Annotated in this window: 54 protein-coding genes and 1 tRNA gene (1 of these 55 cut by a window edge); 33 read left to right on the top strand and 22 right to left on the bottom strand. The window is 57.3% G+C overall.

What is annotated here, in order from left to right; genetic code table 11:
- The 4 genes in view from HMCN_RS0102500 to HMCN_RS0102485 are tightly spaced (at most 1 nt apart) and all read right to left on the bottom strand, a layout consistent with a single transcriptional unit that may run on beyond the window.
- Positions 1-552: the 5' portion of an alpha/beta fold hydrolase gene (locus tag HMCN_RS0102500; RefSeq protein WP_025915891.1), read on the bottom strand. It extends 177 nt beyond the left edge of the window; only the first 552 of its 729 coding nucleotides appear in the window; it begins with the start codon at positions 550-552; its stop codon lies off the left edge, out of view.
- Positions 549-1,709, bottom strand: a complete 1,161-nt coding sequence (bioF, locus tag HMCN_RS0102495; RefSeq protein WP_025915890.1) for an 8-amino-7-oxononanoate synthase — start codon at positions 1,707-1,709, stop codon at positions 549-551. The genes HMCN_RS0102500 and bioF overlap by 4 nt, the downstream gene beginning before the upstream one ends.
- Entirely contained in the window at positions 1,706-2,530 is an 825-nt protein-coding gene (locus HMCN_RS0102490; protein WP_025915889.1) for an alpha/beta fold hydrolase, read from the bottom strand. The genes bioF and HMCN_RS0102490 overlap by 4 nt, the downstream gene beginning before the upstream one ends.
- Before the next feature lies 1 nt (position 2,531).
- Positions 2,532-3,854, bottom strand: a complete 1,323-nt coding sequence (locus HMCN_RS0102485; RefSeq protein WP_025915888.1) for an O-acetylhomoserine aminocarboxypropyltransferase — start codon at positions 3,852-3,854, stop codon at positions 2,532-2,534.
- Positions 3,855-4,030: 176 nt separating this feature from the next.
- On the opposite strand from HMCN_RS0102485, the gene HMCN_RS0102480 reads away from it, so the two are divergent.
- The 3 genes from HMCN_RS0102480 (at position 4,031) to HMCN_RS0102470 (ending at position 6,427) form a co-directional block, all read left to right on the top strand.
- On the top strand, positions 4,031-4,477 hold the full coding sequence (locus HMCN_RS0102480; protein ID WP_025915887.1) for a CBS domain-containing protein: 447 nt from the start codon (positions 4,031-4,033) through the stop codon (positions 4,475-4,477).
- Positions 4,478-4,603: 126 nt separating this feature from the next.
- On the top strand, positions 4,604-5,599 hold the full coding sequence (locus HMCN_RS0102475; RefSeq protein WP_035625494.1) for an NAD(P)/FAD-dependent oxidoreductase: 996 nt from the start codon (positions 4,604-4,606) through the stop codon (positions 5,597-5,599).
- A gap of 144 nt (positions 5,600-5,743) precedes the next feature.
- Positions 5,744-6,427 (top strand): type 1 glutamine amidotransferase domain-containing protein, encoded by a 684-nt coding sequence (locus tag HMCN_RS0102470; protein WP_025915885.1) that lies wholly within the window; start codon positions 5,744-5,746, stop codon positions 6,425-6,427.
- Between the two features lie 57 nt (positions 6,428-6,484).
- Here HMCN_RS0102470 and HMCN_RS0102465 read toward each other — a convergent pair whose 3' ends face one another.
- A complete protein-coding gene (locus tag HMCN_RS0102465) occupies positions 6,485-7,189 on the bottom strand; it encodes a glutathione binding-like protein (protein WP_025915884.1) in 705 nt (234 codons plus the stop codon).
- Positions 7,190-7,304: 115 nt separating this feature from the next.
- On the bottom strand, positions 7,305-7,433 hold the full coding sequence (locus HMCN_RS19965) for a hypothetical protein (RefSeq protein WP_255342415.1): 129 nt from the start codon (positions 7,431-7,433) through the stop codon (positions 7,305-7,307).
- 328 nt (positions 7,434-7,761) lie between these two features.
- On the opposite strand from HMCN_RS19965, the gene HMCN_RS0102455 reads away from it, so the two are divergent.
- Complete coding sequence (locus tag HMCN_RS0102455; RefSeq protein WP_025915883.1) at positions 7,762-9,648, top strand: FimV family protein; 1,887 nt, start codon at positions 7,762-7,764, stop codon at positions 9,646-9,648.
- 134 nt (positions 9,649-9,782) lie between these two features.
- Here the strand turns inward: HMCN_RS0102455 and HMCN_RS0102450 are convergent, their stop codons facing one another.
- The 3 genes from HMCN_RS0102450 to HMCN_RS0102440 form a co-directional block, all read right to left on the bottom strand.
- Positions 9,783-10,970, bottom strand: coding sequence for a pyridoxal phosphate-dependent aminotransferase (locus tag HMCN_RS0102450; protein WP_025915882.1), 1,188 nt, complete (start codon positions 10,968-10,970; stop codon positions 9,783-9,785).
- Between the two features lie 215 nt (positions 10,971-11,185).
- Positions 11,186-11,848 (bottom strand): energy-coupling factor ABC transporter permease, encoded by a 663-nt coding sequence (locus HMCN_RS0102445; protein ID WP_025915881.1) that lies wholly within the window; start codon positions 11,846-11,848, stop codon positions 11,186-11,188.
- Between the two features lie 61 nt (positions 11,849-11,909).
- Positions 11,910-12,353 (bottom strand): putative toxin-antitoxin system toxin component, PIN family, encoded by a 444-nt coding sequence (locus HMCN_RS0102440; RefSeq protein WP_025915880.1) that lies wholly within the window; start codon positions 12,351-12,353, stop codon positions 11,910-11,912.
- A gap of 567 nt (positions 12,354-12,920) precedes the next feature.
- On the opposite strand from HMCN_RS0102440, the gene yaaA reads away from it, so the two are divergent.
- Positions 12,921-13,694: a peroxide stress protein YaaA gene (gene yaaA, locus HMCN_RS0102435; RefSeq protein WP_025915879.1), complete on the top strand. Its 774-nt coding sequence runs from the start codon at positions 12,921-12,923 to the stop codon at positions 13,692-13,694.
- An 85-nt stretch (positions 13,695-13,779) separates the two neighbouring features.
- On the opposite strand, the gene HMCN_RS0102430 is transcribed toward yaaA, so the two are convergent.
- A complete protein-coding gene (locus tag HMCN_RS0102430) occupies positions 13,780-14,592 on the bottom strand; it encodes an outer membrane protein assembly factor BamD (RefSeq protein ID WP_369792131.1) in 813 nt (270 codons plus the stop codon).
- Positions 14,593-14,648: 56 nt separating this feature from the next.
- Between HMCN_RS0102430 and HMCN_RS0102425 the strand changes: the two genes are divergently transcribed.
- Both HMCN_RS0102425 and pgeF read left to right on the top strand, forming a co-directional pair.
- Positions 14,649-15,653 (top strand): RluA family pseudouridine synthase, encoded by a 1,005-nt coding sequence (locus tag HMCN_RS0102425; protein WP_155837345.1) that lies wholly within the window; start codon positions 14,649-14,651, stop codon positions 15,651-15,653.
- Between the two features lie 23 nt (positions 15,654-15,676).
- On the top strand, positions 15,677-16,456 hold the full coding sequence (gene pgeF / locus HMCN_RS0102420) for a peptidoglycan editing factor PgeF (protein ID WP_025915876.1): 780 nt from the start codon (positions 15,677-15,679) through the stop codon (positions 16,454-16,456).
- A gap of 28 nt (positions 16,457-16,484) precedes the next feature.
- On the opposite strand, the gene HMCN_RS0102415 is transcribed toward pgeF, so the two are convergent.
- The gene (locus tag HMCN_RS0102415; protein WP_369792130.1) at positions 16,485-16,757 is read right to left on the bottom strand and encodes a hypothetical protein; all 273 of its coding nucleotides are present in this window, start codon (positions 16,755-16,757) and stop codon (positions 16,485-16,487) included.
- Between HMCN_RS0102415 and phaC the strand changes: the two genes are divergently transcribed.
- The 6 genes from phaC to HMCN_RS0102385 all read left to right on the top strand — a co-directional run bounded on the left by phaC (position 16,756) and on the right by HMCN_RS0102385 (position 23,202).
- Complete coding sequence (gene phaC, locus HMCN_RS0102410) at positions 16,756-18,477, top strand: class I poly(R)-hydroxyalkanoic acid synthase (protein WP_051566713.1); 1,722 nt, start codon at positions 16,756-16,758, stop codon at positions 18,475-18,477. The genes HMCN_RS0102415 and phaC overlap by 2 nt on opposite strands.
- Before the next feature lie 37 nt (positions 18,478-18,514).
- A complete protein-coding gene (locus HMCN_RS0102405) occupies positions 18,515-19,255 on the top strand; it encodes a 3-ketoacyl-ACP reductase (protein WP_025915873.1) in 741 nt (246 codons plus the stop codon).
- A 208-nt stretch (positions 19,256-19,463) separates the two neighbouring features.
- Positions 19,464-20,027, top strand: a complete 564-nt coding sequence (gene phaR, locus HMCN_RS0102400; RefSeq protein WP_025915872.1) for a polyhydroxyalkanoate synthesis repressor PhaR — start codon at positions 19,464-19,466, stop codon at positions 20,025-20,027.
- Positions 20,028-20,116: 89 nt separating this feature from the next.
- Positions 20,117-21,478, top strand: a complete 1,362-nt coding sequence (rimO, locus tag HMCN_RS0102395) for a 30S ribosomal protein S12 methylthiotransferase RimO (protein ID WP_025915871.1) — start codon at positions 20,117-20,119, stop codon at positions 21,476-21,478.
- 2 nt (positions 21,479-21,480) lie between these two features.
- A complete protein-coding gene (locus HMCN_RS18170) occupies positions 21,481-21,981 on the top strand; it encodes a hypothetical protein (RefSeq protein WP_025915870.1) in 501 nt (166 codons plus the stop codon).
- Between the two features lie 48 nt (positions 21,982-22,029).
- Entirely contained in the window at positions 22,030-23,202 is a 1,173-nt protein-coding gene (locus HMCN_RS0102385; RefSeq protein ID WP_025915869.1) for a cystathionine beta-lyase, read from the top strand.
- Positions 23,203-23,319: 117 nt separating this feature from the next.
- Here the strand turns inward: HMCN_RS0102385 and HMCN_RS0102380 are convergent, their stop codons facing one another.
- The 7 genes from HMCN_RS0102380 to HMCN_RS0102350 form a co-directional block, all read right to left on the bottom strand.
- Positions 23,320-23,682, bottom strand: a complete 363-nt coding sequence (locus HMCN_RS0102380) for a DUF4870 domain-containing protein (RefSeq protein ID WP_025915868.1) — start codon at positions 23,680-23,682, stop codon at positions 23,320-23,322.
- A 48-nt stretch (positions 23,683-23,730) separates the two neighbouring features.
- Positions 23,731-24,573 (bottom strand): phosphoserine phosphatase SerB, encoded by an 843-nt coding sequence (gene serB / locus HMCN_RS0102375; protein ID WP_025915867.1) that lies wholly within the window; start codon positions 24,571-24,573, stop codon positions 23,731-23,733.
- 46 nt (positions 24,574-24,619) lie between these two features.
- Positions 24,620-28,204 (bottom strand): transcription-repair coupling factor, encoded by a 3,585-nt coding sequence (gene mfd / locus HMCN_RS0102370; protein WP_025915866.1) that lies wholly within the window; start codon positions 28,202-28,204, stop codon positions 24,620-24,622.
- 463 nt (positions 28,205-28,667) lie between these two features.
- A complete protein-coding gene (locus tag HMCN_RS0102365) occupies positions 28,668-29,570 on the bottom strand; it encodes a helix-turn-helix transcriptional regulator (protein WP_025915865.1) in 903 nt (300 codons plus the stop codon).
- A 348-nt stretch (positions 29,571-29,918) separates the two neighbouring features.
- Positions 29,919-30,665: an ABC transporter ATP-binding protein gene (locus tag HMCN_RS0102360; RefSeq protein ID WP_202962638.1), complete on the bottom strand. Its 747-nt coding sequence runs from the start codon at positions 30,663-30,665 to the stop codon at positions 29,919-29,921.
- 11 nt (positions 30,666-30,676) lie between these two features.
- On the bottom strand, positions 30,677-32,509 hold the full coding sequence (locus HMCN_RS0102355; protein ID WP_025915863.1) for an ATP-binding cassette domain-containing protein: 1,833 nt from the start codon (positions 32,507-32,509) through the stop codon (positions 30,677-30,679).
- Complete coding sequence (locus HMCN_RS0102350; protein ID WP_025915862.1) at positions 32,509-33,546, bottom strand: branched-chain amino acid ABC transporter permease; 1,038 nt, start codon at positions 33,544-33,546, stop codon at positions 32,509-32,511. The genes HMCN_RS0102355 and HMCN_RS0102350 overlap by 1 nt, the downstream gene beginning before the upstream one ends.
- A gap of 200 nt (positions 33,547-33,746) precedes the next feature.
- Between HMCN_RS0102350 and HMCN_RS0102345 the strand changes: the two genes are divergently transcribed.
- The 7 genes from HMCN_RS0102345 to HMCN_RS0102310 all read left to right on the top strand — a co-directional run bounded on the left by HMCN_RS0102345 (position 33,747) and on the right by HMCN_RS0102310 (position 41,905).
- Positions 33,747-34,883 (top strand): ABC transporter substrate-binding protein, encoded by a 1,137-nt coding sequence (locus HMCN_RS0102345; protein WP_025915861.1) that lies wholly within the window; start codon positions 33,747-33,749, stop codon positions 34,881-34,883.
- 16 nt (positions 34,884-34,899) lie between these two features.
- Positions 34,900-36,765, top strand: coding sequence for a feruloyl-CoA synthase (locus HMCN_RS0102340; RefSeq protein ID WP_025915860.1), 1,866 nt, complete (start codon positions 34,900-34,902; stop codon positions 36,763-36,765).
- A gap of 29 nt (positions 36,766-36,794) precedes the next feature.
- On the top strand, positions 36,795-37,565 hold the full coding sequence (locus HMCN_RS0102335) for a crotonase/enoyl-CoA hydratase family protein (RefSeq protein WP_025915859.1): 771 nt from the start codon (positions 36,795-36,797) through the stop codon (positions 37,563-37,565).
- The gene (locus HMCN_RS0102330) at positions 37,562-38,818 is read left to right on the top strand and encodes a thiolase family protein (protein ID WP_025915858.1); all 1,257 of its coding nucleotides are present in this window, start codon (positions 37,562-37,564) and stop codon (positions 38,816-38,818) included. The genes HMCN_RS0102335 and HMCN_RS0102330 overlap by 4 nt, the downstream gene beginning before the upstream one ends.
- A gap of 209 nt (positions 38,819-39,027) precedes the next feature.
- Positions 39,028-40,815: an acyl-CoA dehydrogenase gene (locus tag HMCN_RS0102320; RefSeq protein WP_025915856.1), complete on the top strand. Its 1,788-nt coding sequence runs from the start codon at positions 39,028-39,030 to the stop codon at positions 40,813-40,815.
- A gap of 183 nt (positions 40,816-40,998) precedes the next feature.
- Positions 40,999-41,075: transfer RNA gene (locus HMCN_RS0102315), tRNA-Met, on the top strand.
- A gap of 398 nt (positions 41,076-41,473) precedes the next feature.
- The gene (locus tag HMCN_RS0102310; RefSeq protein ID WP_025915855.1) at positions 41,474-41,905 is read left to right on the top strand and encodes a hypothetical protein; all 432 of its coding nucleotides are present in this window, start codon (positions 41,474-41,476) and stop codon (positions 41,903-41,905) included.
- Between the two features lie 13 nt (positions 41,906-41,918).
- Here the strand turns inward: HMCN_RS0102310 and HMCN_RS0102305 are convergent, their stop codons facing one another.
- A complete protein-coding gene (locus tag HMCN_RS0102305; RefSeq protein ID WP_025915854.1) occupies positions 41,919-42,941 on the bottom strand; it encodes an IS1595 family transposase in 1,023 nt (340 codons plus the stop codon).
- Between the two features lie 145 nt (positions 42,942-43,086).
- Between HMCN_RS0102305 and HMCN_RS0102300 the strand changes: the two genes are divergently transcribed.
- From HMCN_RS0102300 to HMCN_RS19065, 6 genes are all read left to right on the top strand, one after another.
- Complete coding sequence (locus tag HMCN_RS0102300; protein WP_025915853.1) at positions 43,087-43,314, top strand: DUF6471 domain-containing protein; 228 nt, start codon at positions 43,087-43,089, stop codon at positions 43,312-43,314.
- A gap of 17 nt (positions 43,315-43,331) precedes the next feature.
- Positions 43,332-43,442: a glycosyl transferase gene (locus HMCN_RS19660; protein ID WP_202962637.1), complete on the top strand. Its 111-nt coding sequence runs from the start codon at positions 43,332-43,334 to the stop codon at positions 43,440-43,442.
- 163 nt (positions 43,443-43,605) lie between these two features.
- Positions 43,606-47,199 (top strand): N-6 DNA methylase, encoded by a 3,594-nt coding sequence (locus HMCN_RS0102290; protein WP_238551908.1) that lies wholly within the window; start codon positions 43,606-43,608, stop codon positions 47,197-47,199.
- Between the two features lie 109 nt (positions 47,200-47,308).
- Positions 47,309-47,800 (top strand): 3'-5' exoribonuclease, encoded by a 492-nt coding sequence (locus HMCN_RS0102285; RefSeq protein ID WP_025915851.1) that lies wholly within the window; start codon positions 47,309-47,311, stop codon positions 47,798-47,800.
- A 12-nt stretch (positions 47,801-47,812) separates the two neighbouring features.
- Positions 47,813-48,148, top strand: coding sequence for a hypothetical protein (locus HMCN_RS0102280; RefSeq protein WP_155837343.1), 336 nt, complete (start codon positions 47,813-47,815; stop codon positions 48,146-48,148).
- Positions 48,132-48,278 carry an antitoxin VbhA family protein gene (locus HMCN_RS19065; protein ID WP_155837341.1) on the top strand — a complete coding sequence of 49 codons (147 nt, stop codon included), beginning with the start codon at positions 48,132-48,134 and terminating at the stop codon, positions 48,276-48,278. The genes HMCN_RS0102280 and HMCN_RS19065 overlap by 17 nt, the downstream gene beginning before the upstream one ends.
- Before the next feature lie 63 nt (positions 48,279-48,341).
- Here the strand turns inward: HMCN_RS19065 and HMCN_RS0102275 are convergent, their stop codons facing one another.
- Positions 48,342-48,635, bottom strand: coding sequence for a transcriptional regulator (locus HMCN_RS0102275; protein WP_025915849.1), 294 nt, complete (start codon positions 48,633-48,635; stop codon positions 48,342-48,344).
- Between the two features lie 100 nt (positions 48,636-48,735).
- Here HMCN_RS0102275 and HMCN_RS0102270 point away from each other — a divergent pair, with 100 nt between their 5' ends.
- From HMCN_RS0102270 to HMCN_RS0102260, 3 genes are read left to right on the top strand one after another with little or no spacing between them, the layout of a single operon-like run.
- Positions 48,736-49,593 (top strand): DUF5131 family protein, encoded by an 858-nt coding sequence (locus tag HMCN_RS0102270; RefSeq protein ID WP_025915848.1) that lies wholly within the window; start codon positions 48,736-48,738, stop codon positions 49,591-49,593.
- Between the two features lie 23 nt (positions 49,594-49,616).
- Positions 49,617-50,882, top strand: coding sequence for a three-Cys-motif partner protein TcmP (locus HMCN_RS0102265; RefSeq protein WP_025915847.1), 1,266 nt, complete (start codon positions 49,617-49,619; stop codon positions 50,880-50,882).
- Positions 50,883-50,896: 14 nt separating this feature from the next.
- On the top strand, positions 50,897-51,391 hold the full coding sequence (locus tag HMCN_RS0102260; RefSeq protein ID WP_025915846.1) for a 3'-5' exoribonuclease: 495 nt from the start codon (positions 50,897-50,899) through the stop codon (positions 51,389-51,391).
- A 509-nt stretch (positions 51,392-51,900) separates the two neighbouring features.
- Here the strand turns inward: HMCN_RS0102260 and HMCN_RS0102255 are convergent.
- Positions 51,901-52,548: an SAM-dependent methyltransferase gene (locus HMCN_RS0102255; RefSeq protein ID WP_025915845.1), complete on the bottom strand. Its 648-nt coding sequence runs from the start codon at positions 52,546-52,548 to the stop codon at positions 51,901-51,903.
- Positions 52,549-52,716: 168 nt separating this feature from the next.
- Positions 52,717-53,574 (bottom strand): alpha/beta hydrolase, encoded by an 858-nt coding sequence (locus tag HMCN_RS0102250; protein WP_025915844.1) that lies wholly within the window; start codon positions 53,572-53,574, stop codon positions 52,717-52,719.
- Between the two features lie 146 nt (positions 53,575-53,720).
- Between HMCN_RS0102250 and cobT the strand changes: the two genes are divergently transcribed.
- From cobT to HMCN_RS0102230, 4 genes are all read left to right on the top strand, one after another.
- A complete protein-coding gene (gene cobT, locus HMCN_RS0102245) occupies positions 53,721-54,758 on the top strand; it encodes a nicotinate-nucleotide--dimethylbenzimidazole phosphoribosyltransferase (protein ID WP_025915843.1) in 1,038 nt (345 codons plus the stop codon).
- 16 nt (positions 54,759-54,774) lie between these two features.
- Complete coding sequence (locus tag HMCN_RS0102240; RefSeq protein WP_025915842.1) at positions 54,775-55,584, top strand: adenosylcobinamide-GDP ribazoletransferase; 810 nt, start codon at positions 54,775-54,777, stop codon at positions 55,582-55,584.
- A 14-nt stretch (positions 55,585-55,598) separates the two neighbouring features.
- Positions 55,599-56,159 carry a histidine phosphatase family protein gene (locus HMCN_RS0102235; protein WP_025915841.1) on the top strand — a complete coding sequence of 187 codons (561 nt, stop codon included), beginning with the start codon at positions 55,599-55,601 and terminating at the stop codon, positions 56,157-56,159.
- 92 nt (positions 56,160-56,251) lie between these two features.
- Positions 56,252-56,662: a PaaI family thioesterase gene (locus HMCN_RS0102230; protein ID WP_025915840.1), complete on the top strand. Its 411-nt coding sequence runs from the start codon at positions 56,252-56,254 to the stop codon at positions 56,660-56,662.
- The last annotated feature ends 93 nt before the right edge of the window (positions 56,663-56,755 follow it).

The raw sequence follows: 56,755 nt of genomic DNA, 5'->3' as shown, positions 1-56,755 counted from the left end.
CTGGGCAATATGTGGCACGTTTGCACGCAAATCGGTGTAGCGCAGCAGCGCCAGGCCGGCTGCGAGTACCGCGGCCGGCGGTAGATCGGCTGTGGCCAAGGCGCGCGTCAATTCGCGGCCGATGCTGCGGCCGTTGACGTCGTTCTGGTTGAACAACGCAATGAAGCGCTTCAGTGCGGTTTTCGGATCGGCTTCAAGCGCATCGGTAAATTCCGCCAGCGCTGCCGGCGTCATGCCGTGCGGCCAGTTTGGGCGCTGCACGAAGCTGGGTGTGGCGCCGATCAGGATCAGGCGCGCGATTCTGTCCGGCTGGCGCTGCGCGGCGTGCAGCGCCAGCAGTGCGCCGAGCGACCAGCCGCACAGCGTGATCGGCGTAGAAACATCGGCCAGCAGCGCATCGGTCAGCGCGTCCATCGTGTACAGGGAAGGCGCTGCGCTGCCGGCGTAACCGGGCAGCGCCGGTGCCCGGGCCTGAATTTTCAGGTGCGCGGCCAGGCCGTCCCACGCCGCCGGATGCATGCCCCAGCCGTGCCATAAAACCAGTTCATTCATTGCAGCTGCTTCAATGCGGCCAGCAGCCGGTCCACCTGCGCCACGCTGTGCGCGGCCGACAGCGTGATGCGCAGCCGCGCCGTGCCCTTGGGCACGGTGGGCGGGCGGATCGCCGGGACCCAGATCCCTTGCTCGGCCAGTGCCGCGGCAGCGTGCAGTGCGGCATCGTTGTCGCCGATGATGATCGGCTGGATTGCAGTCGGCGACGCCAGCAGCTGCCAGCGCGTGTCTTGCAGGCCGTTGCGCAGGCGTTCGATCAGCAACTGCAGATGGCTACGCAGCGCGTCGCCTTGTTCGATCAGCTTTATGCTCTTGATCAGCGTGGCAGCCACGATCGGGCTGGCTGCGGTGGTGAAAATATAGGTGCGGGCGCGTTGCATCAGCCATTCGATCACATTGGCCGTGCCGGCCACGAATGCGCCGGAAACGCCGGCCGCCTTGCCCAGCGTGCCGATGTACAGCAGGCGCGGGTGTGAGGCGAGTTCGATGCCGAGATGCGCCGGCGTGCCGCGCCCCTGCGGTCCGAGTACGCCGAAGCCGTGCGCGTCGTCGATCACCAGCCAGGCGTCGAAGCGCTCGGCCAGCGCCAGCAGCTGCGGCAATGGTGCCAGGTCGCCATCCATGCTGAATACCGCATCGGTCAGGATCAGCTTGCGTTTGGCTGTGCTGGCGCTCAGCAGGCGCTCCAGCGCAGCCAGATCGTTGTGCGGATAGCGATGGTGTCCGGCGCGCGACAGCTGGGCGGCGTCGATCAGCGACGCGTGGTTCAGGCGGTCGGCGAACACCGCATCACCGCGCCCGACCAGCGCCGGCACTACGCCCAGGTTGGCCATGTAGCCGGTGCTGAAATACAGCGCGCGGGCGCTGCCGACGAAGGCGGCCAGATGTTGCTCCAGTGTTTCATGCGGCTCCAGATGGCCGCTGACCAGGTGCGAAGCGCCGGAGCCGACGCCCCACAGCATCGCGGCTTCGCGTGCGGCTTCGATCAGGCCGGGTTCTGCGGCCAGGCCGAGATAGTCATTGCTGCAAAACGATAGCAGTGCGCAGCCATCGACTTCGACCTCGACGCCGCAGGGCGTGTCCAGCACGCGGCGGCGCCGTTGCAGGCCCTGTGCGGCGAGGCCGGCCAGTTCGCTATCGAGTTCATCCCAGATCATGCGGCGCTCCCGGCAAATGCTTTGGCAAATAAATACAAGGCGTCGAGCACCGCGTCCGGCTGTTCCGCCATCAGGTTATGGCCGCAGTGGTCGAGTTGCACCACCTTGCCGTGCGCGATGGCCTTGATCAGACCGGCGCTGGCCTTCACCGGCGTCATGATGTCGCGCCGGGCCAGCAGGAACAGGGTCGGGCAGCGCACCGATTGCGCGGCGATATCGCCATTCGCATACGTATTGCAGGCCGAAAAATCGGTGAAGAATACATGCTCCGGGTTGATTTTGGAAATGCGCTGCATCAGCCGCTGGTTCCCGCCCATCACATAGAAACCGGGGGCAGGACTGGACGGCTTTTGCGCGACCGAGGTGTGCGACCAGATGTTGACCATGTCGATCGCGCTCTGTTCCGCGTTTTTGGCCGCATCGAGCAGGCTGTCGGATACTTTCATCGGGTAAGCGGTGCCGATCAGTGCCAGTGTGCTGACCCGAGCCGGTGCCTGGTACGCGGCTTCCAGCGCGATCAGCGAGCCCATGCTGTGGCCGACCAGCATCGCTTTGTCGACGCCGACCGCATCCAGCAAGGCCAGTACCCAGCCGGCGATCGATTCGACGCTGACCAGCGCCGCACCCTTGCTGCGGCCGTGGCCGGGCAGGTCGACTGCCAGCACGTTGAAGCCGTGGTGCGCAAAGTAGCGGGTCTGCAGGATCCAGATCGAATGGTCGTTCTGTGCGCCGTGGATGAAGACGACCGTTGGCAGCAGAGGGTTGAACGGCTTGCCGCCGGTATACGCATAGGCATCGAAGCCTTGGATATGAATCAGCATGTCAATCGCCTTTCTTGGGATTTGGCTGCGACATCTTCAGACTGCGCGCTAGATCGTCGATCAGGTCGTCCGCGTCTTCCAGTCCGATCGACAGCCGTATCGTGCCTTCGGTGATGCCGGACGCCGCGAGCTGATCGGCCGGGACGCGGAAATGGGTGGTCGAGGCCGGATGGATCACCAGCGATTTGGCGTCGCCGACATTGGCCAGATGCGAGAAGATGTTGAGCGACTCGACAAAGCGCTGGCCGGCCGCGCGGTCGCCCTTGATGTTGAAGGTGAATACCGCACCGCAGCCTTTCGGCAGCAGGGTCTTGGCCAGCGCATAATCGGGGTGCGATTCCAGTTCCGGATAGGACACCGCTTCCACCGCCGGATGCGCGAGCAGGAATTCGACCACCTTGCGGGTGTTGGCGACATGCCGGTCCATGCGCAGGCCCAGGGTTTCGATTCCTTGCAGCACCGCGAACGCATTGTGCGGGCTCATCACCGCGCCGAAGTCGCGCAAGCCTTCGCGCCGCGCGCGCAGCGCGAACGGCGCGACCGTCGATTCTTCCGTAAACACCATGCCATGGAAGCCGTCGTACGGTTCGCACAGCTCGCCGAAATTGCCGGCCTTGTCATGCGCCTGCTGCCAATCGAAGGTGCCGCCATCGACCAGCAAGCCGCCGATCGCGGTGCCGTGGCCGCACAGGAACTTGGTGGCCGAATGGAACAGCAGGTCGGCGCCATGCTCGAACGGGCGCAGCAGATACGGCGTGGTGAAAGTCGAGTCGACCAGCAGCGGCAGGTAATGTTCATGCGCGATCTGCGCGACGTGGGGAATGTTCAGCACTTCCAGCCCCGGATTGCCCAGGGTTTCGGCAAACAGCACCTTGGTATTCGGGCGGATCGCGGCGCGCCACGCATCAAGGTCGCGCGGATCGACGAAGGTGGTCTCGATGCCGAAGCGCTTCAATGTGTAAGCCAGCAGATTCTGCGAGCCGCCGTACAGCGCACGCGAGGCGACGATATGCGATCCGGCGCCGGCAATCGTGACCAGCCCCAGATGCAGCGCGGCCTGGCCGCTGGCCACAGCAATCCCGGCCACGCCGCCTTCGAGTGCCGCGATGCGCTCTTCCAGCACCGCGTTGGTCGGATTCGAAATGCGCGAATAGACGTGGCCGGAACGCTCCATATTGAACAGCGAAGCGGCGTGATCCGAATCCTTGAATACGAAGGATGAAGTGAAATGGATCGGCGTCGCCCGCGCGCCGGTGGCCGCATCGGGTGCTGCACCGGCGTGCAGCGACAGGGTATCGAATTTGAGGTAATGTGGGCCGCTCATGCTGGTTCAAATCTCCATTATTGTCGGTTGTCGCGGCTGGCAGTTTAGCACCAAGCCTTGCGGCGACTGCGATGCGCAGCGATCGTAAAAACCATTTGGATTGATTCGCGGGCTGGATTTTTCACTGTGCTTGCGCTACAGTCGAAGCAAGATTAACAATCAGACACAGAGCAACCATGAAAGTCTCCGAAATCCTAACGGTCAAAGGCAATATCCTTTATACGGTCACGCCGGACACTGCAATGGTCGACGCGGTTCACACCATGGCGGAAAAGGACATAGGATCGCTGGTCGTGATGGAGTACGGTGATCTGGTCGGCATGCTGACTTTTCGCGAAGCGCTGAAAGCGGTACATGAGAACAACGGCAGCGTGGGCAGCTGCAGCGTGCGCAAGCACATGGATGACCATCCGCTGACAGTCACGCCGGATACCGACATTAATGAGGTGCGTCGCGTGATGCTGGAAAAACACACCCGCTACCTGCCGGTGCTGGATGCCAAAACTTTGTTGGGAGTGATTTCTTTTTATGACGTGGCTAAATCCGTGCTCGAGGCGCAAAGTTTCGAGAACAAGTTGCTCAAGGCCTACATCCGCGATTGGCCGGGGGCGGCGGAAGAATAAATAGATTGATTGCTGTCTTGCCGTTATCGGCTTGATGCAAGAGCCGCCCACGGTGACAGCACCGCAGGCGGCTTTTTTTTGTTGTGCGTTTTAATGTCCGAAATCTCACCAACCAAAGGATCGATCATGCATATTGCCGTCATCGGTGCCGGAATCTCCGGTTTGACCTGCGCACGCCAGCTACAAGTTCAGGGACATAGCGTGACCGTGTATGAAAAAAGCGCCGATGTCAGCGGCCGCATGAGTACGCGTCAGACCGAGTTCGGCGGCTTCGATCATGGCGCGCAATACCTGACCGCCAGTTCGGACGTTTTTCGCAAGCGGCTTGCCGCCTGGAAGAAGGCAGGCTTGATCATCGACTGGAGTCCGAATCTGGTGCGGCTGGAACAGGGCGCGCACAAGCCGGCCCCACGTTCTCCAAAACGCTTTATCGCGATCCCTGGCATGGGCGCCCTGTGCACGCATCTGGCGCAGGGACTGGATGTGCGTTGCGAACAGGTGGTGCGACGCATCGAGCCGTTCGGCAAGCAATGGTTGTTGTCGGTCGGTTCGCCCAATGTGGCAATCGATGCCAGCGCCGGTCCATTCGATGCGGTGTTGCTGGCGGTTCCGGCCGAGCAGGCGCTGCCGCTGCTGGCTGCGGCGCCGGCGTTGGCGAAACAGGTGGCAAAGGCAAAACTGTCCCCTTGCTGGGCGCTGATGCTGAGCTTTCCGCTGCCATTGGCGCTCGGTTACGACGGCGCTTGGGTGAGTGGTTCGCGCCTGGGCTGGATCATGCGCGATAACGCCAAGCCGGAACATCGTGCGGGCGAGCGCTGGGTGGCGCATGCATCAAACGACTGGAGCGTCAGGCATCTGGAAGACGACGAGGAACGCGTCCAAGAGAAGTTGCTGAAGGCTTTTCACGAAGCCACTGGTTCACAGGTGCAGCCGGTGCATGTCAGCGCGCATCGCTGGCGCTATGCCCAGGCGCAGGCGCCATTGGCAGAGAATTGCCTGTGGCGTCCAAGATTGCGCATCGGTACCTGCGGCGACTGGTTCGCCGCTGGTCTGGAAGGCTGCGGCCGGATTGAGAACGCCTATTTGAGCGGCTTGGCGCTGGCTGCTGCTGTAGGTTCTTGATGGAGTGTCGATTAAGCTCCAATAGCGTGCAGATTCCATTTGACGGCAAGATCCAAAGCACCATTTCGATGATGTTTTGCTATTTAATGTAGGATTGTTCTTCTGGCATTAAACCTGAAATCCGGACTGCAGCTTGGAGGCACTATGAATATATTGATGGTATTGACGTCGCATGAGCAGCTTGGCGATACCGGCCAGAAAACCGGTTTCTGGCTGGAAGAATTTGCCGCGCCTTATTATGTGTTCAAGGATGCCGGCGCGAATATCACCCTGGCGTCACCGCAAGGCGGGCAACCGCCGTTGGACCCGAAAAGCGATGCGGCCGAGTTCCAGACCGATGCCACGCGCCGCTTCAGGCAGGATGCCGCGGCACAGACGGCACTGGCGAATACGGTCGAACTTGGCACGCTGTCTGCCGACGGTTTCGATGCATTATTTTATCCCGGCGGACACGGGCCGCTGTGGGACTTGGCTGAAAATGCGGATTCGGTCGAATTGATCGAAGCCATGTTTGCCCTGGGCAAGCCGGTTGCTGCGGTATGTCATGCATCCGGTGTATTTCGCCATGCGATGGCGCAGGATTCACTGCCTTTGCTCAAGGGGATGGCTGTAACCGGGTTTTCCAATACGGAAGAAGCGGCGGTGCAGTTGGCGGATGTCGTCCCATTCCTGGTGGAGGATGAATTGCGCAAGTGCGGCGCAAAGTATTCCAAAGGTCCAGACTGGCTGCCGTATGTAGTGGTTGACGGCAACGTGATCACAGGGCAGAACCCGGCTTCGTCGGAAGCGGCTGCAATCGCGGTTGTGAAGCAGTTGCAAAAGACTTGACGCCGGTTTCGGTCATATCGCCCTTCTGCAGCAATTGCCGCAGAAGGGCGGCAATTCTCATCTGGTCTGATATTGCATCTTTCCGAACAACACTTCCTTTGCCTTGTCATCCATCAGGGGTTTGCGCAGATCGGCCAGTACCTGAACCCCGCGCTGGACTGCCGGGCGGGCGCTGATTTGATCGAACCAGCGTTTTGCGTGGGGATAATCGGCCCAGTCTATGCCCTGGTTGCTCGATGAACGGGCCCAGGGGAAGGTGGCGATGTCGGCAATCGTGTACTGGTCGCCGCTCAGATAGGCGGTTTTGGCGAGCTGCTGGTCGAGTACGCCATACAAGCGTCTGGCTTCATTGGTGTAGCGCTCGATTGCATATTCGATCTGCGTCGGCGCATAGATGCGGAAATGATGCGCTTGCCCCAGCATCGGGCCGAAGCCACCGACCTGGAACATCAGCCATTGCATGGTGTTGAACTTTTCCCGATCGTTATTGCCGAGGAACCGGCCGTGCTTGCTGGCCAGATACAGCAGTATCGCGCCCGACTCGAACAGTGAAATCGGTTGTCCGTCGGGGCCGTCTGCATCGACGATGGCCGGGATTTTGTTGTTGGGTGAAATAGCCAGAAAATCCGGCTTGAACTGGTCGCCGGCCCCGATGTCGATCGGATGTACGCGCCATTCGCGACCCAGTCGCAGCCCACATTCTTCGAGCATGATATGAACTTTATGGCCGTTAGGGGTGGGCCAGCTATAGACGTCAATCACGGCGTTTCCTTTTTTTGAGAGAGTGGCAACAGCGTCGTAAATAACTACGCGACGGATAGTTTAGTCTATCCGCCGCGCAGCTGCAGCCCTGTGTTTCCTGCCAGCCTGGAGCCGGTCAGGCTGGCGTTTTGCTTTCCTTGCCTGCTGGCGGCATGTGCTTTGCCAGTTCCAGCTTGGCGATCGCATTGCGATGCACTTCATCCGGACCGTCGGCCAGACGCGAGGTTCGGAGTTCGGCGGACATCGGGTGATTTTCATGAATTGTTTGATGTCATTCTATAAGCACTTGCATTCTTTGCGGCGATTTGATTCGGTCTATACGAATGCTTTAATGCTGTCCGTGCATGGGGAATACATTCTTTGCCGCCGGATGCATTGTGATGTCATAATATTATTTTTATGGACATGACGCTGGGTCCAGCAAATGTGCAAGAGATACGGGTTAATCCGATGTCGGGCATCCTTGCATCTTTCCGATCAATGGTTCGATTCTGAAACACAGTATCGATGCAATCCAGATACAAATGAAAATTGATAGGGAGCGTCGTTTGCGAATACCAGCGCATCGCTTGATGGCCGCGGCCACACTGTTATTTTGCGGCCCCAGCGCATTTGCACTGGGCTTGGGCAATATCGGCGTGCAGTCGGCGCTGGGGCAGCCGTTGCATGCCAGCATCGCTCTGTTGGGCGCAGACAGCGGCGAACTGACCGGCTCCTGCATCAAGGTGCGCGTGGAGTCGCTCGACGGCGTCGCGCTGCTGACTCCGCAACTGGCAATCACGCGCAGCGGATTATCGTCCTTCATTACGCTGACATCGCGCCAGGCAATCCACGAGCCGGCCGCCACGATTGTCGCCGAGGCCGGTTGTGCAGCGCCCGTGCGCCGCAGTTACCAGGTGCTATTCGACCTTCCGGCGTTTTCTGCATCTGCATCGCCCGAGCTTGTTCCTGCTCGCGAAAGCGGGGCAATCTCCGGGCCGGCATCGGCAAAGGTGCAGCCTGAAGCGCCAGTCAGGAAAAAATCTGCGGCCCGGGTTGCAAACCCGGTTCGCATCCAGAGCCGGCAAACTCCCGAGTCCGCCGCCAAAAAAACCGCTACCCCGAAGCCGTCCGCAAGCGTTAATCCAGCCGGCGGCCAGGGTGCCGCGCTGGATGTGCTCAGATTGTCGGGAAATGACGATGATGCGGTATCCCGTTTAAAGCTAAGCAGTGCCTTGTCACTGCCGGAAAACGCTGCGCCCCAGCCCCAGTCTGAAGAGGCGCGCTTGGCCCAGCGCGAATTCGCCGCGCTCTTGAACGGGGTGGACCCGCGCGCCGGCATCGACGCCGAACGCAAGGCAAGGCAGGCGCAGGAGGCTGCACTGCGTACCCAGATGGCGGCGTTGCAGCGTCAAAATAGCGCGAACCAGATTGCCCTGGCAGCTTCGCAAGCCGGATCCTCGCTGGTTTTCTGGTTGACGGGCTTGCTGGCATTGTGCCTGCTTGCCATCGGCTGGCTGGCATGGCGTCTGCGGTCCTTGGCCCGGAGCGACAAGGCGGCATGGTGGAAGACGGGCCGGCCCGACGATGAAGATGCCGCGCAATTTGTCGCCAGCGAGCCCGCCGTGCCCGGCCAAAGCCCGGTGGGTTCTGCCGCTGCGCAGCCGGCAGCCGGGAGCGTTGCATGCTTGCCGCAGAGCCTAGACGCGGACATCGGTGCGGCGGCGCCAAGTGCGCCGGACGCCGGCGCCGGATTGGCGTTGCCGGAAAACGCCGGCAGCATGCACGGCTTGGTTCCTCAACCGGATCACGGCGCCAGCGCCGGCAAAGCCGGTCAGCGCGGACGCTCGGATGAATTCAAGGTGGAGGAAATCTCCGATGTGACGCAGGAAGCCGAGTTCTGGATATCCCTGAACAACCAACAGCGCGCCATCGAGATACTTGAACCGTATACGCAGAGTCCCCAGCCGGATTCACCGGTGCCCTGGCTGTATTTGCTGGATTTATACAGCGAAATCAGGGACGCGGAAAAATACAATGCGCTGCGCGAGCGATTTATTCACTTGTTCAATGCCCGCATACCGTTGTATGGGGAGCCGGAGCTGCAAGCGCAGACGCTGGAGGATTTTCCGCATTTGCTGGCACGCATTTGCACGCTGTGGCAAAGCAGCGACATCGTTCCATTCCTGCAAAGCCTGCTGATCGACGATCGCGAGGGCGAGCGGGCCGGTTTCGACTTGCCGTTGTATCGCGACATCCTGATGTTGATTGGCATCGCGCACGAGAAAAAACGCTTGCACCAGCTTGACGAACCGCATTCCGGGATACGAGAGGCGGCAAGCGGGGCGGGTGGGGAAGTTCCGCTGCCGACCATTGAAACAATCACCCACGCCGCGCCGATGTTTACCCCGGATGGCGATATCAATTTTGCGCCGATTGATTTCAATCTCGATATCGCAAGCGAGCAAAAAACTGGCTGAATGACGGAGCGCTTCCAATGCTGGCCACGGCATGAGGCCAGCATCGATGTTTTATGGCTTTGCATGAGTATCGCCAAAAATGACTTGATTTCCGCAATTATTCAGGGTGGCTTTAAAAATACCCGTGGTGGCGTTTATGCGCGGGAGAGCGCTTGTAAAGCGGCCTGGAGTGTTTCGTCTTTCTTGGCGAAACAAAAACGCACGATGCCGGATTCTTCCGGCCGCTGATAAAAAGCCGATACCGGAATCGCCGCCACGCCGATTTCTGCGGTCAGGAACTGGCTGAACTCGGCTTCATTCAGGGCCGAGATGGCTGAATAATCGACGCACTGGAAATAGGTACCGTCCGACGGCAGCAATTTGAAGCGGCTGTTTTTCAGGCCGTCCCGGAACAGGTCGCGCTTGCGCTGGTAGAACGCCGGCAACTCCAGGTACGGCGCCGGGTTGCGCATGTAGTTTGCCAGGCCGTGCTGTACCGGCGTGTTGACGGTAAATACATTGAACTGGTGCACCTTGCGAAATTCCGCCATCAGCGCCGCCGGCGCCGCCACATAACCGACCTTCCATCCGGTGACATGGTAAGTCTTGCCAAAACTGGAAACGATGAAGGCGCGCGCCGCCAGTTCCGGATGGCGGCAGACCGATTCGTGCGCCAGGCCATCAAACACCATGTGTTCGTATACCTCGTCCGAAATCAGCAGAATGCCGGTGCCGCGCACGATCTCGGCCAGCGCCAGCAAATCCTGTTTGGACAGGGTCGAGCCGGTCGGGTTGTGCGGCGAATTGATGATGATCATCCGGGTTTTTGGCGTGACCGCAGCCGCCAGCGTGCCCCACGGCACCGCATAGCCGCGCGGGCCGAGTTCCATTTGCACGCACACCGGCACTCCGCCTGCCAGTTCGATGGCCGGCACATAGCTGTCGTAGGCCGGCTCGATCACGATCACTTCATCGCCGGGATGCACGCTGCACAGTATGGCAGTCAGCAGCCCTTGGGTGGCGCCGGCGGTGACCGTGATTTCGCTGGCGGGGTTGTACTTGTGGCCGTAGAGATCGGCAACCTTGCGCGCAATCGCTTCGCGCAGGGGTGCTATGCCGGGCATCGGCGGATACTGGTTCAGTCCGCCTTGCATTGCGGCGGTGACGGTATCGATCAGCGCCGGATCGCAGTCGAAATCCGGAAAGCCCTGGCCCAGATTGACCGCATTCTTTTCCAGTGCCAGCGCCGACATGATGCTGAAAATCGTGGTGCCCACCTTGGGCAGCCTGGAGGACAGGGCGGCAGGAGCAAAATCGGCGGCAGGCGGAAGTGGCTGATTCATGATCGGATCGGTAGGCTGTGGTCGAGCCGGCATTTTAACGCCGATGCCGGCTGGGACAGGAAATCCAGCGCTACCCGGCCCCATCGGCACTCTTCGGATGAAAAATATACGTATATATGTATATTTTATAACCGCAATTAAATTATGTTTAAAACAGCAATTTTTTCATATACTCCATGAAAATTGTATAAATGACTGAACGCAGTCGGGAGCCGCTAGCGATCATGCAGGTATAGCGCGTCATCGAAGGTAAACAGCCATTGCGGCCGGTATACCGCGAAGATCGTGACCAGAAAACCGATCAGGAAGGTTTCGCCCCAGGCCAGCAGCAGCATGTAGGCAATCGCGTCGGAGGGGCCGGGTGCTGGCGCCGCAATCCATAACCGGTGGGCGGTAATCGAAATCAGGCCGGTCAGGGAAAGCACCGCCATCGAGCCGAAAAAACCGTTGCCGAACAGGTAGATGAACATGTGATGCGGCAAGCGCTTTTTGCTGGCTTTGAGTATGACGTCGCTCAGCCAGGCGGGCAGTAGCGCCAGCAGCAAAAAATTCATGCCGAGATTGGCCCAGACGCCATCGAACAGCGCGGTGTAGGCAATCACGGACAATCCCAGGCCGAGCGTCGCCAGCGGACGGCCGAACATCAGCGGGAACAGCGACAGGCCCATCAGGTGCAGGTTCAGGTCGCTGCTGACGTTGATGCGCAGCCGCCACAGCATCGTCAACAATATGAGCAGCGCGCACCAGGCTGAAAACACCGTCGGTGCTTCCAGCCGCTTCCAGGGCGCGCTGATCGCGCAACGCAGCATGCCAACGATGGCCAGGCACCATGCGACGATGGCTATGCCGGCCGGGAGCGGAGTGTTGAAAATCCCCATGACAGATCGTCTTTGCAGGTCAATATTTGCCGATTATGCGCGCATGCCGGTTGCGCCGCGCTCAGGCTTGCAGCGCCCACGCTTGCGGCAGGATAATCTCGAACAGGCCGGCGCGCGCGGTTTTTCGGGCCAGTTTCAGCAAGGCCTTGTCCTTGGTGATCAGGGTGGCCGCTTGCGCATCGCGCGACAATTCCAGAAATTTTTGATCGTCGGGGTCGCTGCACAGCGGCAGCTTGATGTCGATGCGCGGCTCCGGCGCAATGCAGTCGATCAGTCCGTCAAACGCGGCATTGCATTCGGCGCGCATCGCTTCGCTCAGGCCCAGGTGGGAGTAGCCCAGCACAATCTGCCATTCCATCCGGCATTCCGCCTTCGTGACGGCCTCGACCGCGCCGCATTTCAGCGCGGCCAGCAAGGCGGCCCAGCGCGGGTCATTGAAGACGAATAAATCCAGGCAGACGTTGGTATCGAGTACGATGCGTTTCGGCTGTAGGCAAGTGTTCATGCGGGTTTTGTCCAATCGTCCAAATTAGTCTAATGTGCGTCCAAAATCATTTGGCTTTCATCTCTTGGCAGTCTCTGCCCCTGAGATCGCCATAGACGGCTGTCATTTTCGCATTTCTGTGGCCAAGTATCGATTGCGCGAAGGCTGCATCGTACTCGGATTTGTGGAGCCACTCGGCCAGTGAATATATCTTGTGGAAGGCCGGCAGGGTTTTCCCCCTCAGCCCTTTGCTACCGGTTAGAGGTGCGGCGCGTCATTTACACGACCAATGCCATCGAAATGCAGAACGCCAGAAGTGTAAATTAGCGTGCAACTTTTTCCCGTGAACAGCACATGTTTTTTCAATCACACTGAGGCACATCCAATTTCATTAGGCTTGTGCAGTTTTCCAATGCCCTGATTTTCACTTTATAGGAGCGTGCAGTGGTTTTTTTGCACTTATGCATTCCCATGTAAAATTGTGTAACCACTTGATTTTGTGGGAAAATATTAAATTTTTGCCAACATTTGTGTTGAGTACGATGCGTTTCGGTATCATGCTTCCAATTTTTTTCTACGGATGTTGCAATGCTGATTGTCCTGTCACCCGCCAAAACTCTGGCCATGGAGGCGCCACCAGCCGGCATGAAAAGCAGCCTGCCGGATTTTATCCCGCATTCTGCCCAACTGATCGATATCCTGAAGACGTTCTCGCCTGCCCAAGTCGCTAGCCTGATGCGCATTTCCGACCCGCTCGCTGCCTTGAATGTCGGCCGTTATGCCGGTTGGAGCCAGGAATTTTCGCTGCAGAACGCAAAGCAGGCGATGCTGGCTTTCAATGGCGATGTCTACGCAGGATTGCAGGCGGCAAGCCTGAGTCCGGCCCAACTTGATTATGCGCAGTCGCATGTGCGTATTTTATCCGGCTTGTATGGCATGCTGCGCCCGCTCGACCTGATGCAGCCTTACCGGCTGGAGATGGGTACTCGCCTGGCTACCAAGCGCGGCAAGAACCTGTATGCTTTTTGGGGCGATATCGTGACTACCGCGCTGGATGATCTGCTGCGGGCGCGGAATTCTTCAGCGCTGATCAATCTTGCGTCCGAAGAATATTTCAAGGTGGTCAAGCCGGAATTGCTGTCGGTGCCGGTCATTACGCCGGTGTTCGAGGACTGGAAAAACGGCAAATACAAAATCATTTCATTCTATGCCAAGCGTGCGCGCGGCCTGATGGCGCGTTATGCGGCACTCCATGGCGTGACGCAGCCCGAGCAACTGCAAGATTTCGCCGTGGAAGATTATGTATTTGATGCCGATGTTTCCAGCGAACGCAACTGGCGGTTCCGGCGCCGTCTGGCTTGACGCTGTTTAGCTGAAATTTGCCGCTGGGTGGTCGTGAATGCAAATGCCCCGCATTGTGCGGGGCATTTGCATCAGGCTGACGGCGTTACCAGAGTTTCCACCACGGAGTGTCTTTGACCGGCCCACCCTTGTAATACACGCTGTTTGGATAATTCGTTTTCATCACGCGTTCGGCATCGTCGCGCAACTCGTTCATGCCCAGCGCATCATATGAGCGCACCATGATAAACAGCGCTTCCTCCAGCGCCGGCGCCTCGCGGTATTCCTTGACCGCATATTGGGCCCGGTTGGCGGCCGCCAGGTAAGCGCCGCGTTTGTAGTAATAATTGGCCACATGGACTTCGTACTGCGCCATTGCATTGACCAGATATTTCATGCGGGCGATGGCGTCAGGCGTATATGTGCTGTCAGGGAAACGCTCGACCAGTTGCTTGAATGCATCGAAGGCTTCGCGCGCCGCCTTCGGGTCGCGTTCAGTGGCATCCTGGCGCGCCAGGAAATTGAATGCGCTAATCCGGTCGTTGAAGTTGATTAGGCCACGCAAATAATAGGCGTAATCGACATTCGGGTGATTTGGATGCAACTTAATGAAGCGCTCCGTCGCGGCCAGAGCCTGCGGCTGATCTGCCTGACGGTAATATGCATAAGCGATTTCCAGTTGCGCCTGTTGGGCATAGGTGCCGAACGGGTAACGTGATTCGAGTTTTTCGAAATGCTGAACCGACTTGTCGTAATTGCCACTTGCCAGTTCATCGCGCGCCTCCGAGTATAATTTCGAGGCAGACCAAGTTTTGGTCTCGTCGATTTTTTCAGGCAGCATGCCGCATGCCGAGATTGACAAGACCAGAAGGGCGGTTGCGATTTTAAATAATTTTTTTGCATGACGTTGTGCAAGTATGCATCTTAACAAGAATCTGATTATAGCCGATGGGACCTGCCGTGATATTACCCGCAATGCCGAATTTGACGGAACCTGTTTTTCCGTCTGCGCTGGATGATGCGGACGAAGAGAGCAGCGCGTTGCTTGAGATGGGGCCTATTACTCTGGCGCTGACACCGGATGCATGCGGCGAGCGCATGGATAAGGTTATTTCAAAACTGATTCCGCAATTCTCCCGCAGCCGCATTCAGCAATGGATCGAGGCCGGCCATGTCAGCGTGGACGGCAAGGTGGCAAAGACCAAGATGACCAGTTTTGGCGACGAGACCGTCGTGGTCTCGCCGCAACCGGCACCCGAAGACGAAGCGTACATCGCAGAAGCCATGGATCTGGTGGTTGTGCATGAGGACGCCGCCATCATCGTGATCGACAAGCCGGCCGGCCTGGTAGTGCACCCGGCTGCCGGCAATTGGTCCGGCACCTTGCTCAACGGTTTGCTGCATCATTACCCGGCGATTGGCGGCGTGCCGCGCGCCGGCATCGTCCATCGTCTGGACAAGGATACCAGCGGCTTGATGGTGGTCGCAAAAACCCTGGAGGCGCATACTGACCTGGTGCGCCAGTTGCAGGCCCGCAGCGTGCGGCGCGAATATCTGGCGCTGGTGTGGGGCACCCCGAATCTGAGCGGCACCGTGGATGCGGCGATGGGGCGCCATCCGCGCGACCGGATCAAGATGGCAGTGCTGGAGAACATGAGCGCCAAGCCTGCGGTGACGCATTTCGAACGTCTGGCCAGCGGCCTGCTGGATCGCCGTCCGGTCAGCCTGATGCGCTGCAAGCTGGAAACCGGCCGCACCCATCAGATCCGGGTCCACATGATGTCGATCGGGCATGCGCTGGTCGGTGATGCGCTATATGGCAAAGCGCATCTGACATCGGTCTTTCCGCGCCAGGCTTTGCAGGCGCAGCGACTGGGGCTGATTCATCCGGCTACCGGAGAAGCCTGCGAATGGGGCGTGCCGCTGCCGCAGGATTTCCTGGCGCTGCTGGCGAGCGCCGGAATTGAAGCACCGCTTTAAATGCCCGTGAATGGCGGAAAACGATGGATTTGATTGTCCCTGACTGGCCCGATTTGCCTGCCAATGTAGGCGTCTTGTCAACTACGCGGCGCGGCGGCTTCAGCCTTGCGCCGTTCGACGATGGCAGCGGAGCTGGCGGCTTGGACTTGGGCACGCATGTGATGGATAGTCCGCTGCATGTCCGGGAAAACCGGAGCCTGTTGCGGGCTTTGCTGCCGGCCGAGCCGGCTTGGCTGATGCAAGTGCATGGCACCGCCATCGTCGATGCGGCAGGCTTGTCCGGCGTACCCGAGGCCGATGCCAGCTTCACTACGGCCAAGGGCGTTGTGTGCGCGATCATGACGGCAGATTGTTTGCCGGTCTTGTTGTGCGATCAAAACGGTCTCGTCGTTGCTGCCGCACATGCGGGATGGCGTGGTCTGTGCGCCGGTATACTCGAAAAAACCGTGGCCCGCATGCGCGCAGCCGGTGCTGACGAAATAACGGCCTGGCTTGGGCCGGCTATCGGCCCGGAATATTTTGAGGTCGGCGAAGATGTGCGGCAGGCATTTTTTGCGCATGATGCGCGTGCGGCGGAGGCATTCAAGCCCATCGCTGCGCATGGAGGCAAGTACCTGGCCGATATCTATATGCTGGCGCGCACCCGGCTACGGCACGCAGACGTGCATCGCATTAGCGGCGGCGGGTTTTGTACCGCTGGCGATGCTCGTCGCTTCTACTCTTATCGGCGCGATAAAGTCACTGGGCGAATGGCATCGTTGATTTGGCTCAATCGGGAAACGCTGTTCCGGGACAATATTTGATCGAGACAGTTTTTTGATAAGGATTGGCTTATTTCGAGGCGTCGGCGGGGCTGTCATGTTCTGTCGCCGTCTGCTTATGCTGTCTGGTTTGTCTTTTTCTATGCGGCGCGCGCATGACATACAAAATAATTGTCAAAGGCAACACACCATACATTAAAAGAGTCATAATTCCAGCGACGACCGAAGATTCGGTGATGGACATCATCAGCACGACATAGGCCCATGCAATAGCAACGATATACATGATGTTGATGTGATAGTGAAAAACCGCAACGATACGCCAAAATAAGGAAGCGAGCATGAATCAGCCTGATTCTCAAGCCATGATTACTGCATGGTTGTCGCAATTGACAGATCAGAGCCCTTGGCAATCCTGGGTTAAGTCGGTGCAGCACACCAACGTTAATCCGATCGCAGACATTCTGAAGGAAGCCGGCGCAAAAATAGCACCGGCCATCGTCACCCGTTTGCAAAATGAGTATGTCCAGCAACTGGCGGCGCTCTGGCAGAATTTCCTGGTAACGAAGAGCGTCACGGCGCTCACCGACAGACGGTTTTCTTCAGCGGCCTGGCAATCGAACGTGTTCTCGTCCTTCAATGCCGCTGTATATCTGCTCAATGCAAGATTCCTGATGAACCTGGCGGAGGCGGTGGAGGCGACTCCCCGTGTCAAACAGAAAATCGCATTCGCTGTTCAGCAAATGGTCGATGCAATGTCGCCGGCTAATTTTCTTGCCACGAATCCGGAAGCGCAGCAAAAAATACTCGATACCAAAGGTGAGAGCCTGGCCAAGGGTCTGGCGCTGATGCTGGCCGACATGCACAAGGGCCGCATTTCCCAAACCGATGAATCCGTTTTTGAGGTCGGCAAGAACGTTGCGACTTCCGAAGGTGCGGTGGTGTTCGAAAATGCGCTGTTTCAGCTGATTCAGTACAAGCCACTGACCAAAACCGTATACCAGCGGCCGCTGCTGATTGTGCCGCCTTGCATCAACAAATTTTATATCCTCGATCTGCAGCCGGAAAATTCGCTGGTGCGTTATGCGGTGGGGCAGGGCCATACCGTGTTCCTGGTGTCCTGGCGCAATCCCGATGATTCGATGGCGGATGTGACTTGGGATAGGTATATCGAAGACGGCGCGATCAAGGCGATTCACGTAGCGCAAGAGTTGAGCGGGCAGGACCGTATCAATGCCCTGGGCTTTTGCGTCGGCGGCACGATTGTTTCAACCGCGCTGGCGGTACTGTATGCGCGTGGGGAAGAACCTGTTGCCAGCCTGACCTTGCTGACGACCCTGCTCGATTTTGCCGATACCGGCATTCTCGATATCTTCGTCGACGAGATGCAGGTAAGGATGCGCGAGCAAGCGATCGGCAAGGGTGGCCTGATGCCGGGCCGCGATTTGGCGGCGACCTTTTCCAGTCTGCGCGCCAATGACCTGGTCTGGAATTATGTCCAGTCGAACTATCTGAAGGGCGAAAATCCGCCGCCATTCGATCTGCTGTACTGGAACGCCGACAGCACCAATCTTCCCGGCCCGATGTTTTGCTGGTATCTGCGCAATACGTATCTGGAGAACAGCCTCAAGGAGCCGGGCAAGCTGACGGTGGCCGGCGAAAAAATCGACCTCGGAAAAATCGATACGCCGGTTTTCATTTACGGCTCGCGCGAAGATCATATCGTGCCCTGGAACAGCGCCTATGCGTCTACTGCTGTATTGAACCCGAAACAACCGAATCGAAACCGGTTTGTTCTCGGAGCATCAGGACATATAGCGGGTGTCGTCAATCCGCCGGCGAAAAAGAAACGTAGTTACTGGATCAACGACACTCTTCCCGCGAATTCTGAGGCATGGTTGGAAACGGCAACAGAGCATCCGGGCAGTTGGTGGCCGGAGTGGTCGGCCTTCCTGGCTGAGCATGCAGGCAAGCAGGTGAAGGCTCCGGGCAAGCTGGGAAATGCTGCATTCAAACCGATTGAAGAGGCGCCGGGACGTTATGTCAAGGTAAGAGCAAACTAAAGCACATAACTTGAGCTTAACGAAAGAGGAGACAAGCATGAAAAAACGTATCGCGTATGTAACCGGTGGAATGGGGGGCATTGGAAGTCCCATCTGCAAGCGTCTGTGCAGTGAAGGTTTCACCGTAGTCGCCGGTTGCGGCCCGAACTCTCCGCGCAAGGATAAATGGCTGGCCGAGATGCGTGCCGAAGGTTATGACGTGCATGCTTCTGAAGGCAATGTATCCGACTGGGATTCAACCAAGGCGGCTTTCGATAAAGTCAAGCAGGAAATCGGCGAGATCGATGTGCTGATCAATAATGCCGGCATCACGCGCGACGGCCAATTCCGCAAGATGACCAAGCAGCAGTGGGATGAAGTCATCAACACTAACCTGAATTCGCTGTTCAACGTCACCAAGCAAGTTATTGACGGTATGGCTGACCGCGGCTGGGGCCGGATCATCAATATCTCTTCCGTCAACGGTCAGAAAGGGCAGTTTGGCCAAACCAATTATTCGACCGCCAAGGCAGGTTTGCATGGCTTTACCATGGCATTGGCGCAAGAAGTGGCAACCAAAGGAGTGACGGTCAATACGGTTTCGCCCGGTTATGTCGGTACCGACATGGTCAAGGCAATCCGGCCGGACGTACTGGAAAAAATCGTTGCCGGCATTCCAGTCAGACGTTTGGGCGAACCGGAAGAAATCGCTTCCATCATCGCCTGGATCGCGTCCGATGAAGGGGGTTATGCGACCGGCTCCGATTTCTCTCTGAATGGTGGCTTGCACATGGGTTAAGCAGGCTGGGAGCCGTAGTAAAAACGGCTTCCTTTTTACTTGTTGCAAACGCCATTCATTACATTACATTGCATTGCAATAATTCTGGGAAAAGCAGCTTTCTGGAGATATCGGTTTATCCGCTCTATAATGGAAATCCGAAAAAACGTGCAACCGTGCATTTTTTGAATGGCTTGAAATGCGTTGCGACGCAATAACTGGAATTTCGATGAATAGTGCAAAAAAAATTTCCGAGCGCTTGATCAAGAAGTATCCGAATCGGCGTCTGTATGATACTCAAACCAGCTCGTATATAACGGTTACCGATGTCAAGCAGCTGGTCCTCGATAACGAGGATTTCATGGTGGTCGACGCCAAGACCAATGAAGACTTGACGCGCAGCATCCTGCTGCAAATCATTCTGGAAGAAGAAGCCAGCGGAGTGCCGATGTTTTCAAGCACCGCCTTGTCGCAGATCATTCGTTACTACGGACACGCGATGCAAGGCATGATGGGTTCCTATCTGGATAAGAATATTCAGGCTTTCATCGACATCCAGAACAAGCTGACTGAAAACTCGAAAGGCGCTTTCGATGGCAAACCCTTCAGCCCCGAAATGTGGACCCAGTTCATGAGCGTGCAGGGGCCGATGATGCAGGGCATGATGACCAACTATATTGAGCAGAGCAAGAACCTGTTCGTGCAGATGCAGGAGCAAATGCAGAGCAAGAGCGTCAACATGTTCACGGCTTTCCCTTTCGTCGCGCCTGAAAAGGACGACAAGCAGCAATGATCGGCGTCTGAGAAGCGCCTTCCTGCTGCAGTTTCGGCAAGCGTGGTATGAGGGGGTACAATAACGGATTCGTTTTGACCCCCTTTTCTATGTCCAACGCTTCCACAATCACGCCCAAAGTCGGTTTCGTCTCCCTTGGTTGCCCCAAGGCATTGGTCGATTCCGAACAAATCCTGACCCAGCTCCGCGCCGAAGGCTATGACACCGCCAAGTCCTATGAAGGCGCCGATCTGGTCATCGTCAATACCTGCGGCTTCATCGATGCGGCAGTAAAGGAATCGCTCGACGCCATTGGCGAAGCGCTGCATGAAAACGGCAAGGTCATCGTCACCGGCTGCCTCGGCGCCAAGAAGGATGCAGACGGCAACGACATCATCCAGTCGGTGCACCCGAAAGTGCTGGCCGTCACCGGGCCGCATGCGCTGGGCGAGGTGATGGATGCGGTGCATGTGCATCTGCCGAAACCGCACGCGCCGTTTTTCGATCTGGTGCCGGCGCAAGGCATCAAGCTGACGCCGAAACATTTTGCTTACCTGAAAATTTCCGAAGGCTGCAATCATCGCTGCAGCTTTTGCATCATCCCGTCGATGCGTGGCGACCTGGTATCGCGACCGGTGGCGGACATCATGCTGGAAGCGGAGAACCTGTTCAAGGCCGGTGTCAAGGAATTGCTGGTGATCTCGCAGGACACCAGCGCCTATGGCGTCGATGTCAAGTTTCGCACCGGTTTCTGGAACGGCAAGCCGATCAAGACCCACATGACGCAACTGGTGACCGCGCTGGGCGAACTGGCCGCCCAATACGGCGCTTGGGTGCGGTTGCATTATGTCTACCCGTATCCGCACGTCAACGACATCATTCCGCTGATGGCCGAGGGCAAGATATTGCCGTACCTGGACGTGCCGCTGCAACATGCGCATCCCGACGTGCTCAAGCGCATGAAGCGCCCGGCCAGCGGCGAAAAGAACATCGAGCGCATCCAGCAATGGCGCCAGATGTGCCCGGACCTGACGATACGCTCGACCTTCATCGCCGGTTTTCCCGGCGAAACCGACGCCGAGTTCGAATACCTGCTGGATTTCCTGAAGGAAGCGCAAATCGACCGCCTGGGCTGCTTTGCCTATTCCCCAGTGGCAGGCGCGACCGCCAACGAACTGGCCGACCCGGTGCCGGAAGAGTTGCGCGAAGAGCGCCGCGGCCGCGTCATGTTGTTGCAGGAAGAAATTTCCAAGAAGCGCTTGCAGGCCAAGGTCGGCAAGACCATGCGCGTATTGCTCGATGAAGTCAACCGCAATGGCGGCGTGGCGCGTTCCGCCGCCGATGCGCCCGAGATCGACGGCGTGGTGTATGTGAAGCCGCCGTATGAGCCGCACCGCAAACTGGTGGTCGGGGAATTCATCGATGTCACCATCACCGGCGCTGACGCGCATGACTTGTGGGCGGAGGCTTGAGCATGCGTAGCGCAAAGCTTGCCGCAAGCGTACTGACCTCAGGCCTGATACTGATGGCTCTGTCCGGCGCTGTTTTTGCCGCAGCGCAAACGATCGCGCCGGGGGTGCCGCCGCTACCGCCGCCACAGTTTTCTGCGAAATCGGCTACAAAGCCAGAGCAATCGGAATCCGCCGCTAAATTGTTCAGCCAGCCGGTCTTGCTGCGCGGCACGCTGGGTGCGCGCCAGATACAGATGCGGCTGCAGCCGCATCCTGAATTCGAAGGCAGCGTGCAGGGCGGGTATTTTGAATTCGGCCAATCGCAAAAAATTGCGCTGGCAGGCGAATACCAGGGCAATGAGCTGGCGATGGAGGAGTCGGTCAACGGCACCAACGTATCAGGTCAGTGGAACGGCAGCCTGATCGGCAACACCTACAGCGGCAACTGGTACGCGGAGGACGAATCCAATTCGATCCCGTTCGTGCTGACGGTGGTCGAGTCAGCCTCTGCCGGCAAGCGCTAAAGCATAAACGTGGTTGCCGGCGCAACGGCAACGCCAGAAAGGTCTATCGTGACACGCAAGAAATCGTTCCAGACCGCGCTCATTCACAGCGATTACCAGCCGCCCGAGGGCTTTGCCGCCCTGCCGGTGGCGCTGCATCCGGCGTCCACCGTCCTGTTTTCCAATATTGCCGCGATGCGTTCGCGCAATTGGCAGCACAAAGATGCGTACACCTACGGTTTGCACGGCACGCCGACCACCTTCACGCTGGAAGCGCGGCTGGCCGAAATCGAGGGCGGCCGGCATTGCCTGCTGGCGCCGAGCGGGCTGGCGGCGATCACGATGGTCTACTTCGCCTTCCTGAAGTCGGGCGACGATGTGCTGATTCCCGATAATGCGTACAATCCGAACCGCGACCTGGGCCAATGGCTGGCGCGGGATTTCGGCATCACCGCCCGGTTTTACGATCCGCTGATCGGCGCCGGCATCGCCGCCCTGATCCAGCCCAACACCCGCCTGATCTGGACCGAAACTCCGGGTTCGGTCTCGATGGAAATACCCGATATCCCGGCCATCTGCAAGGCGGCGCACGCGCGTGGCGTATTGGTTGCGCTGGACAACACCTGGTCGGCCGGGATTGCCTTCCGGGCCTTCGAGCACGGGGTCGACATCGTGGTGCAGGCGCTGACCAAGTACCAGTCCGGCGGCTCCGACGTCCTGATGGGCGCCGTCATCACCGGCGGCGAAGAGTTGAATCAGCGGTTGGGTATGGCGCACATGCGGCTCGGTTTCGGCGTCGGCGTGGATGACGCCTACCTGGTGCTGCGCAGTCTGCCGACCGTGCAGCTACGATTGAAGGCGCACGACGCCGGGGCGCGCGCGGTGGCGGCCTGGCTGCAGTCGCGTCCGGAGATCGCCACGGTGCTGCATCCGGCTTATCCGGACTGCCCCGGGCACGACATCTGGCAGCGCGACTTTCAGGGCGCCGGCGGCCTGTTTTCAGTGATATTCGACGCCTGCTACACGGAAGCGCAGACCGATGGCCTGGTCGATGCGCTGCAGCTGTTCAAGATCGGCTTCAGCTGGGGCGGCCCGAACAGCCTGTGCGTGCCGTACCGGATGCAGACCATGCGCGCCCACTGGCCGCACCGGGGGCAGTTGCTGCGCCTGAACATCGGGTTGGAAGATCCGCAAGACCTGATTGCCGACCTGGAGCAGGCGATGGGCCGCGCCTTGTCCTGATGCGGAATAATATACTGGTTATGGTATTTTTTTATACCGCATAAAAATAAAGCGGAGTATCAATGAAATTCATGCATACTCCGCGTTTTTATTGCGAGCTCCGGCTCCTTCGCTAGCTCAGGCCGGTATCGCCTTGTTGTCGTTCAAATCCAGAAAACCCTTGATCAGGCGGTAGGCTTTCCATATCCACACGATGCCGAGGATCGGAATCCCGATCACCATGCCGAAGAAGGTGAAGATGCAGATCCAGCCGATCGCGCTCCAGAACAGGAACCACCAGAACGAGCGGATTTGCCATGTGTGGTGGCTGTGGACGAAGGTGCCGGCGGCGTCATCGCGCTTGAGGTAATTGATGATCAGCGGGATGAAGGAGAACAAGCCCCACGAGAACACGAACCCGGCGGCATGGAACAGATACAGCCACCATGCCAAGTTCTTGGCCGACTCCAGTCTGGTATCGAAAACGATTTCTTGCGACATGCGGGCTCCCTTGGTGGTGAAACGCTGCGGGTCGGATGCGATTGCGATTTACTCGAACAATGACAAGATGCCATCGAGTCCGACAAAATTCAAGGCCACGTCGGCCTGCGCGCGCACGATCGGCTTGGCGCGGAAGGCGACCGACATGCCGGCGATGCCCATCATTTGCAGGTCGTTGGCGCCGTCGCCCATCACGATCGCTTCGGCCGGCGAGATGCCCAGCGCGGCGCAGGTGCGTTCCACCGTGGCTTTTTTCTCTTCTGCATCGACGATGCCGTTGACTACGCGGCCGGTCAGTTTGCCGTCGATGATTTCCAGCACGTTGGAATGGGTGACATCCAGCCCCAGACGGGTCTTCATGCGGTCGGTGAAGAAGGTGAAGCCGCCGGACACCAGCAGCGTCTTCAGGCCGGCGGCCTTGACTGCGGCCAGCATCGGCTCGGCGCCCATCGACAGTTGCAGCCGCTCGTCGTACACGCGCTGCAGCGCGCTGGCATCCAGCCCTTCCAGCAGCGCGACGCGGCGGGTCAGACTTTCGCGGAATTCGATTTCGCCGCGCATCGCGGCTTCGGTAATGGCTGCGACCTGCGGCTTCAGGCCCTGCATGTCGGCGATTTCGTCGATGCATTCGATCGTGATCAGGGTCGAATCCATGTCCATCGCTACCAGCTTGAAGTCGCTCAGGGCCAGATTCGGCGGTACGAAGGCCGCATCCAGCTCGGCATCGAGGCTCTCGGCTTCGATCCGCTCTTTCAGCTGGTCCGAATAGCTGATGTCTTCGCAGCGGTAGGCATTGCCGTGGATGGCGACGATGTTCTTGGCCTCTGCCATTGCGGCGATGCGTTCGATGGTGGCGCGGTCGGTGCTGGTGCCTTGCAGGATCAGATTCATGGTTGTTCTGGAAATAGTTTGAATGGTTTGGACGTCACGTTTAATGTCACTTCAGTTTTTTATTCTTTGCTTGCGGCGCTACTTGCGGTGCCTTCTCAGCCGCCTTCGGCATCCCCATCATCAGCAGCCGCAGCGTCGATTTCAACTGCGTCACGCGTGCATTCAGGTCGGGCATGCTGATGGTGATCTTCAGCTTGTCGGGTCCGCCCAGCCGGATATGGCGGTTGTTCTGGATCAGCTCGATGATGCGCATCGGGTCGATCGGCGGCTGCGGCATGAACTGTAGCAGCGCGGCGTCGTCGTGGGCGTCGATCTTCACGATGCCGACGCTCTTGGCCGCCACCCGCAGGCGGTGGGTTTCGACCAGCGCCTGGGCCGGATCGGGCAGCTTGCCGAAGCGGTCGATCATCTCTTCCTGCAATTCGTCGATCTTGCCCTGCGTGCCGCAGTTGGCCAGGCGCTTGTAGAGCGACAGGCGTTCATGCACATCGCCGCAGAAATCGTTCGGCAACAGCGCCGGGGTGTGCAGGTTGATCTCGGTGGTGCTGGAGAGCGGCGCGGCCAGATCCGGTTCCTGGCCGTTTTTCAGTGCGCGCACCGCTTCGCCCAGCATGTCGGAATACAGTTGGAAGCCGATTTCTATCATCTCGCCGGACTGGTTTTCGCCCAGCACTTCGCCGGCGCCGCGGATTTCCAGATCGTGCATCGCCAGGTAAAAGCCGCTGCCGAGTTCTTCCATCTGGACGATCGCATCGAGACGGCGCTGCGCCAGCTTGGTCAGGCCTTGCACGTCGTGCACCAGCAGGTACGCATAGGCCTGATGGTGCGAGCGGCCGACCCGGCCGCGCAACTGGTGCAGCTGCGCCAGGCCGAACTTGTCGGCGCGGTGCATGATGATGGTGTTGGCGGTCGGCACGTCGATGCCGGTTTCGATGATGGTGGTGCACAGCAGGATGTTGAAGCGCTGCGCGACGAAATCGCGCATCACTTTCTCCAGGTCGCGCTCGTGCATCTGGCCGTGGGCGATCGCGATCCGCGCTTCCGGCAGCAACGCCTCCAGCATCGCCTTGCGGTTCTGGATCGTCTCGACTTCGTTGTGCAGGAAATACACCTGGCCGCCGCGTTTCAGTTCGCGCAGGCAGGCTTCGCGCACCACCGATTCGTTCTCGCTGCGCACGAAAGTCTTGATCGCCAGCCGTTTCTGCGGCGCGGTGGCGATGATCGAGAAGTCGCGCAAGCCTTCCAGCGCCATGCCCAGCGTGCGCGGAATCGGCGTTGCAGTCAGCGTCAATACGTCGACCTCGGCGCGCAGCGCTTTCAGCGCCTCTTTCTGGCGCACGCCGAAACGGTGTTCCTCGTCGATGATGACCAGCCCCAGGCGCGAGAACTTGACGTCCTCCGACAGCAATTTATGGGTGCCGATCACGATATCGACGGTGCCATCGCTCATGCCCTTGATCGCCTGCGTGATTTCGCGGCCGGTGCGAAAGCGCGATAGCTCGGCGATGCGCACCGGCCAGTCGGCGAAGCGGTCGGCGAAGGTCTGCGCGTGCTGTTCGGCCAGCAGCGTGGTCGGCGCCAGGATCGCCACTTGCTTGCCGCCCATCACCGCGACAAAAGCCGCGCGCAGCGCGACCTCGGTCTTGCCGAAGCCGACATCGCCGCAGATCAGCCGGTCCATCGGCTTGCCGGAAGTCATGTCGCCGATCACCGCGTTGATCGCGGCAGCCTGATCGACCGTTTCCTCGAAGCCGAAACTATCGGCAAACGCCTCGTAGTCGTGCGCCGAATACTCGAACGCATGGCCCTGGCGCAACGCGCGGCGCGCATACAGGTTCAGCAGTTCGGCGGCGGTGTCGCGGATTTGCTGAGCGGCCTTCTTCTTGGCTTTTTCCCAATGGCCGGAGCCGAGCGCATGCAGCGGCGCATCTTCCGGCGAGGCGCCGGAATAGCGCGAAATCACGTGCAATTGCGACACCGGCACGTACAGCTTGGTGTCCTTCGCGTATTCCAGATGCAGGAATTCGGTCTCGCCTTCGCCCAGATCCATGCTGGTCAGGCCCATGTAGCGGCCGATGCCGTGGTTGATATGCACCACCGGATCGCCGATTTTCAGCTCCGACAGGTCGCGCACCATCGACTCGACCTGGGTTGCGCCTTCCTGCTTCTTCTTGCCGGCGCGGCGGCCGGAGCCGGCGTACAGCTCGGTTTCGGTGATGAAAATCAGGCTGCCGGCCGTCGCGCTCAGCTCGAAGCCGGCGTGCAGGGGTGCCACGCCCAGCATCAGCCTGGCGCTGCCGGTGGCGAAGTCGGCATAGCCGTCGCACACCGTCAGGTCCAGCGCGTATTCGTTGAAGTATTGCTGCAGCGTTTCGCGGCGGCCATTCGACTCGGCGCAGATAAGCGCGCGCTTGTCGCTTTGCAGCAGATACGCGCGCAGGTTCACCAGTGGGTCGTCGGCGCGGCGGTTGACCGCGATGTTTGGGATCGGCGCCGACAGTTCCGATGCCGCATTTTGACTATCCTCGCCTGGCGTGATCACCCATCGCGCATGCGGCTTGACCTGGGTGAAGAACTGTTCGTCGCTCAGGAACAGGGTGGCCGGCGCCAGCAAAGGCCGTTCGCGGTCGGATTTCAGGAATTTGTAGCGCGATTCGGTGTCGGTCCAGAAGCGCCGGATCGCGCCATCGATGTCGCCGATCAGCGCGAAGGTGGTGTCCGGCGGCAGATATTCGAACAGCGTTGCGCTGTCGTCGAAAAACAGCGGCAGGTAATACTCGATGCCGGCAGAGGCGATGCCGTTGCCGATGTCCTTGTAGATCGCCGACTTCGACGGATCGCCCTCGAACTGCTCGCGCCAGCGGTTGCGGAAGGCGCTGCGCGCCGCATCGTCCATCGGGAACTCGCGCCCCGGCAGCAGGCGCACTTCCTTGACCGGATACAGCGATCGTTGCGTGTCGGCATCGAAGGTGCGGATGGTCTCGATGGTGTCGCCGAACAAATCCAGCCGGTACGGCAGCGCCGAGCCCATCGGGAACAGGTCGATCAGGCCGCCGCGCACCGAATACTCGCCCGGGGACATCACCTGCGCCACATGGCTGTAGCCGGCCAGCGTCAGCTGCGACTTCAGGCGCGCTTCATCGAGCTTCTCGCCCTGCTTGAAAAAGAAGGTGTAGGCAGCCAGAAACGATGGCGGTGCCATCCGCAGCAGCGCGGTGGTGGCCGGCACGATCAGCACGTCGCACTGGCCGTTCTGGACTTCGTGCAGCGTCGCCAGCCGTTCCGACACCAGATCCTGATGCGGCGAAAACGCGTCGTAGGGCAGGGTTTCCCAGTCCGGCAGCAGGTGGCAGCGCAGCGCGCCGTTCCCGAGCGCGTCGCGCAGCGACTCTGGATGCTCCCCTCTACCGTTTCGGGAGAGGGGGGGAGGGGAAGCGCCGAACCACGGAATCTCGTCGCGCAGGCGCTGCGCATCGCTGGCGTTGGCGACCACGATGGCCAGCATGCGCTTCTGTGATTTCAGCGCGATCGCCGCTTGCGCCAGCGCAAATGCATCGGCCGAGCCGTGCAATGTCGGCAGCGCAGTGCGATGGCCGGGCTTGGGGAGAGATTGAATGAGGTCAAACATCATTACCCTCTGCAACCCTGTGTTTGCGCAACTTTCCATATTTTTTTGTAAAATTTACAGTAATAGATTAGTAATGCGATCTCACTTATTGTGTTGTCGAGCAGCACACAATCTGACGGCATCGTGGCAATTAAGTTTGCACGTCGCACACACCAAGTGCGCAAGTGCGGCGTCATTTTTTGGTCCTGCAAAACCGAGGATTGCGTCGCGGCTTATATCGTCTACGCGGTCTGCAAAATTCGTTAGCGTGTGGTTTATCTGGCTTAGCAATAAATACCGGCAGTTAGCTAGCTGGGGTGGGCATCACTAAAACTTAACGCATCCGCACTCAATTTTAGTTTTGCATAAATTCTATGATTCTTACCTGTCAAAATGAAGAAATTACAAGATATTCGGAAGGAAACAGTCCAGATGCCGCTTGCAGAGCGATTTTACGCGTTGGCCGAGATAGTTTTCCCAGCACAATTCATGAGTCTGCTTGCACGCTGGGGGATTTAATTAAAATTGGAATAAGATTTTCAACGACCCCTTCGATACTCAGTTTTGTTGTTTCCAGCGAATGGTCCGCCATTTGATACAGGCTGCGGCGGGAGTCCATGGCGCGGCGGATGGCGTCCACGGCTTCCTTGTAGAGGCTGGGGTGGGCGATACGTGCGTCGTTTTGCGACATGACGCGGCGGAAGTAGGTTTCGGTATCGGAATACAGCCATACGGTAAAAAACGCGCGCAGCAATAATTCATAGGTGGCCGGTTCGGTAACAATGCCGCCACCAGTTGCCAGCACCACGCGCGGATGTGCAGCGATAACGCGCTCCAGGCAGCGGCGTTCCAAATTTCGGTAACCAGATTGGCCATACAATAAAAAGATATCTTCCATCTTGATCCCTGCTTCCTGCTCGATTTCCCTGTTGAGTTCCACGAAAGGAACTTCCAGGCGCGCGGCAAGCAGCGATCCTACTGACGACTTGCCGGAGCCTCTCAGACCGATTAGCGCAATTCGGCTGCAATCCTCCTTGGGGGGTAAATCATACTGTTCAAACAGCTGTCGTCTGATCCTGATGAGCGTATCTGGCGGTTGGCGCTTGAGAAATTCGATGATCAGAGCGAGGTCGCCGCTGTGACTTTCCCGCGGGGAAATCAGGTTGGCTATAGGCTGATTAAGCGCATGAGCAAGTTTCCCCAGCACCAGCAGCGAGACATTGCCGTGTCCCCCTTCAATGCGCGCCAGATGTGGCAGAGAAACGCCGGAGTGTTGCGCCAGTTGCTTGCGTGTCATGCCGCGCTGGGAGCGCAGGAAGCGGATGCTCTGTGCCATGGACGCTTGCAGGGCAGCCGTGGCGTCATCGGTGATGCGCTCGGCTTCCGGCATGGTCAATAGTGTCGATGGCATGATTTAATAGATATTCAAAAAACCTTCCAGTTTATCAGATACGCTTTCAACCATACAATGTATGCAGAGAGCGCTACGCTCAACCTGCAGCAACAAGACATCCCCGGCAAGTGAGGTATTCGGTGCCGTGAAATGCGCTCGCTCTCCGATTTACCCTGTCGGCAGGCACTGCTTTTCAGTTTGGCGGTGGCAAGAAATTCATAGTGTGATTGCCCGGCGCTTCAAGTGCTCAGAGCCCAGCAAATCAGGTCATTGGGATATCCGCCGGGAGTGAAAAATAGCGACTCGTATGGCATCCAATTCAAGCTGCAATCTAGCCTGCGGATATCAGCTTGCCAGCATATCTTGGTGTTTTCCACCCAAGCCCAGGTAGCTTTCGATCACGCGAGGGTCGCTAGCCAATTTGTGTGCATGGCCTTGCATCGCAATTTCGCCTGTTTCAAGTACATAGGCGTAATCGGCGACCTGAAGCGCGGCGCGCGCGTTTTGTTCCACCAGCAGAATAGCAACGCCGCGTTGGCGTAACTCGGTAATGATACGAAAAATATCGCGCGTAATCAGTGGCGCAAGCCCAAGTGAAGGTTCGTCTAGCATTAAAAGTCTGGGTTTGGCCATAAGTGCGCGACCCACCGCCAGCATCTGACGCTCGCCGCCGGAAAGGGTGCCGGCCTGTTGGACCCGCCGCTCGTAGAGCCGTGGGAACATGTCAAAGACCTCTTTCATGGTGGCGGCCTGGTCGCGCTTGCCCATGCGATAGCGCTGGAAAGCGCCGAGCAGCAGGTTTTCTTCCACACTCATGCTGCCGAACAGTTCGCGCTGCTCGGGCACAAGGTTCATGCCGAGCGAGACCATGGTTTCTATTTCACGTTCTGGTTGCTGGCCAAAAAAAATCACGTCGCCAGTTGACGGCAGCATTCCGATAACGGCAGAGAGCAGGGTAGTCTTACCAGCACCGTTGGGACCGATCACGGTGACGATTTGACCTTCGCCAACGGTCAGGTTGATTTTGTGGATAGCTCCTACTTTTCCGTAAGAAACGCAGAGGTTTTTTACCTCGAGAATGGGTTTGTTGATCTGGTTGGACATTATTCAACGCCTCCTAGATAGGCTTCCAGTACGGCCGGGTTTTTCTGTACTTCTTCTGGTAAGCCTTCGGCTATTTTTTCTCCGAATTTCATCACCACCACGCGATCAACCAGACCCATCACGAAGTCCATGTCGTGCTCCACCAGCAGAATCGCTATGCCTTCGTCGGACAACTGGCGCAGCAGAGCGCCAAGCGCTTGTTTTTCCTTGAAACGCAGGCCGGCGGCAGGTTCGTCCAGCAGTAACAGGCAAGGTGTGGAACAGAGCGCGCGGGCGATCTCGATAATGCGTTGCTGTCCCAGAGCGAGCGAGCCAGCTGCGTCATGCATATGTGCGCTCAGGCCAACCCGCTCGATTTGCCGTGCGGCTTCGGCCAACAGACGTTCTTCCTCCGCGCGATCCAGCCGCCAGGCGGCTGGCACCACGCTGCGCGTGCCGCGCATGTGTGCGCCGATCGCCACATTTTCCAGCACGGACATTGCAGGCAGCAGCCGGACGTGCTGGAAGGTACGGCTCATGCCGAGATGGGCGATTTCGCGCGCCTGATGCCCGGCAACGGACTTGTCCCGGAACAGTACCTCGCCGGAAGTGGGCGTATCGACGCCGGAAATCTGGTTGAACATGGTGCTCTTGCCGGCCCCGTTGGGGCCGATCAGCGCTAGTATCTCTCCTGCTCGGACCTGCAGGCTCATGTTATTGTTGGCGACCAAACCGCCGAATTTGCGAGTGACGTTTCTTGCTTCGAGAATCATTTCTCCCTTTGTAGGCATCGGCTTGAGATCGAGCGGTTCAGCGGACCAGTTGATCTTCTTCTGTCGTTGCCGTGTTGGCATCAACCGCGTCACGATTGGCCATAGTCCGTCCGGGGTGCGCTGGAGTAGCAAGATCATTATCCCTCCGAAGATAATCATCTCGAAGTTGCCGGTCTGCCCCAGCAACTTGGGCAGCCAATCCTGCAGCCACTGCTTGAGAAGAGTAATAACCCCGGCTCCCATTAGAGCACCCCAGACATGACCGGCGCCACCGACAACTGCCATGAACAGGTATTCAATACCCACATGCAGGCTAAAGGGCGAGGGGTTCACGAAACGCTGCATGTGCGCATATAGCCAGCCCGAAGTACAGGCTTGCAGTGCGGCAATCACAAAAATGATCATGCGGGAGCGAGAGGTGTTCACGCCCATGGCCTCGGCCATGACGATGCCGCCCTTGAGCGCTCGTATTGCGCGACCTTCACGGGAATCCAGCAGGTTGCGTGTGGTCAGCACGGATACCAACAGCATGCCCCAGACCAGGTAGAAGAAGCTGCGTCCGTTGTCCAGCTTCCAGCCCAAAACCTCTACGGCGGGGATGCCGCTGAGGCCAGTGTGTCCGCCTAGAAACTCCATATTTCCCAGCAGATAGTACAGGCTGGTGCCCCAGGCGATGGTGCCAAGTGGCAGGTAATGTCCGGACAGGCGCAGCGTGAGCGAACCTAGAATGATCGCCACGATGGTCGTGAATATCAACCCGGCAAGTAGGGCTAGCCATGGGCTTTGTCCAAAAAAAGCCAACAGGGTGGGCAAGCCTTGCGTGGTGGCGAGCCAGGCCGTGGTGTAAGCCCCCAGCCCTACGAAGGCAGCCTGGCCGAACGAGGTCAATCCGCCGATGCCGGTAAGCAATACCAGTCCGAGTGCTACCAGCGCATAGATCCCGATGAAATTCAGCGTAGTGACGTAAAACTCTGGCAGCGCCAGCGGAGCAATGCCCAGTATCAGCAGAAATGCGACGAGCCAAAACTGCGGCCTGATCCCGGGCGCGATGCTTGTTTGGTCGATTTTCACTTGGTTCATCACTCGTCCTCCTCGACATGATGCGTGGTGAACGATCGCCTTAGAAGCACCGGAATGATGAGCGTAAACACGACCACTTCCTTGAATGCGCTGGCCCAGAATGATGAGAAAGACTCGAGCAGGCCCACCAACAGGGCGCCTCCGGCAGCTAGCGGGTAACTGGCAAGGCCTCCGACGATGGCGCCGATGAAACCCTTCAGTCCAATAAGAAATCCGGTGTCGTAGTAGATGGTGGTAATGGGCGCGATGAGAACGCCGGAGAAGACGCCGATCAAGGCGGCGAGAAAAAAAGTGAGCTTGCCCGCCAGGGTGGTTGGAATTCCCATCAGACGTGCTCCGACCCGGTTGACTGCCGTGGCACGCAAGGCTTTGCCATAAATGGTCCCTTCAAAGAAGAAGTACAACGCAACGATGAGCGCAAGCGAACTGGCGATGACCCAGACTGATTGCGCACTGGCAGAAAATCCAGCGAGTGTAAGGTTGCCATCCATGAAAGGCGGTGTGCGTGAACCTTCCGCGCCAAAGAACAGCAGACCAAGTCCGGTCAGCACCAGATGGACCGCTACGGAAACAATCAGCAGCACTAGCACCGAAGCATCGGCCAGTGGTTGGTAGGCGATACGGTAAATCATGGGGCCGAGCGGCACCACGAGTGCCAGTGTCAGCAGTATCTGTACTGCCATCGGTAGCTTGTCGGCGGATGTTAGTGCCAGCAATCCGGCAATCAGTGCCGGATAGCCGACATTCCAGATCAGTGTACCGGGGATTTTTTTCGTTTTGCCATGCTGCACGGCACTTACTACATTGATGGCTGCAGCAAGTGCGCCTGCCCCCATCAGCAGCCACAGAGTGCCTGGTGTCTTGCCAGTTTGCAGGCTAGAAAGTGTCAGCGCTCCGAACGCAAGATATTCACCCTGAGGAATGAAAATTACCCGCGTAACGGCAAATACCAGTACCAAAGCCAAGGCTAGAAGAACGTAAATTGCCCCGCTGGTCACGCCGTCCTGGATCAGAAGTATTGCAATGTCGAAATTCAAGAAATGTCTCCTTTATTTATCATCCATCGATCATGTCGATGGCATTATTTTTTTGCTACTTGGAACGTATCATAAAAGATATATTACGATACTTAAATATTTTATAGTATATTTATTCGGTGATTTGTAAAAATTGCAAATCAGCGTGCAAATGACCATTAGAGTTTTCCGCGCAGGCCATCCCTACAATTGGAGAAGACATGAAACTGAAATCCTTGGCTGTTGCTTTGTCCGTCCTTGGCTGCACCGCAGCGCATGCCGATATCAACATTGGCATCAGCGTCTCGGCGACCGGTCCGGCCGCCTCACTCGGCATTTCCCAAAAAAATACCGTGGCTCTGCTGCCACCCTCGATCGGCGGGGAAAAGGTGAATTACATTGTTCTGGACGATGCCTCTGATCCGACACAGGCTTCGAAAAATGCCCGCAAGCTGATTTCGGAAGAAAAAGTCGATGTCATTATTGGTTCTTCCACCGTGCCTGCCAGCGCGGCGATTGCCGAAGTGGCCAATGAAACGAAGACGCCGCAGGTGAGTAACGGTCCGGTCGATCTGACCAAGGAGAAAAATGCCTGGGTGTTCCGCTCGCCGCAGCACAACCTCATCATGGCCGGCGCGCTTGTCGGACACATGAAGGAAACCAAGGTCAAGTCGGTCGCATTCATTGGTTACAGCGATGCGTTTGGCGAAGGCTGGTTAAAAGAAATCAAACCGCTGCTGGAGGCAGCCGGGATTCAAATGTCGGTGGTGGAGCGCTATAACCGCACAGATACCTCGGTCAGCGGGCAAGTCCTGAAAATTGTTGCCGCCAAGCCGGATGCTGTACTGATTGTCGGTTCAGGTACGCCGGCAGCGCTCCCCCACATCACGTTGGCAGAACGCGGCTACAAGGGCCAGATTTACCAGACGCATGGCGCAGCTAACAAGGAGTTTCTGAAGGTGGGCGGCAAGGCGCTCGAAGGCGGTATTTTGCCGGTCGGGCCGGTCGTGGTCGCAGCCCAGTTGCCGGACAACCATCCGTCCAAAAAAATCGGACTGAACTACGTCAAACGTTATGAGGACAAATACGGGGCAGGCAGCGTCTCGTCCTTTGGCGCGCATCTGGCCGATGCGTTCACTCTGGTCGAGTGGGCGGTCCCCGCTGCGCTCAAGAAAGCCAAGCCTGGTACACCGGAGTTCCGCCAGGCGCTGCGTGATGCGATGGAGACGGCGCGGGACGTGGTGGCGACCCACGGCGTCTATACCATGAATCCGACCGATCATTTTGGATTGGATGCCAGAGCGCGGGTGCTGGTTCGGGTTGAAAACGGCGCCTTCAAGCTGCTATCCGGCAAGTAAGAAAGGGCAGATTCCAATGAATTCCATTCCCCGCAAGGCGAATCAACTCTTCGTTGATCCCGCCGTGGTGCTTGAGACCCGTCCGGACGGATCGCAGCTGTTTCGATCGAAAATAGAACTCCCGGAGAAATACGCCCGCTGCGTCGGGGAGTGGCTGGAACACTGGGCAGCAGTCGATCCGGACCGACTCTTTCTTGCTGAGCGTGACGCGGACGGCGAGTGGGTCCGGCTCAGCTACGGCGAAGCCAAAGAGCGTGTCTATCGGATCGGCAGCTGCCTGCTGGGCCAGAATCTGTCGGCGCACCATCCGGTGGTGATCCTGTCGGATAACAGCATCGAGCACGCGTTGCTGATGCTTGCCGCAATGCATGTGGGTGTGCCTTCGTGCGCAATTTCGTCCGGCAATTCGCTGATGTCGAAAGACTTCGCGAAGCTCAAGGATAATATCGCGCTACTCAGGCCGGGGCTGATTTACGCCGATCCGATTACCCGTTTCATGCCGGCAATCAATGCGCTGGACGGCTTGCACGAAGGTTTGGTGGTGGCGGGAGGGCGTAGCGAACCGGTGCCGGGTACGGTGCCATTCTCCGATCTCGAAGCCGGCGTGGACGCTGCTGCCGTGGCGAGTGCCTTTGCCGCGATCACGCCGGATACGATCGGCAAGTTCCTGTTTACCTCCGGCTCGGTCGGTACCCCGAAGGCAGTGATCAACACGCATCGCATGATGTGCTCGAGTCAGGCCGCCAAGGAAATGACTTGGCCGTTCCTGCGCAAACTGCCGCCGGTGCTGCTTGACTGGCTGCCTTGGAGCCATACGTTCGGCAGCAACCACAACTTCAATCTGGTCTTGCGCTGGGGCGGGACCTTATATATTGATGAGGGCAAACCGACGCCGGCAGCGCTCGGCAAGACGATCCGCAATCTGAAGGAAATTTCGCCGACGCTGTATTTCAGTGTTCCTCGCGCCTTTGACATGCTGGTGCCGCATCTGCGTGACGATCCGGTGTTGCGTGAAAATTTCTTCAGACAGCTGCAGGTGATTTTCTACGCTGGTGCGGCGCTGCCCCAACATCTGTGGAATGAGCTGGAAAACCTCTCGCGCCTGGCGATCGGCACCGAGGTGACGATGACATCGTCCTGGGGCTCGACTGAAACCGCACCGACGGCCACCGACTGCCATTTCCAAGCGGTGCGCTCCGGTGTGATCGGCGTTCCGGTTCCCGGCACCACACTCAAGCTGGTACCCAAGGCGGACAAGCTGGAGGTGCGGGTCGGCGGTCCTAACGTGTTCCCGGGCTATTGGAAGCAGCCCGATCTGAGCACTGCCGCGTTCGACGAAGAGGGTTATTACCTGATTGGCGATGCAGTCGAATTCGTTGACCCGAAACGGCCCGAACTTGGCTTGCTGTTTGACGGCAGGGTTGGCGAGGACTTCAAGCTGCTGACGGGTACCTGGGTACATGTCGGCAGCTTGCGGGTGGCGGGCATCGACGCCTTTTCGCCGGTGGCGCAGGACATCGTCGTCACCGGGCATGATCGGGATGAAATTGGTTTCCTGGTTTTCCCCAATATTCCTGAGTGTCGCACCCTCTGCCCGGGCCTGCCGCCGGAGACGCCGGTTGAGCAGGTTTTGTCAAATATTGCGGTAGTGCAGCGCATCCGTCAAGGTATGGCGATGATGGCCCAATTGGGCGGGTCATCGACCTACCCGGTGCGCGTGATGCTGATGGAGGAGCCGCCCTCGATTGAGGCCGGCGAGATTACCGACAAGGGTTATATCAACCAGAAGATCGTCCGCACTCGCCGGGCTGATCTGGTGGAATGGCTGTATGCCGATGTCGTCGACAAGAGCGTGATTACTGTTGCGACGGCGCTGGGCTGAATGAGTTAAATATTTTGGAGGAAGTTTGAATGAATGATCAACTGGTCAAGACGGTGTTTGAAGAGTCGATTTACACCATCACGCTGACGCGACCGGAGAAGCGCAATGCAGTAAGCGACCGCTTGTTAAAGTCGCTGGAGAAAGCCGTTGAGGAAACTCCGGAAGGAACCCGTGTGATCATCCTGGCAGGCGAGGGCGGCCATTTCTGTGCCGGGCTCGATTTGGCCGAACATCAGCACCGCGAGCCTTTTGGGGTGATGCAGCATTCGCAGTGGTGGCATCGCATCTTCAACCGCATTCAGATGGGTGGCATTCCGGTGGTTGCGGCGATGCAGGGTGCGGTGATCGGTGGCGGGCTGGAACTGGCGATGGCGACCCATGTTCGCATCGCCGAACCGGACACGATCTACCAATTGCCGGAAGGCCGCCACGGGATTTTCGTCGGCGGCGGTGCGTCGGTCCGGGTGGCGAAAATCATCGGTCCTGGCCGTATGTGCGAAATGATGCTGACCGGGCGCATTTATAAAGCCGAGGAGGGACAGTCACTGGGGCTGTCGCACTATCTGGTTGGCAAGGGTGAGAGTCTTGCCAAGGCGAAAGAGCTCGCCAGGCGTATCGCCGAGAATGCGCCAATGGCGAACTGGGCGATGGTCACCGCCATCTCCCGCATCGACAACATGTCCACCGATGACGGCTTCTACGTTGAATCGCTGACTGCAGCATTGACTCAGACCAGTCCTGAAGTAGCTGAACGGATTGGACATTTTCTCAGCCGTAAAGGCAAAGGACCGCAGACATGAATCCGTATTCCCAATCCGAAGCGGCGGCCGTAGCCGCTGTCTATGACGACATCTGGCTGGTGGCGGGTGCCCGCACACCGTTCGCCGATTATGGCAGTGTGCTGCGCGATGCTTCGCCGACCGATCTCGGCATCTTTGCTGCGCGTGCACTGTTCGAGAAAAGCGGCATTCCCGCTGGCGAGATGAATGCAATCATTGCCGGCAACATGGCGCAGGCCAGTTTCGATGCCTATTACCTGCCGCGTCACATTGGCCTGTATTCAGGCGTGAATCCGCATGTGCCAGCGCTGCTGGTGCAGCGTCTGTGCGGCACCGGCTTCGAGACCATCATCGCCGCCGCCGACCAGATTACGCTGGGCAAGGCGAAAGTGGTGCTGTGCGTCGGTACCGAATCGATGTCGCGCAATCCGGTGGCATCGTATACCCACCGCAGTGGCTTTCGTATGGGACAGGTGGATTTCCGGGATTTCTTGTGGGAAGCCACCAAGGACACCGCGCCGGGCATTGGCATGGGCGATACCGCCGAGAATCTTGCCAAGCGCTATGGCATCAGTCGCGAAGAAGTTGACCAGTTTGCCGCGCACAGCTTTGCGCGCGCCATCGCATCCTGGGACGCAGGTTACTTCAACGACGAAGTCGTGCCGGTGGTCAATTCACAGTGGGAGCTGGACGGGTACAAGCCGCGCAGCCTCAAGCTGGCAGGCAAGGGCGTGGAGTCGTTCGGCCGTGACGAGCATGTGCGCACGACCAGCCTGGCGCTCCTGCAAAAGCTTAAACCAGCATTCGGCGGCGTGCAGACCGGCGGCAATAGCTCGGCGATAGTCGATGGCGCTGCGGCAGTCATCGTCGCGCATGGCGACTATGTGCGCGCGCATGGCCTGAAGCCGCTGGCCCGCGTGGTTGCTGGAGCTGCGGTTGCGGTGCCGCCGGAAATCATGGGCATCGGCCCGGCACCGGCGATTCGTGCGGTGCTCGCCAAGGCAGGTTTGTCGTTGCCAGACGTCGGCCGGTTCGAAATCAACGAAGCCTTTGGCGCGCAATACCTTGCCTGCGAGCGGGAGCTGGGTTTGCAACGTGACCGAGCCAATGTGCATGGCGGCGCGATTGCCATCGGCCATCCGCTGGGTGCCTCGGGTGTCCGTCTGACCACTACAGTTGCCCGCCAACTGCATGAAGCCGATCAACAGTTCGGTATTTCATCGGCCTGCTGCGGGGGCGGTCAGGGCGTGGCGATCCTGGTCGAGCGCGCATAACAACGAGGGGGAAACAATATGCAACCCTCGGTTGTCGAGTGGAAGACCAGGAGTTTTGTCATCCGCCCCGTTCCACGGGGCAGTAAAACCGTGCTGGCGGAAGGGCGCGAGGACCGCGTGTTTGCAATCCGTGCCCCTGAAAACGCCGTGCGCGTCAAAGTTACCACCATCCCCGGAATACTTCCGGGTTTTCTGCGAGTAAGCCTGCCATGAGCGACTACAATCCCCCTTTGCGCGACATGCAGTTCATCCTCTCCGAGCTGGCGGGGGTGGATGAAATTGCCTCCTTGCCTGGTTGCGATGAGGCGACGCCGGATCTGGTCGATGCAATTCTTGACCAGGCCGGGAAGTTTGCCACCGGTGTGCTGGCGCCCATCAATCGCATTGGCGATCAACAGGGCTGTCGACTTGAGGGCGAGCGTGTGATTAGCCCGGATGGGTGGAAGGATGCCTATACCCAGTTTCAGTCCGCCGGCTGGATCGGACTTTCACTGCCGCCTGAATTTGGCGGCCAAGGTTTGCCTAAGCTGGTGTCGACCCCGGTGTGGGAAATGTGGTTTTCAACCAACATGGCATTCGCGATGCTGCCTCAGCTCAATGTCGGCGAGGCGGCGGCGATCATGCTGGCAGGCAGCGATGCACTGAAGGCGGCCTTTCTCCCCAAGCTGGTCAGTGGCGAGTGGGGCGGCACAATGAACCTGACCGAGCCGCAAGCCGGCTCCGACCTGGCTGCGACCCGCACCCGCGCTGAAACGCAGGCTGACGGTACTTACAGGGTGTTCGGTCAGAAGATATTCATCTCGTACGGCGAACATGAATTGACTTCGAACATCATTCATCTTGTGCTGGCGCGGCTTACCGACGCGCCATCCGGGGTCAAGGGCATTTCGATGTTTTTGGTGCCCAAGTATCTGGTGAATCCAGACGGATCACCCGGGGCGCGCAATGACGTGCGCTGCATCTCGATTGAACACAAGATGGGTATCCACGGCAGCCCGACATGCACCATGAGCTATGGTGACAACGTCGGGGCCGTTGGCTATCTGGTCGGCGAACGCAATCGCGGACTGGAATACATGTTCGTGATGATGAACGAGGCCCGCTTTGGCGTTGGCCTGCAAGGCGTGGGCTTGGGCGAGCGCGCCTACCAGCAGGCGCTGGGCTACGCTCGCGAGCGGGTCCAGGGCAGGGATGCGGTGACCGGCGAGAATGGTCAGCCGATTGTCCATCACCCCGACGTCAAGCGCATGCTACTGTCGATGCGAGCCCGCATCATGGCGGCCCGTGCGCTGCTGTACACGGCTGCGGGCTGGTTCGACCGGGCGCATCATCACCCGGACGCGGCGGTGGCCGACAAGTGCCGGCGTTACGTCGATCTGCTGATGCCGGTTGCCAAGGGTTGGTGCACCGAGGTCGGCAACGAGGTATGCGACACGGCGATCCAGATCAACGGCGGGATGGGCTTTGTCGAGGAAACCGGCGTCGCCCAGTATTTCCGCGATGCCCGCATCATCACGATTTACGAAGGCACCACCGGGATCCAGGCCAATGATCTGATCGGACGCAAGATTTTGCGCGAGGGCGGCGCAACGCTGATCGAGTTGGCAGCCGATATGCGGGAAACGGCGCTTCGCCTGGCCGCTGACGAGATGCTGTCGTCTCTGGGTGCTGCGCTGCTGGAGGATATTGCGACGCTCGAACGCACACTGGAGTGGATACTATCCAACGGTCGTGCGCATCTGGATTGGGTGTTATCGGGTGCGGTGCCTTTTCTTCATTTGCTCGGTACGGTCTGCGGCGGCTGGCAAATGGGGCGCGCCGCGCTGGCGGCACAGGCCGGGCTCGAGGCCGGCAAAGGCGATGCGGATTACCTGCAAGGCATTGTCGATCTTTCCAGATTCTATTTCGGACATATTGCTCCTCATTCGGCTGCCTGGGCGCGTACCGTCATGTGCGGCGGAGAGTCGGTTAGCGGGCATGACTGCATGGCTCTTTAATGCTAAGAGTCAGATGTCAGTAAGTGAGAAACAGGCTATCCCAGCCGTCCAATAAAAATTTCCATCATGTGCAGGGAGCGATGGCCGCTCAAGCCGTGCCGATAACGGCGACTTGTTTCGCACCGGCTGCGAAAGGATCGTTTGGTGCGATGCGTCATTGTGTGCTATAGTCTTTCTCTCAGACGCGGGGTGGAGCAGTCTGGCAGCTCGTCGGGCTCATAACCCGAAGGTCGTAGGTTCAAATCCTGCCCCCGCAACCAGAATATTTAAAAATCCAATCATTACAATGGTTGGATTTTTTCGTGTGCGCTCAGCATGAGCGCACTCTTGTGGGTGAAAGTCCCGCCGCGAGCTGACCACAGTGAGCGAAGCGAAGCGCAACTGCGGAAGGGCGACCGACCGTGGAGAGGAAGCGTGGAGCGAATCTGCGAGCCGATGAACAAGAATCGGATAGAAGGCGCTGCTTAGCAGGGCGAGCGGGCACGAAACCGCGAGGCTCTTGTGGTCAATGCGAAGCGGTGTAGATCCGGCGGTTGTGCAGGGAAGGAGTGCGTTCTTACCTGAGGAGATCCGGAATTATGTAGCAGCCGCACAATGAATTTCCCGCGCTAAAAACCTACAATCTCCTAGTAAATCATCGATTTTTAGGGGAGTCAACATGGCAGAATCACTTGTCGTATCCGGCCTGGTATCCAAGCGTGCCGAAGTCGCCGGTCAGATCGCATCGTACCAAACAGAAATCACCCGCTTGCAAGGCGCATTGTCACACCTGGACGGCAGCATCAAGCTATTCGCGCCGGAATATGACCTGCGCACCGTCAAAGCCAAGCGCACGAACACGCGCAATCAGTATTTCAAGCAAGGGGAAGCGCAGCGCATGACTCTGGATGTGATGCGTGAAGCTGGCTCGGCACTATGCAGCCGTGAAATCACCAATGGACTGTTGCAGCGCAAAGGCATTGAATCGACGGTCGCTATCGCCGCCCGAGTTCAGAAAAATATCTTGGCCGTGATGCACCGCCTGGAGGCGCGCAACATCGTCAGGGAGATCGATGGCGGTGTTGGTGTAATGAAGTGGGAAATCGTCTAACCGAATCAAATATTCAAGCCGCCAGACGCTCAGCCTGGCGCTTGTTACCTTGCCAGTAACCGCACCAGTCCCGGCTGGTTGGTGTGGTGGCGCACTTCTTTGAAATGTCATCGAAAATATCCCCGTTGCTCATGCGCCGGGTGTCCTCGCGGTATGCCGCTTCGTTGGCATAGTTCGCCAGATAGAGATTGCCGAACTTGTGGCATTGGCCGTACTGCATGCGGCGAAAGCGTGAAAAATACGATTCGGCCAGATTGTTTGTCACGCCCGCCTCGCTGCGATATTCAATGGAGTGATTGACACGGCGCGTGTCGAACTTTGCGTGCAGGCCATCGTAGGCCGTGGACTCATCCGCGCAAATGACGGAGCCTTTCTGCACATACAAATCGGCCAGCTTGCCGACATCGGCTTGGTTCTCAGCTTTGATTACGAATGAAATCGTTTTGTTTGCGCCCTGGATCGTGTCGCCGATGACGCTGATCTTCTGACGCATTACGAACACGCAGCGCTTGCCGGGGCGTTGATTCTCAGCCAGGCGGCGGTCAATCCGATCTTCCTTTTTGTTCTTCGGGCGGATATGGCCGTTGACGTAGGCACCGTCCATGTGAATTTCGCCGGAGAGTGGTTCAGCGTCGCGCTGTTCCATCAAGGACTCACGGATTTTATGCGTAAGCACAAAAGCTGTTTTGTACTGCACGTCCAGATCGCGCCCCATTTGCAAAGCTGAAATGCCTTTGACTGCATTGGTGTAGATCGCAATCGCCGCCAGGTACATCTTGAGCGGCAGTTTGTGAAAGGCGAAGATCGTGCCGGACGTGACGCTGAACGTATGGTTGCAGTCCTTGCAGCGCCATTGCTTGCGAGTGGCGATGAAGTAGTGCTCGTGCACCACGCCGCACACAGGACAGGTCACTTCCTTGCTGTCGCCCCAGCGCACTTTCTTGAAGACCTTGAATGCCTGTTCTTCGTTCATCTCGAAGACACGGCGTACTGACAGGGTGCGGGCCTTGGCTGAAAGTAGGAAGTGCTGGGTCATGGCGTCACCTTAAATCTGCTTATATGCAGATATTATAGCAAATACGCACGCAAACACAACGCTTTTATGGGGATATTTCTTCTTTAATGCGGATATTGATACACATGTGCTATCCTACTTCGAACGATCATATTGGAGAATTTAGATGACTGAAGATGAGTGGAAGCAATACGCCGCCCAAACACTAAAGGCCGAATTGGTTAAAGCTGGAGTGACTTACGAAAATCTGATTCAGCGCTTGCACGCTATAGGCGTCGATGAGAGTTACAAAGGCATTGCCTCGAAAATCAACCGGGGCACTTTTAGTTTTTTATTTTTTGCGCAGTGTATGAAGGCACTTGGTCGCGACATGGTTCGTTTGGAGAACAACTGATGTTTAAGGATAACAATATGACAGCCACCGAGCAACCAGCAACCAGCAACCAGCAACCAGCAACCAGCAACCAGCAACCAGCAACCAGCAACCAGCAACCAGCAACCAGCAACCAGCAACCAGCATAAGACATCTACATCATTTGAAAGTTTCCTGACTTCGTTTATCGGTGAGCTTGCGAGTGACCACTTCAGCACCGATGGATGTCTTGCGAGTTATCTTGCCACACCCGATATCAACCGCACTGGCGATGAAGCGAACATCGTCGATCTGAGAATCACAAAAGTTTTGTTGAGTGCCCTTGGCTATGCAAGCAAGGAAATTGACTACAACGACCAGAAGGGCGCACTTCGCCCGGACTATGCTATCAAGATCGCGGAGTATCCTCGCCCTGCCTGCTTCATTGTTGAAGACAAAAATACTGCGATATTGAACCTAAGACGCCATCGGCCCCAGTTACAGGGTTACATGACCCAGGCCGGCGCTCCACGCGGGATGCTCATAAATGGGCATGCCATCTTGGTGTATGACCAACTGGAGGGAGGTCTTCAAACACCGGCCATCGAATTGCCGCTTTCTGACACTGTACTGGCATGGCGCGGAGAACATCTATTGGCACCGGGGAAAACCGGGCTGGCGGCATTGGACGAATGCGGCATGACCAGCATACTTGCGGCGCTCTGGCGGCGATTCAAGCGCGAGAGCTTTGCTGGCCTGCAAATGCTGATCGATGACCTGACGCTGCAATCGGCCAAAGGCGGCAATGCATCGCATCGCACGGATGGAAAGACATGGATTCCATCGCTGTGCCGCATTGAGATTGTAAAAATCGATGGCGATAATGCCGACCTACTCACGGAGGCGATCAAAGGGCTTATTACCGAGTTCGAGGACGATGCTGATGCGCAGCTCGCGGCCATTGAGACTGACTATCAAGATTACCTTGCGGCGGCTGCCAAAATACCTACTGAAACCTCCACACTGCAACAGCAAGAGGACAACTTGGTGGCGGATGCGTTGCAGCTCATGCCGGGGGCTGATAAGGAAACGCGGGAATATGACGAAGGGCTATTGCGTAAGATTATGCGCGGCGAAGTCCTGGCCGCAGAACTCTCAGTTATCGAACGCCGTCTTTATAACCTGTATCCCATCAAGACAGGCAAGGGCACCAATAAAGACCCGATATACGTCCTCTTCTCCCGTATCCGTGCATTCACTGACAAGCGCTATCGCTATCTGTCGAAATTGCAGTCCCACCATCAAGACAGCATCCAAACCGTTCATCACATCGACACTTGGAAGGAGAAAACCGCCTCGCTGGTGTTCCAAACATCCGATGCGGCCATGCTGCGCCGGGAGTTTCTTGCGCAGACTGCTTACCTCATTATCATTCGCATCCTCTTGGTGCGAATCATGGAAGACAAGAAGCTGGTGAATCGCATGTTCACCAACGGAGGTTTGGCACTTTGGTTTCGCCACGTGGAGGCTCACTACCTGGAGCATGCGATGGGACGAAGCGCCAACTTCCTGCTGGACTTGGCCTACACTTCTGCCCAGCACATTTACGCGCATTTCTTTTCGGAGCGGAGTGTGCTGGATTGGTACACGCCTGATCGCAATGCTGTAATCCGCGTGCTGCACACATTGGCGGGCTTTGATCTTCGTTCGATTAATCGGGATATCATCGGCACGGTCTACAACCAGTACGTCGAAGGCAAGCACAAGCATGAGAGCGGCATGTATTTCACGCCGCCAAATGTGGTTTCGTTCATGCTGGATCGCATTGGTTACAAGGGAACCGACATCATAGGCAAGCGCATTGTTGACTTGTCATGTGGCTCAGGTGGATTTTTAGTTGAGGCTGCAACCCGGCTGGTGGATGCCTACCGCGACTACTGGAAAGCCCAAGGATATCCGAATGTTCCATCGGCTCAAGTACAAGGCGTACTGGATGAAATCCGGGACAGCTTGCACGGAGTGGATTTGAACCCGTTTGCATGTGCCTTAGCCGAAACCAACTTACTCATACAAGTTATCGACCTCTTCACGATTGCTCATGATGCGGGAGCCCAGGCCACTGTCGAACGCTTCCACATTTTTAACTCCGATAGCCTGTCATTCAGCGCAGATACGCTGGCGAGTCAGGCCGGGACGTTACCATTCCCAGACGACGATCTGCCCATTGAGGATCAAATGAAGGCTGGTCTTGGCAAATGGGGCAGTAAATTTGATTTTGTGGTTGGCAATCCGCCCTATGTCAAGGCTGGCGAAAATGACACCATAGGCGCTTACCGCGACCGAATCAAGCGCGAGTATCCTAGCGAGGCAGTACGTGGCGTTATGGTGCAAAAGTGGGATTTATTTGTTCCCTTCGTCGCGGCGAGTTGGAACTTGTTAAAAGAAGGCACTGACGACAGCGATGCCGGGCGTATGGCGATCATTACCAGCAATGCGGTGGAGACTGTTCCGTACTGCGATGCATTGCGCGAGTTGTTGGTGAGTGACGCGACCGTTGAAGAAGTGCATTTCTTTCCAGGAGTGAAGCTGTTCCCGGATGCGATGGTTCAGAACACCATTCTGGTTGCCAGTCGTCGGCCTTGCGGACAGGCCCATAGCAATCGTTTCTGGCATGACAGCACGCCACGATGGGGCGCTATCGGACAGGCAAAAACGCAGGGACTGCGCCAATCAAAATACCGTACCAGTGTATTCCGGCAGGACTTGCCGACCATCAAACTACGCAGTGACGCACCATCGATACCACTTGCCGATGTGTTTTACATCTCAGTCGGCATGGTGCTGAACGCAAACGAAAAAACTAACAAAGGGGCCTTCACCATAGACGATTTGATCGTGGATCATCCTGACTCCATCCATCGCGTCCCCTTTGCCGGAAGCAAGGACGTGGCCCACTTTGGAGTCAGCAATATCCGCTATCTGGAATATGGTGCCGAAACACGCGTACCCGCCCAAGTCCGGCGACCGACTTTCCCGGAGCTGTATGAATGTCCCAAGCTGATGGCGGCGGAATTTGGCGGCTTTGCATACGATGATGGACAGTGGGATGCAGGCGGATACTTAAAATGCAATCACTCAGTGTTCGTGATGGTGCGCTGGTGCGATTTGGCTGGCGTGGACAACAAAGCCATCCGAAACGATCTGGACAAACGCTTGCCAATTCGCAAGCAGCTTGAGGTCGAATCAGCAAAGATTGACCCGTGGTACGTGCTGGCCTTCCTGAACAGTCAGCAAATGCGCGCTTTGTTGGACGGCGTAGCGCGCAGCGCTATCGCTGGCCGACTTCAGCCCGACGATCTGCGCCAAATTACCATCCCTATTCCGAGCGACCCGGCATTGGTTGCCCACATCGCCAATCTTGCCCAGCAAACCAGCGCCATTCTGAAACAACTTCTGCCGATACGAAAGCAAGGATGGCGGATCACGGATCAAGCGGCGGTTGCCCCGGCTGTGATCCCGTCGGGTATCACAGCTTTACCGCTGGATCGAGCCAGAGTGAAATGGAATCTCATCATTAGCAACCCTACGGCTAAGATTAATAAATTGATCCGTGTTAACCATCGTCTGTTCTCAGGCAAGCAGGAGGTTGCGCGTTTGCCTTCAAGCGCACCGGAGGAAGCGATGGAATGGTTGCGCCGGCAGTGGTTGCTGTTCCCGGAAGGGACGACGGCGGGTGAAATGGAGGCAAGCAATCCGCTCATCCCCGAGACACCGGCGCTGGCCGCCAAAGCGCTGGCCCAGTTGGTAGCGGAAGAGCAGAAGGTTGCAAATCTGATCGGGAAAATCGGTGACGCCCGACGTGAAATATCCGGGCTGCTTGATGCGGTATTTGAATGTATCCAGCACCCGCCTATCAAAGATCGATAATGTATTGTATGAACAGTTTGCTTTGAGAGCGACTTGGCAGACAACCAGGCTCTGGACGATGCTGAAACAACTACTCTGCGATTTGCAAGAGAAAGTTTGAAGGAAGGACATGCTGGTTTTTCTTGATACTGAGTTCACCGATTTCCTCGATCCGAGATTAATCAGCATCGGTATGGCCGCGGATTCTGGCGAGGAATTTTATGCGGAAGTGCCGTTTCCTGATGCCGCGTGCAGTGCCTTCGTGCGGGAAGCAGTCATTCCGCTGTTGAACCAGTATCCGCACGCCTACTGCCCGGTTACAGAAATTGGTATGCGTATCACGGCATGGCTGAAAATCATCAAGCGTGGCAGTGAAGACGTTGAAATTTGCATTGACTATCAAACCGATTGGGATTTGTTCGCTGACGCGCTAGACAATCGCGTACCGCCTTGGTGCAAGCTGCGCCATGTCGGACGCAATATAAACGAGTTGCTGCGCTATGCGTACCACAAGAAAAACGGTTTGCCAGAACACCATGCGCTCCACGATGCTCAAGCAAACCGCTACGCATTCCGCGAGCGCCCGCCTGTCACGATACCGAGCATCACAGGAAGCCAATAGGGAGAATTTGATATGACACCGGAAGATCCGCCACCCGACATACGCAGCGAAAGTAGGTCTGTTTTCGGTAGCGGCATCACGCTCGAAGAGTTGCCGCATTTTGAAATACGGGCGTTGGCTATGATCGGCGCAGGCTTGCTCAAGCGGCACAAGGGCGACCCGAAGGCCATTAACAAGCTGTCAGGGCTGGCTGTGGCGATCGATGGCTACCATTACAACATTACGCTAAAAATGCTGTCAAAAATGTGCGAAGAAGCAGCAGGATCGCCGTTATACGATGATCCTGCTGCTTTTTTGGAAATTGAAAAAATCCTCGCGCAACGAGAAAGCAATGAAAAACAGGATTAAGAAAACGAATGAATACGGGCCAGGTACGTTCAGAATCAGCAATGAAGAACGCGAAAATCGTCTTGCCGCCGTCAACACTGCACGTGCATCGGTACGATTGGAAGGTTTTATTGTGAGTCCGGAAGATTAGTCTCTCGGCGCGTACCGTGAATGAGGCCCGGCTCATACAAGAGGATGATCCTGTGCCTCTTACTCAAGAAAAATTGGATAGCAAGTCGTAAACAGCACGGCGCACTACCGCTTGTTCAGGGCGAGATAACTTCTTTTGAATCAAGTCAGATAGCTCTTGAGGGCTAATGTCATCCTGATTGATCATCCCCAAAATATGCATGCACTGCATAAGCAACTCTTCCGGGGGCTTCACCTTCCCATTTGCATAACGCGACAAGTTGTATTGGGTAATGCCATGCCTAGAAGAAAACTCGCTCTGATTCAAGCCAGTTTGCTTCCATGCTGTTCGCACAATTTCGCGGGGAGATAAGGCCATGATATTGATTTAAATACGCATAATTTATGCATATTATATGCTTTACATGCATAACTGCAATGCCTATAATGCAAGGTATGATGGCGGCTAGGAGAATGTAATGGGCAAAGAAAGCAAAATCGAATGGACACACCACACTTTCAATCCGTGGTGGGGGTGTGTGCGAGTATCACCGGCCTGCAAATTCTGTTACGCCGAATCGTGGGCAAAACGCCTCGGTGCTGATATATGGGGTAGCAAGGCGGAACGCCGGTTCTTCACCGACACACACTGGCACGAACCGATCAAGTGGAACAAGGAAGCTGCCGCCGACGGCGTGCGGCGTCGGGTCTTTTGCGCGTCGATGGCTGACGTTTTTGAAAATCGTAAAGACCTCCATGCTTCCCGCGAACGCCTATGGGGATTGATCGAGGCCACGCCTCACCTGGACTGGCTCCTGCTGACTAAGCGCATTGAACACGTCAAAAAGCTGGCCCCTTGGCAGGGAAAGTGGCCCAAAAATATCTGGCTTGGCACTTCTACAGAAAAGCAGAATTGGTTGGAAAAACGTGTGGATCATTTGCTGGCGCATGATGTAGTGGTTCGTTTCGTATCAGCCGAGCCGCTTCTCGGGCAGTTGGATATGGCGCAGTGGCTAGCCAAGCCGAGATCGCGGACACCTGGCATCAATTGGGTCATTGCTGGCGGCGAAAGCGGCGCCCACGCTCGTTGGATGAATCCTGTGTGGGCGGAAAGTTTGCGTGATCAATGTCGCGCCGCTGGTGTACCATTTCATTTTAAGCAATGGGGGCACTGGGCTCCAGAAGAAATCATCAAGGAAGGAATTTCGGCCCACGCCCAACGTGTTGAAGTCGTTGGCAGAATGGGACAATTAATTCGCATGGTGAAAGTGGGCAAAACCAAATCGGGAAGATTGTTGGATGGATCAACGTGGGATGAATTTCCGATGGTGGCGTAAAACAACAATAACTTAGGGGGCATATGTCGAATAGTCATTATGATTGGAAAGACGGTCCAGCAAAATTACAACAACATAGCGTTGCCAAGCATAATCTGCTACGAAGTTATTTAGCCGCATACTTCCCCACGCTCATTAGTTCGCCCCATCAAGATGAATTACGTTTGACCATTGTTGACGGCTTTGCCGGAGGCGGAGCCTATCACCACAACGTCACGGGCGAATTCTTGCTCGGGTCTCCATTCATTTGCCTCAAGGCGGCAGAAGAAGCAGAAGCCCGCATCAATCATTCAGAGCGCATCAAAAAAGTCCGCTTTAATGTTGACTATTTTTTCGTTGAAAAAGATCGCAACGCCGCGAACTACTTAACAAAGACAATCAGTGAGCAAGGCTTCGGGTCCCGTGTAAGCAAGGACATTCACCTGATTCAAGGGGACTTCAATTCGCATGCCGACAACATCATTGAGCATGTCCGCAAAAAAACTCCTCGAAGCGGCAGGTCGATTTTCATCTTGGATCAATACGGCTACGCAAAAGTACCCATGCCACTGCTCGCCAAAATATTCCAGACATTGCCAAGGTCTGAAGTAATTTTGACGTTCAACGTTGATTCGTTCAATTCCTATGCAAGCGACAAGAGCGGGCGTTCGCCCTTGGAGGGTATTGGCCTGCCGAATATTTTTCAGGGGAAGAGTCTTCAGGAAATTAAAAATAGCGAGCGCGATTGGCGCGCGTACATTCAGAGTCAACTCTATCCGCACATCGTCAGGTCCGCAGGGTCACGTTTTCACACGCCATTCTTTATTCGATCGACTCAGGGACATGGGGATTTTTGGTTGCTGCATCTGTCCATGCACCAGAAAGCACGCGATGTAATGACAGAAGTTCACTGGGAACATAGCAATACCTTTATACACTACGGCGGAGAAGGTTTGGATATGTTTAAAATTGGCTACATCACGAGTGCCGATGAAAGATTCACTCAGCAGGGTAGCTTAGGTTATACCTTCGACGACGATGCCAGAAAACGCACCGAAGAAAAGCTGCACCTCGAAATCCCGCGCTTAATATACGCGGATGAAGATGGGCAAAGCTTTGAGACATTCCACGCGACTACATGCAACGACTCACCTGCGACTTCAAGGATTAAAAAAACTGTGCTCAGCAGTCTTGCAAAACAGGGGGAGATCGAGATTATCTCACCTGATGGGCGTCATAAAACATCTGCCAATCAAATCAAGGATGAAGATCGAATCTTGCCGCCACGACAGCGTAAGCTATTTTCCTGAAAGCAGTTTCAGGTATGCTGATTTTCATTGATACCGAATTTACGGATTTTAAGGATACGGAACTCATCAGCATCGGGCTGGTGACGGACAACGGTGCGCATGAATTCTATGTTGAACTTCCAGTAGACCAAAGCAGGTGTAATGATTTTGTGCTCGCCACGGTGTTGCCGCAGCTTTGCAAGGTGCCTGGAGCGCAATGCTCGTTTGCCGAACTGAAAAATCGCTTGATGCAATGGCTTGTGCAGTTTGCGTATCGAGCGCCGGTCACGATCTGTTATGACTTTGATGGCGACTGGCAGTTGCTATGCCATGCATTGAATTACGAGATACCAGTCTGGCTTACCGGGCAGAATGTGTATCCATATATTGACCAGGTTGCGTTGCAGATGTTCTTTATCGATAATCGTTTGAAAGAGCATCATGCGTTAAATGATGCCAAGGCGAATCGCCATGCCTATGATCGGAAGAAAGCCAGGGCTGACATGATGAAGTTCAGGGGATCGCGCTAACTCATTGATTATTAAGCTTGTGCGGCTGCTACATAATTCCGAGGAGATCTCGCCTTGTGCCTGAAAGGGTAACGGTGCAAACCGGAGCGAGAAGTCAGCAGAGGCCGTAGTAGGTACTGGTATGGCCGGTGAGGTTAAAGACTGGTGCTGAAGGGCCGAAGGAATGGGAGCTGGAATCTGCTCGACCATTCGAGAGGGAATGCTTCAGATGCCCGGTAACGGGGCTCGTCAATGGCAGGCTAAGGTGAAGCCGGCGGCCAGCATGACAGCGAAGAACTCAATCGACCGGGTTGAATACAGATGAGAGCAGGCAAGGTACGCGGGGTTCGGTGCTATGACCTCAACCGTTCCAACCGCCCGGTGCGGACCCGCATGCCGGGTGGTGTGGCAGGGGACCGGCCAGTTATTGGCCGCCCCTATGCCGATCCGTTGCAACGTCTTTTTACAAAAATCGGCTTTGCCAAAAATGCCCGCCGTGATAGCGGCGGATTCATTGTGCGGCTGGATTCTTACCTGAACTTGCTTTTTTCCCCAGTCTTGATGTTGAGCGCGTAGCGCACGCCATTTTCGGTGAGCGGGATTTCGTCCGGCGGTTCGTCCCCGGCCAGTACGCCGTTTGTGACTGGCAAGCCTTCGCCCTTGCGCACCAGTGCGTCCGCGCGTTCGAATACATTCGGACAGCCGGTTTCTGCGATCAGGGTTTGCACGATCGGCACTTTCCAGGCATCGACCCCGGCCGCTTGAAACTGGCATACCAGATAACCTTGCCGGCCGCCGAACCAGTCCACCACCAGTCCGGGCAAGCCGTCTTCTTCGCCCAGAATCAGGTGGATCAAATGGCCGGGTACGGCTTTTTTGCCGTTGGCGACGGCGTTGCGCGCAGTTACGGCGGTCTTGACGCGGCGCTTGATCAGCGCATGGTCGATTGCTTCGTTTTCATCGAAGCTCCAGATGCGGGCGCGAATCTGCGATTTCGGGCTCCATGCGGCGCGTGCCAGAAATTGCCCGGAAGACGATCGCACCAGCGCGGTCGCACCCGATTTCATCTTTTCGGCCGGTTTGCCGTCGACGCGCTCGACCGCGGATGCGTAAATCCACAGTTGGCGATTGTGCAGCAGGTTTTTTTCCTTGCCTTGTTTGATGGTGATGGTCAGCATGGGGATTCCATAGGTTGTGGAGTTAGGATTTGGCTCTATTGGGACCGCATATCCTGATTTTTATAGTGGGGTATCAGAGAAAAATGGAATTTGTAGCTTGTTTTTATTGCCGAATTAAAAATACAGTGGTATGTATATGATTCGACCTGAAATCGCCCTGAATCTGTTTCAATCGGATTTCTGTCCCGCTACGAGTTTCACGACAGCTTCGCACAGCGGGTGGCCGGGTGTGGCGAAGGCATCGCAAATGGTCAGGTGGTTTTCGGCGGGTAGTGCGATATTGCCGATGTGACTGGATTTCCAGGCTTGGCCGATCAAGCTGTTTTGCCGCTGGAATTCGTCGGATTCCTGGCCGCCCACAGCGCTCAGAAAAGGCGTCGGTCGGGTTTGCGGTATCCGGGCCGGCGACAGCAGGTCGGCGCGCTGCGCGGTCAGCTTCAAATCCGCATTAATGAAGTCGGCATGCAGCAGCGGGGCCAGGTCATAAACGCCGGACAACAGCACGCCGGCCCGGATCAGATCTGGCGGCAGATCCGGCCCGTATAGCGGCCAGATCGCCGCCATCATCATCGCCGCCAGATGCGCTCCGGCAGAATGGCCGGCAACTACAATCTGTTGCGGGTCAAAATCGTATTGTTCGGCGTGCCGGTGCAACCAGGCCAGTGCGCGCAATTGCTGGCGCGTGATGTCTTCGATGCTGGCGTGCGGCGCCAGCGTGTAATTCAGCAGCGCGACGTTGCAGCCGGCGCTCAGGTAGGGCGGGGCGATGAAGGAGAAGTCCGCCTTGTCCAGCGAGCGCCACCAGCCGCCGTGGATGAAAACCAGCAGCGCCGCGCCGCCACGTCTGGCCGGGAAGAAATCCAGCCGTTCGCCGGCCGTTTCGCCATAGGTCAGATCGTACAGGCCGGATCTGGTGCGCCGCACGTGGGCGGATTCGCGCACCCAGCGGGTATAGATGCGCGAATGCCCGGAAATCATCGCGCGGGCGTCGTATTGTTTAGTGTAATAATCTGTCGGGTTGTTCATGGCTAACGGAAGGAACAGGAAGGCGCAAGGATAACAGTTTGACGCTGCGGCCCGGGATGCCTACACTAGCCGTCTGCCAATATCGGCTACCACATAACGGCAAGCCAGGTTCGCAGCCGCGACCGGCGCCACCAACCAGCCTACTCATGTCTATATTTGCCAAGATCGATTCCACTTCCGATGCCGCCCTGGCGTCGCAGCTTGATGCCGCCATCAACAACAAGACCAAGCCGCTCGGCAGCCTGGGTATGCTCGAAGCGCTGGCCAGGCAACTGGGACTGATCCAGCGCACCGCGCAGCCAGTCATACGCCAGCCGGCGATCATCGTGTTCGCAGCCGATCACGGCATTACCGAGGAAAATATATCCGCCTATCCGCAGAGCGTGACCTGGCAAATGGTCGAAAATTTTCTGGCGCAAGGCGCGGCTATCAATGTCTTTGCGAATCAAAACGGTTGCGCGCTGCAGATCGTCGACTCCGGAGTGAATCATGATTTTGCCGCGCGCGACGGTCTGATCGACCGTAAAGTGGCGCTCGGCACTCGTAATTTCGCCCGGCAGGCGGCAATGAGCGCAGCCGAGTGCGCGCAGGCGATGCAACACGGCGCGGCGCTGGTGGCTGCGCTGGATGGCAATGTGGTCGGCTTTGGCGAAATGGGGATCGGCAACACCACCGCTGGTGCTGCATTGATGCACAAGTTGACCGACATTCCGGTAGCCGATTGCGTTGGCGCCGGCACCGGTTTGGCCCCGGACGGCATTCGGCACAAGCAGCAGGTGATCGAGCAGGCGGTCGCATTCCATGCCGCCGTGCAGGAACCGCTGGATGTGCTGGCCACCCTCGGCGGTTTCGAAATTGCGATGATGGTCGGCGCAATGTTGGGCGCAGCCGAGCGCCGCATGACGCTGCTGATCGACGGCTTCATCGTTACTTCCGCCTTGCTGGTGGCGGCGCGGCTGCAGCCGGCGCTGCTGGATTATTGCGTGTTCGCGCATTGTTCCAACGAGAGCGGCCACCGGCACATGCTGGCCCATCTGGATGCAAAGCCGTTGCTGCAGCTGGATCTGCGTCTGGGCGAAGGCACCGGTGCCGCGCTGGCTTTGCCGCTGTTGCAGGCGGCAAGCAATTTCCTGTGCCGGATGGCGACTTTCGAATCGGCGCAGGTCAGTGAAAAAACCGAATAACAGAAGCAATCCCGCGATGTCATCCAATCCAGACCGGTCGCGCGGTCTGATCCAGCGCTGCCTGCATCAGTTGCGGCTGTTCTGCATCGCACTCCAATTCTTCACGCGGATACCGATTCCACGCTGGGTCGGGTTCGAACCTGATTGGTTGCAGCAGGCGGTGCGCTACTTTCCTGCCGTCGGCTGGGTGGTGGCGGCCGTTACCGCCGCCGTGTATGCGCTGGCGGCGCTGTTGTGGCCGCAAACGGTGGCGGTGCTGCTGTCGACCATCGCCGGCATTTACCTGACCGGCGCGTTTCATGAAGACGGTTTTGCCGATGTCTGCGACGGTTTCGGCGGCGGAGCCACGCAACAGCGGGTGCTGGAGATCATGCAGGATTCCCGCGTCGGCGCTTACGGCGCGATCGGAATTGGGTTGTTGCTGGCACTTAAGTGCGTGCTGCTAGCCAGCCTGCCGGGTTCCACTGTCGTGATTGCGTTATTGCTGGCGCATCCGCTGTCGCGCCTGCTGGCGAGCGCGCTGATCTGGCGGCTGGATTACGCGAAAGCGCAAGGCAAGGCCAAGCCGCTGGCGCAGCAGATGTCATCGGCCGAATTCCTGATTGCGGCATTGAGCGTAGCGCTACCGGCGGCAATCGCACTGGCGCAGGGCTGGATCGGCTGGCAGGCGCTGCTGGCCGGCGCAGTTTGCGCGGCGCTGGCGGCGGCCTTTCTGGCGCGCAAATTTGTGCAGCGTATCGGCGGCTATACCGGCGATTGCCTAGGTGCGGTGCAGCAAATGGCTGAAGCCGCGTTTTATCTCGGCCTGCTGGCCGTTCTAGCGTAAATAATGACTGAGCCATGCGCGTCTGCCTGATCCGCCATCCGAAACCTGAAGTGGCGCCCGGTGTCTGCTATGGCAGCAGCGACCTGACGGTATCTGCACAGGAGCAGGCAGCAGCGCTGACGGCGCTGCTGCCGCAATTGCAGGCATTGCCGCCGGCGACACCTATCTTCAGCAGCCCATTAATGCGCTGTGCAACGCTGGCACAGCAACTGGCGCTGGCGCGCGGCAGTGTTGCACCGCACTACGATGCGCGGTTGATCGAAATGGATTTCGGCGGCTGGGAAATGCGCAGTTGGGATGCGATTGCGCGCGAAGAAATCAATGCCTGGGCCGCAGACCTGAACAGTTATCGCCCCGGTGGCGGCGAAAGCGTGCTGCAGGCAGCTGCACGCGTGCATGCTTTTCATGCCGATCTGGCGCGCTTGCCGTTTGAGTGTGCAATCGTAGTCTGTCACGCCGGCATCATTCGCCTGTCGCTGGCCTGTCAGGCAGGCCGGTCGATTCAGGACATCGCGGCCATTGCGGCCGGCAGTGCGCATAAGGTCGCTTATGGCGAGTTAATCGTGCTGGATTAGCCGTTTGCCGAATTGCAAGAGAATGCGGCAGCCCGGAACCTGCCCGAGCATTTCATGCCAAAATGTGGGTTCCGCCATCGAGATCCACAGTCATGACCAACGACGCATCCCATTTCAATGAATCCCAAAAAGCCTATTTGCCCGGCTATCTTGGAGTAGAAGTCATCAGCGTCAATTCCGAAGGTACTGAGGCCAGGATGACAATCAAGCAGCATCATCTGGCGCCCAACGGTTATCTGCATGCAGCTTCCGTGGTGATGCTGGCCGATACTTGCTGCGGTTACGGCTGTATCGCCAACCTGCCGCAAGGAGCGCAAAGTTTCACCACGATAGAACTCAAAAGCAACCATCTCGGTACTGCTCGCGACGGCGACATCCACTGCAAGGCCAGTCCGGTTCACCTTGGTAAAGCCACCCAGGTATGGGATGCCACCGTAACCAGCGAGAGCGGCAAAACGATTGCACTGTTTCGCTGCACCCAGATGGTGCTGTGGCCGAAGTGATTTCGCAGTTCGCGAAAGGATATTTGCGAGCATGTGCGGTTACAGCTATTTATTTAATACCGTGCAGTGTATTTTTTTTGTCCACAATTAAAA

The organism is Herminiimonas sp. CN (assembly GCF_000622895.1).
Taxonomy (GTDB): domain Bacteria; phylum Pseudomonadota; class Gammaproteobacteria; order Burkholderiales; family Burkholderiaceae_D; genus AVCC01.
The sequence above is the reverse complement of the archived record's forward strand: the minus strand, read 5'-3'. Positions and strand labels throughout refer to the sequence as shown.

Excerpts from the sequence above, each read along its gene's own strand:
- HMCN_RS0102450 (WP_025915882.1), bottom strand. The coding sequence starts at position 10,970 with ATGAATCAGCCACTTCCGCCTGCCGCCGATTTTGCTCCTGCCGCCCTG.
- HMCN_RS0102230 (WP_025915840.1), top strand. The coding sequence starts at position 56,252 with ATGACCAACGACGCATCCCATTTCAATGAATCCCAAAAAGCCTATTTG.
- phaR (WP_025915872.1), top strand. The coding sequence starts at position 19,464 with ATGAATAGTGCAAAAAAAATTTCCGAGCGCTTGATCAAGAAGTATCCG.
- HMCN_RS0102485 (WP_025915888.1), bottom strand. The coding sequence starts at position 3,854 with ATGAGCGGCCCACATTACCTCAAATTCGATACCCTGTCGCTGCACGCC.
- HMCN_RS0102250 (WP_025915844.1), bottom strand. The coding sequence starts at position 53,574 with ATGAACAACCCGACAGATTATTACACTAAACAATACGACGCCCGCGCG.
- HMCN_RS0102255 (WP_025915845.1), bottom strand. The coding sequence starts at position 52,548 with ATGCTGACCATCACCATCAAACAAGGCAAGGAAAAAAACCTGCTGCAC.
- HMCN_RS0102270 (WP_025915848.1), top strand. The coding sequence starts at position 48,736 with ATGGGCAAAGAAAGCAAAATCGAATGGACACACCACACTTTCAATCCG.
- HMCN_RS0102320 (WP_025915856.1), top strand. The coding sequence starts at position 39,028 with ATGAGCGACTACAATCCCCCTTTGCGCGACATGCAGTTCATCCTCTCC.
- HMCN_RS0102345 (WP_025915861.1), top strand. The coding sequence starts at position 33,747 with ATGAAACTGAAATCCTTGGCTGTTGCTTTGTCCGTCCTTGGCTGCACC.
- HMCN_RS18170 (WP_025915870.1), top strand. The coding sequence starts at position 21,481 with ATGCGTAGCGCAAAGCTTGCCGCAAGCGTACTGACCTCAGGCCTGATA.
- rimO (WP_025915871.1), top strand. The coding sequence starts at position 20,117 with ATGTCCAACGCTTCCACAATCACGCCCAAAGTCGGTTTCGTCTCCCTT.
- HMCN_RS0102440 (WP_025915880.1), bottom strand. The coding sequence starts at position 12,353 with ATGAACACTTGCCTACAGCCGAAACGCATCGTACTCGATACCAACGTC.
- HMCN_RS0102330 (WP_025915858.1), top strand. The coding sequence starts at position 37,562 with ATGAATCCGTATTCCCAATCCGAAGCGGCGGCCGTAGCCGCTGTCTAT.
- HMCN_RS0102235 (WP_025915841.1), top strand. The coding sequence starts at position 55,599 with ATGCGCGTCTGCCTGATCCGCCATCCGAAACCTGAAGTGGCGCCCGGT.
- serB (WP_025915867.1), bottom strand. The coding sequence starts at position 24,573 with ATGAATCTGATCCTGCAAGGCACCAGCACCGACCGCGCCACCATCGAA.
- HMCN_RS0102445 (WP_025915881.1), bottom strand. The coding sequence starts at position 11,848 with ATGGGGATTTTCAACACTCCGCTCCCGGCCGGCATAGCCATCGTCGCA.
- HMCN_RS0102490 (WP_025915889.1), bottom strand. The coding sequence starts at position 2,530 with ATGCTGATTCATATCCAAGGCTTCGATGCCTATGCGTATACCGGCGGC.
- HMCN_RS0102310 (WP_025915855.1), top strand. The coding sequence starts at position 41,474 with ATGGCAGAATCACTTGTCGTATCCGGCCTGGTATCCAAGCGTGCCGAA.
- HMCN_RS19660 (WP_202962637.1), top strand. The coding sequence starts at position 43,332 with ATGACAGCCACCGAGCAACCAGCAACCAGCAACCAGCAACCAGCAACC.
- HMCN_RS0102305 (WP_025915854.1), bottom strand. The coding sequence starts at position 42,941 with ATGACCCAGCACTTCCTACTTTCAGCCAAGGCCCGCACCCTGTCAGTA.
- HMCN_RS0102480 (WP_025915887.1), top strand. The coding sequence starts at position 4,031 with ATGAAAGTCTCCGAAATCCTAACGGTCAAAGGCAATATCCTTTATACG.
- HMCN_RS0102240 (WP_025915842.1), top strand. The coding sequence starts at position 54,775 with ATGTCATCCAATCCAGACCGGTCGCGCGGTCTGATCCAGCGCTGCCTG.
- cobT (WP_025915843.1), top strand. The coding sequence starts at position 53,721 with ATGTCTATATTTGCCAAGATCGATTCCACTTCCGATGCCGCCCTGGCG.
- HMCN_RS0102355 (WP_025915863.1), bottom strand. The coding sequence starts at position 32,509 with ATGAACCAAGTGAAAATCGACCAAACAAGCATCGCGCCCGGGATCAGG.
- HMCN_RS0102260 (WP_025915846.1), top strand. The coding sequence starts at position 50,897 with ATGCTGATTTTCATTGATACCGAATTTACGGATTTTAAGGATACGGAA.
- HMCN_RS0102265 (WP_025915847.1), top strand. The coding sequence starts at position 49,617 with ATGTCGAATAGTCATTATGATTGGAAAGACGGTCCAGCAAAATTACAA.
- mfd (WP_025915866.1), bottom strand. The coding sequence starts at position 28,204 with ATGATGTTTGACCTCATTCAATCTCTCCCCAAGCCCGGCCATCGCACT.
- HMCN_RS0102405 (WP_025915873.1), top strand. The coding sequence starts at position 18,515 with ATGAAAAAACGTATCGCGTATGTAACCGGTGGAATGGGGGGCATTGGA.
- HMCN_RS19065 (WP_155837341.1), top strand. The coding sequence starts at position 48,132 with ATGAAAAACAGGATTAAGAAAACGAATGAATACGGGCCAGGTACGTTC.
- HMCN_RS0102340 (WP_025915860.1), top strand. The coding sequence starts at position 34,900 with ATGAATTCCATTCCCCGCAAGGCGAATCAACTCTTCGTTGATCCCGCC.
- HMCN_RS0102475 (WP_035625494.1), top strand. The coding sequence starts at position 4,604 with ATGCATATTGCCGTCATCGGTGCCGGAATCTCCGGTTTGACCTGCGCA.
- HMCN_RS0102300 (WP_025915853.1), top strand. The coding sequence starts at position 43,087 with ATGACTGAAGATGAGTGGAAGCAATACGCCGCCCAAACACTAAAGGCC.
- HMCN_RS0102425 (WP_155837345.1), top strand. The coding sequence starts at position 14,649 with ATGCCGAATTTGACGGAACCTGTTTTTCCGTCTGCGCTGGATGATGCG.
- HMCN_RS0102470 (WP_025915885.1), top strand. The coding sequence starts at position 5,744 with ATGAATATATTGATGGTATTGACGTCGCATGAGCAGCTTGGCGATACC.
- HMCN_RS0102380 (WP_025915868.1), bottom strand. The coding sequence starts at position 23,682 with ATGTCGCAAGAAATCGTTTTCGATACCAGACTGGAGTCGGCCAAGAAC.
- HMCN_RS0102455 (WP_025915883.1), top strand. The coding sequence starts at position 7,762 with ATGGCCGCGGCCACACTGTTATTTTGCGGCCCCAGCGCATTTGCACTG.
- yaaA (WP_025915879.1), top strand. The coding sequence starts at position 12,921 with ATGCTGATTGTCCTGTCACCCGCCAAAACTCTGGCCATGGAGGCGCCA.
- HMCN_RS0102275 (WP_025915849.1), bottom strand. The coding sequence starts at position 48,635 with ATGGCCTTATCTCCCCGCGAAATTGTGCGAACAGCATGGAAGCAAACT.
- HMCN_RS0102280 (WP_155837343.1), top strand. The coding sequence starts at position 47,813 with ATGACACCGGAAGATCCGCCACCCGACATACGCAGCGAAAGTAGGTCT.
- bioF (WP_025915890.1), bottom strand. The coding sequence starts at position 1,709 with ATGATCTGGGATGAACTCGATAGCGAACTGGCCGGCCTCGCCGCACAG.
- HMCN_RS0102415 (WP_369792130.1), bottom strand. The coding sequence starts at position 16,757 with ATGCTCGCTTCCTTATTTTGGCGTATCGTTGCGGTTTTTCACTATCAC.
- HMCN_RS0102335 (WP_025915859.1), top strand. The coding sequence starts at position 36,795 with ATGAATGATCAACTGGTCAAGACGGTGTTTGAAGAGTCGATTTACACC.
- HMCN_RS19965 (WP_255342415.1), bottom strand. The coding sequence starts at position 7,433 with ATGTCCGCCGAACTCCGAACCTCGCGTCTGGCCGACGGTCCGGATGAA.
- phaC (WP_051566713.1), top strand. The coding sequence starts at position 16,756 with ATGAATCAGCCTGATTCTCAAGCCATGATTACTGCATGGTTGTCGCAA.
- HMCN_RS0102285 (WP_025915851.1), top strand. The coding sequence starts at position 47,309 with ATGCTGGTTTTTCTTGATACTGAGTTCACCGATTTCCTCGATCCGAGA.
- pgeF (WP_025915876.1), top strand. The coding sequence starts at position 15,677 with ATGGATTTGATTGTCCCTGACTGGCCCGATTTGCCTGCCAATGTAGGC.
- HMCN_RS0102365 (WP_025915865.1), bottom strand. The coding sequence starts at position 29,570 with ATGCCGGAAGCCGAGCGCATCACCGATGACGCCACGGCTGCCCTGCAA.